Source organism: Pedobacter psychrodurus (assembly GCF_032678585.1).
GTDB classification, from domain to species: domain Bacteria; phylum Bacteroidota; class Bacteroidia; order Sphingobacteriales; family Sphingobacteriaceae; genus Pedobacter; species Pedobacter psychrodurus_A.
On record NZ_JAVTSN010000012.1, the window covers coordinates 57,672 to 115,342 of the forward strand.

General features: G+C 38.2%; 53 protein-coding genes (2 of these 53 cut by a window edge). 25 read left to right on the top strand and 28 right to left on the bottom strand.

Annotation, left to right across the window (positions count from 1 at the left end; genetic code table 11):
* Positions 1-391 carry the beginning of an HD family phosphohydrolase gene (locus R2S57_RS09980; RefSeq protein WP_410479071.1) on the bottom strand. Its footprint begins 1,688 nt before the window's first position, so 391 of the gene's 2,079 nt are visible here — the first part of the coding sequence; the start codon lies at positions 389-391; its stop codon lies off the left edge, out of view.
* Between the two features lie 118 nt (positions 392-509).
* Here R2S57_RS09980 and R2S57_RS09985 point away from each other — a divergent pair, with 118 nt between their 5' ends.
* The 8 genes from R2S57_RS09985 (at position 510) to R2S57_RS10020 (ending at position 9,130) form a co-directional block, all read left to right on the top strand.
* Positions 510-1,367, top strand: a complete 858-nt coding sequence (locus R2S57_RS09985) for an SPFH domain-containing protein (protein WP_116251752.1) — start codon at positions 510-512, stop codon at positions 1,365-1,367.
* A 5-nt stretch (positions 1,368-1,372) separates the two neighbouring features.
* Positions 1,373-1,894 (top strand): hypothetical protein, encoded by a 522-nt coding sequence (locus R2S57_RS09990; protein ID WP_316844903.1) that lies wholly within the window; start codon positions 1,373-1,375, stop codon positions 1,892-1,894.
* Between the two features lie 2 nt (positions 1,895-1,896).
* A complete protein-coding gene (locus R2S57_RS09995; RefSeq protein ID WP_316844904.1) occupies positions 1,897-2,064 on the top strand; it encodes a ribbon-helix-helix domain-containing protein in 168 nt (55 codons plus the stop codon).
* Between the two features lie 444 nt (positions 2,065-2,508).
* The gene (locus R2S57_RS10000) at positions 2,509-3,684 is read left to right on the top strand and encodes an acetyl-CoA C-acyltransferase (RefSeq protein ID WP_316844905.1); all 1,176 of its coding nucleotides are present in this window, start codon (positions 2,509-2,511) and stop codon (positions 3,682-3,684) included.
* A 37-nt stretch (positions 3,685-3,721) separates the two neighbouring features.
* Positions 3,722-4,618 carry a hypothetical protein gene (locus R2S57_RS10005; protein WP_316844906.1) on the top strand — a complete coding sequence of 299 codons (897 nt, stop codon included), beginning with the start codon at positions 3,722-3,724 and terminating at the stop codon, positions 4,616-4,618.
* Positions 4,619-4,764: 146 nt separating this feature from the next.
* Positions 4,765-6,360 (top strand): peptide MFS transporter, encoded by a 1,596-nt coding sequence (locus tag R2S57_RS10010; protein ID WP_316844907.1) that lies wholly within the window; start codon positions 4,765-4,767, stop codon positions 6,358-6,360.
* Between the two features lie 64 nt (positions 6,361-6,424).
* On the top strand, positions 6,425-7,906 hold the full coding sequence (locus tag R2S57_RS10015; RefSeq protein WP_316844908.1) for a peptide MFS transporter: 1,482 nt from the start codon (positions 6,425-6,427) through the stop codon (positions 7,904-7,906).
* 489 nt (positions 7,907-8,395) lie between these two features.
* A complete protein-coding gene (locus R2S57_RS10020) occupies positions 8,396-9,130 on the top strand; it encodes a polyprenol monophosphomannose synthase (protein WP_316844909.1) in 735 nt (244 codons plus the stop codon).
* Positions 9,131-9,266: 136 nt separating this feature from the next.
* Here R2S57_RS10020 and R2S57_RS10025 read toward each other — a convergent pair whose 3' ends face one another.
* The 5 genes from R2S57_RS10025 to dinB all read right to left on the bottom strand — a co-directional run bounded on the left by R2S57_RS10025 (position 9,267) and on the right by dinB (position 15,531).
* Positions 9,267-9,476 carry a YdeI/OmpD-associated family protein gene (locus tag R2S57_RS10025; protein WP_316844910.1) on the bottom strand — a complete coding sequence of 70 codons (210 nt, stop codon included), beginning with the start codon at positions 9,474-9,476 and terminating at the stop codon, positions 9,267-9,269.
* Between the two features lie 267 nt (positions 9,477-9,743).
* A complete protein-coding gene (locus tag R2S57_RS10030; RefSeq protein WP_316844911.1) occupies positions 9,744-10,247 on the bottom strand; it encodes a YdeI/OmpD-associated family protein in 504 nt (167 codons plus the stop codon).
* Between the two features lie 356 nt (positions 10,248-10,603).
* The gene (locus R2S57_RS10035) at positions 10,604-11,179 is read right to left on the bottom strand and encodes a 2'-5' RNA ligase family protein (RefSeq protein ID WP_316844912.1); all 576 of its coding nucleotides are present in this window, start codon (positions 11,177-11,179) and stop codon (positions 10,604-10,606) included.
* Between the two features lie 15 nt (positions 11,180-11,194).
* Positions 11,195-14,206 carry a DNA polymerase III subunit alpha gene (gene dnaE, locus R2S57_RS10040; RefSeq protein WP_316844913.1) on the bottom strand — a complete coding sequence of 1,004 codons (3,012 nt, stop codon included), beginning with the start codon at positions 14,204-14,206 and terminating at the stop codon, positions 11,195-11,197.
* Between the two features lie 2 nt (positions 14,207-14,208).
* A complete protein-coding gene (gene dinB / locus R2S57_RS10045; RefSeq protein ID WP_316844914.1) occupies positions 14,209-15,531 on the bottom strand; it encodes a DNA polymerase IV in 1,323 nt (440 codons plus the stop codon).
* A 503-nt stretch (positions 15,532-16,034) separates the two neighbouring features.
* Between dinB and R2S57_RS10050 the strand changes: the two genes are divergently transcribed.
* Together R2S57_RS10050 and R2S57_RS10055 are read left to right on the top strand one after the other, a co-directional pair.
* The gene (locus R2S57_RS10050) at positions 16,035-16,211 is read left to right on the top strand and encodes a hypothetical protein (RefSeq protein ID WP_316844915.1); all 177 of its coding nucleotides are present in this window, start codon (positions 16,035-16,037) and stop codon (positions 16,209-16,211) included.
* 254 nt (positions 16,212-16,465) lie between these two features.
* Complete coding sequence (locus R2S57_RS10055) at positions 16,466-16,639, top strand: hypothetical protein (RefSeq protein WP_316844916.1); 174 nt, start codon at positions 16,466-16,468, stop codon at positions 16,637-16,639.
* A gap of 32 nt (positions 16,640-16,671) precedes the next feature.
* On the opposite strand, the gene R2S57_RS10060 is transcribed toward R2S57_RS10055, so the two are convergent.
* The 5 genes from R2S57_RS10060 to proS form a co-directional block, all read right to left on the bottom strand.
* Positions 16,672-17,319, bottom strand: coding sequence for a response regulator transcription factor (locus R2S57_RS10060; RefSeq protein ID WP_316844917.1), 648 nt, complete (start codon positions 17,317-17,319; stop codon positions 16,672-16,674).
* 1,010 nt (positions 17,320-18,329) lie between these two features.
* On the bottom strand, positions 18,330-18,944 hold the full coding sequence (locus R2S57_RS10065; RefSeq protein ID WP_316844918.1) for a Crp/Fnr family transcriptional regulator: 615 nt from the start codon (positions 18,942-18,944) through the stop codon (positions 18,330-18,332).
* A gap of 116 nt (positions 18,945-19,060) precedes the next feature.
* Positions 19,061-19,912, bottom strand: a complete 852-nt coding sequence (locus tag R2S57_RS10070) for a TIGR02757 family protein (protein WP_316844919.1) — start codon at positions 19,910-19,912, stop codon at positions 19,061-19,063.
* Between the two features lie 169 nt (positions 19,913-20,081).
* Entirely contained in the window at positions 20,082-21,272 is a 1,191-nt protein-coding gene (locus R2S57_RS10075; RefSeq protein WP_316844920.1) for a cystathionine gamma-synthase, read from the bottom strand.
* A 202-nt stretch (positions 21,273-21,474) separates the two neighbouring features.
* Positions 21,475-22,947 (bottom strand): proline--tRNA ligase, encoded by a 1,473-nt coding sequence (proS, locus tag R2S57_RS10080; protein WP_316844921.1) that lies wholly within the window; start codon positions 22,945-22,947, stop codon positions 21,475-21,477.
* Positions 22,948-23,146: 199 nt separating this feature from the next.
* Here proS and R2S57_RS10085 point away from each other — a divergent pair, with 199 nt between their 5' ends.
* Both R2S57_RS10085 and R2S57_RS10090 read left to right on the top strand, forming a co-directional pair.
* Positions 23,147-24,160, top strand: coding sequence for a hypothetical protein (locus R2S57_RS10085; protein ID WP_316844922.1), 1,014 nt, complete (start codon positions 23,147-23,149; stop codon positions 24,158-24,160).
* A gap of 21 nt (positions 24,161-24,181) precedes the next feature.
* Positions 24,182-25,720 (top strand): hypothetical protein, encoded by a 1,539-nt coding sequence (locus R2S57_RS10090; protein WP_316844923.1) that lies wholly within the window; start codon positions 24,182-24,184, stop codon positions 25,718-25,720.
* A gap of 51 nt (positions 25,721-25,771) precedes the next feature.
* Here R2S57_RS10090 and R2S57_RS10095 read toward each other — a convergent pair whose 3' ends face one another.
* The 3 genes from R2S57_RS10095 to R2S57_RS10105 form a co-directional block, all read right to left on the bottom strand.
* Positions 25,772-28,198, bottom strand: coding sequence for a hypothetical protein (locus tag R2S57_RS10095; RefSeq protein WP_316844924.1), 2,427 nt, complete (start codon positions 28,196-28,198; stop codon positions 25,772-25,774).
* A 48-nt stretch (positions 28,199-28,246) separates the two neighbouring features.
* Positions 28,247-30,082 (bottom strand): UbiD family decarboxylase, encoded by a 1,836-nt coding sequence (locus tag R2S57_RS10100; protein WP_316844925.1) that lies wholly within the window; start codon positions 30,080-30,082, stop codon positions 28,247-28,249.
* Positions 30,083-30,187: 105 nt separating this feature from the next.
* A complete protein-coding gene (locus R2S57_RS10105) occupies positions 30,188-30,667 on the bottom strand; it encodes a DNA starvation/stationary phase protection protein (RefSeq protein ID WP_316844926.1) in 480 nt (159 codons plus the stop codon).
* A 282-nt stretch (positions 30,668-30,949) separates the two neighbouring features.
* Here R2S57_RS10105 and R2S57_RS10110 point away from each other — a divergent pair, with 282 nt between their 5' ends.
* Positions 30,950-32,479, top strand: a complete 1,530-nt coding sequence (locus R2S57_RS10110; protein WP_316844927.1) for a LysM peptidoglycan-binding domain-containing protein — start codon at positions 30,950-30,952, stop codon at positions 32,477-32,479.
* A gap of 2 nt (positions 32,480-32,481) precedes the next feature.
* Positions 32,482-33,126 carry a uridine kinase gene (locus tag R2S57_RS10115; protein WP_316844975.1) on the top strand — a complete coding sequence of 215 codons (645 nt, stop codon included), beginning with the start codon at positions 32,482-32,484 and terminating at the stop codon, positions 33,124-33,126.
* 116 nt (positions 33,127-33,242) lie between these two features.
* Here R2S57_RS10115 and R2S57_RS10120 read toward each other — a convergent pair whose 3' ends face one another.
* The 5 genes from R2S57_RS10120 to R2S57_RS10140 form a co-directional block, all read right to left on the bottom strand.
* Positions 33,243-33,902, bottom strand: coding sequence for a CoA transferase subunit B (locus R2S57_RS10120; protein ID WP_316844928.1), 660 nt, complete (start codon positions 33,900-33,902; stop codon positions 33,243-33,245).
* A gap of 53 nt (positions 33,903-33,955) precedes the next feature.
* The gene (locus tag R2S57_RS10125; protein WP_316844929.1) at positions 33,956-34,684 is read right to left on the bottom strand and encodes a CoA transferase subunit A; all 729 of its coding nucleotides are present in this window, start codon (positions 34,682-34,684) and stop codon (positions 33,956-33,958) included.
* A gap of 296 nt (positions 34,685-34,980) precedes the next feature.
* The gene (locus tag R2S57_RS10130) at positions 34,981-36,069 is read right to left on the bottom strand and encodes a PQQ-dependent sugar dehydrogenase (protein ID WP_316844930.1); all 1,089 of its coding nucleotides are present in this window, start codon (positions 36,067-36,069) and stop codon (positions 34,981-34,983) included.
* Positions 36,070-36,518: 449 nt separating this feature from the next.
* On the bottom strand, positions 36,519-38,897 hold the full coding sequence (locus tag R2S57_RS10135; RefSeq protein WP_316844931.1) for an endonuclease MutS2: 2,379 nt from the start codon (positions 38,895-38,897) through the stop codon (positions 36,519-36,521).
* A 1-nt stretch (position 38,898) separates the two neighbouring features.
* A complete protein-coding gene (locus R2S57_RS10140) occupies positions 38,899-39,432 on the bottom strand; it encodes a DUF4296 domain-containing protein (protein WP_316844932.1) in 534 nt (177 codons plus the stop codon).
* Between the two features lie 93 nt (positions 39,433-39,525).
* Here R2S57_RS10140 and R2S57_RS10145 point away from each other — a divergent pair, with 93 nt between their 5' ends.
* The 4 genes from R2S57_RS10145 (at position 39,526) to R2S57_RS10160 (ending at position 43,265) form a co-directional block, all read left to right on the top strand.
* Positions 39,526-40,227 carry a YggS family pyridoxal phosphate-dependent enzyme gene (locus tag R2S57_RS10145; RefSeq protein ID WP_316844933.1) on the top strand — a complete coding sequence of 234 codons (702 nt, stop codon included), beginning with the start codon at positions 39,526-39,528 and terminating at the stop codon, positions 40,225-40,227.
* A 1-nt stretch (position 40,228) separates the two neighbouring features.
* Positions 40,229-40,696, top strand: coding sequence for a GNAT family N-acetyltransferase (locus R2S57_RS10150; protein ID WP_316844934.1), 468 nt, complete (start codon positions 40,229-40,231; stop codon positions 40,694-40,696).
* A 1-nt stretch (position 40,697) separates the two neighbouring features.
* Positions 40,698-41,960 carry an aspartate kinase gene (locus R2S57_RS10155; RefSeq protein ID WP_316844935.1) on the top strand — a complete coding sequence of 421 codons (1,263 nt, stop codon included), beginning with the start codon at positions 40,698-40,700 and terminating at the stop codon, positions 41,958-41,960.
* A gap of 117 nt (positions 41,961-42,077) precedes the next feature.
* Entirely contained in the window at positions 42,078-43,265 is a 1,188-nt protein-coding gene (locus R2S57_RS10160) for a class I SAM-dependent methyltransferase (RefSeq protein WP_316844936.1), read from the top strand.
* 754 nt (positions 43,266-44,019) lie between these two features.
* Here the strand turns inward: R2S57_RS10160 and R2S57_RS10165 are convergent.
* From R2S57_RS10165 to R2S57_RS10180, 4 genes are all read right to left on the bottom strand, one after another.
* Positions 44,020-44,217 (bottom strand): cold-shock protein, encoded by a 198-nt coding sequence (locus R2S57_RS10165; RefSeq protein WP_029276380.1) that lies wholly within the window; start codon positions 44,215-44,217, stop codon positions 44,020-44,022.
* Positions 44,218-44,427: 210 nt separating this feature from the next.
* Complete coding sequence (locus R2S57_RS10170) at positions 44,428-45,063, bottom strand: peroxiredoxin (protein WP_316844937.1); 636 nt, start codon at positions 45,061-45,063, stop codon at positions 44,428-44,430.
* 159 nt (positions 45,064-45,222) lie between these two features.
* The gene (locus R2S57_RS10175; RefSeq protein ID WP_316844938.1) at positions 45,223-46,320 is read right to left on the bottom strand and encodes a S1C family serine protease; all 1,098 of its coding nucleotides are present in this window, start codon (positions 46,318-46,320) and stop codon (positions 45,223-45,225) included.
* Positions 46,321-46,328: 8 nt separating this feature from the next.
* Positions 46,329-46,895 carry a sigma-70 family RNA polymerase sigma factor gene (locus R2S57_RS10180; RefSeq protein WP_316844939.1) on the bottom strand — a complete coding sequence of 189 codons (567 nt, stop codon included), beginning with the start codon at positions 46,893-46,895 and terminating at the stop codon, positions 46,329-46,331.
* A 204-nt stretch (positions 46,896-47,099) separates the two neighbouring features.
* Between R2S57_RS10180 and R2S57_RS10185 the strand changes: the two genes are divergently transcribed.
* The 6 genes from R2S57_RS10185 (at position 47,100) to R2S57_RS10210 (ending at position 50,482) form a co-directional block, all read left to right on the top strand.
* The gene (locus R2S57_RS10185; protein ID WP_025142863.1) at positions 47,100-47,318 is read left to right on the top strand and encodes a hypothetical protein; all 219 of its coding nucleotides are present in this window, start codon (positions 47,100-47,102) and stop codon (positions 47,316-47,318) included.
* A gap of 148 nt (positions 47,319-47,466) precedes the next feature.
* Complete coding sequence (locus tag R2S57_RS10190; protein ID WP_316844940.1) at positions 47,467-47,685, top strand: hypothetical protein; 219 nt, start codon at positions 47,467-47,469, stop codon at positions 47,683-47,685.
* Positions 47,686-47,815: 130 nt separating this feature from the next.
* A complete protein-coding gene (locus R2S57_RS10195) occupies positions 47,816-48,034 on the top strand; it encodes a hypothetical protein (RefSeq protein WP_316844941.1) in 219 nt (72 codons plus the stop codon).
* Positions 48,035-48,174: 140 nt separating this feature from the next.
* Complete coding sequence (locus R2S57_RS10200) at positions 48,175-48,375, top strand: hypothetical protein (RefSeq protein ID WP_316844942.1); 201 nt, start codon at positions 48,175-48,177, stop codon at positions 48,373-48,375.
* A gap of 121 nt (positions 48,376-48,496) precedes the next feature.
* Positions 48,497-49,843, top strand: a complete 1,347-nt coding sequence (purB, locus tag R2S57_RS10205) for an adenylosuccinate lyase (protein WP_316844943.1) — start codon at positions 48,497-48,499, stop codon at positions 49,841-49,843.
* Between the two features lie 87 nt (positions 49,844-49,930).
* Positions 49,931-50,482 (top strand): NifU family protein, encoded by a 552-nt coding sequence (locus R2S57_RS10210; RefSeq protein ID WP_316844944.1) that lies wholly within the window; start codon positions 49,931-49,933, stop codon positions 50,480-50,482.
* 217 nt (positions 50,483-50,699) lie between these two features.
* Here R2S57_RS10210 and R2S57_RS10215 read toward each other — a convergent pair whose 3' ends face one another.
* The 5 genes from R2S57_RS10215 to R2S57_RS10235 all read right to left on the bottom strand — a co-directional run bounded on the left by R2S57_RS10215 (position 50,700) and on the right by R2S57_RS10235 (position 56,629).
* On the bottom strand, positions 50,700-51,488 hold the full coding sequence (locus tag R2S57_RS10215; RefSeq protein WP_316844945.1) for an inositol monophosphatase family protein: 789 nt from the start codon (positions 51,486-51,488) through the stop codon (positions 50,700-50,702).
* A gap of 59 nt (positions 51,489-51,547) precedes the next feature.
* Positions 51,548-52,672 carry a prolipoprotein diacylglyceryl transferase gene (locus tag R2S57_RS10220; RefSeq protein WP_316844946.1) on the bottom strand — a complete coding sequence of 375 codons (1,125 nt, stop codon included), beginning with the start codon at positions 52,670-52,672 and terminating at the stop codon, positions 51,548-51,550.
* Positions 52,673-53,477: 805 nt separating this feature from the next.
* On the bottom strand, positions 53,478-54,800 hold the full coding sequence (mtaB, locus tag R2S57_RS10225; RefSeq protein WP_316844947.1) for a tRNA (N(6)-L-threonylcarbamoyladenosine(37)-C(2))-methylthiotransferase MtaB: 1,323 nt from the start codon (positions 54,798-54,800) through the stop codon (positions 53,478-53,480).
* 167 nt (positions 54,801-54,967) lie between these two features.
* Positions 54,968-55,537, bottom strand: coding sequence for a UbiX family flavin prenyltransferase (locus tag R2S57_RS10230; RefSeq protein WP_316844948.1), 570 nt, complete (start codon positions 55,535-55,537; stop codon positions 54,968-54,970).
* A 450-nt stretch (positions 55,538-55,987) separates the two neighbouring features.
* The gene (locus R2S57_RS10235; protein ID WP_316844949.1) at positions 55,988-56,629 is read right to left on the bottom strand and encodes a Crp/Fnr family transcriptional regulator; all 642 of its coding nucleotides are present in this window, start codon (positions 56,627-56,629) and stop codon (positions 55,988-55,990) included.
* 275 nt (positions 56,630-56,904) lie between these two features.
* Between R2S57_RS10235 and R2S57_RS10240 the strand changes: the two genes are divergently transcribed.
* Positions 56,905-57,671: the beginning of an ATP-binding protein gene (locus tag R2S57_RS10240; RefSeq protein ID WP_316844950.1), read on the top strand. 1,084 nt of this gene lie beyond the right edge of the window; 767 of the gene's 1,851 nt are visible here — the first part of the coding sequence; the start codon lies at positions 56,905-56,907; its stop codon lies beyond the right edge, outside the window.

A 57,671-nucleotide genomic window follows, 5' to 3' on the forward strand; every position in this document is an offset into this window, starting at 1 on the left:
GAAGTAAGTTGTAAGCAGCAGTTTTATAGGCTTCCTTTTCTTTTTCGTCGAGTTGCTTTGATTTCCATTTAACATCGAATTCGTTCGAAAACTCATCTAAGGCATTTGCCGTAATTGCGCGATCAGACTGATATACCGGTAAAATATCCTTTAAAGCGTTCTTTTTATCGGCGCTCACCTGAGGATTGGTTTTCAAAATCGCAAAGCTAAAAGGCGAAATCAGATCTTTGTTTTTCCACACTGCATTTTTTTCAAACTCGTATCTAAATCTCGGTTGTTTGGGCAGGAACAGGGTAATGATGAAAACGGTAAATATCATCATTACATATTTCAGGTTCGATGAATACTTCCGGTAAAGGATCTTGTGTGAATTTCTCTTGATTTTGGCCAAAACGATGTAATTATTGTACTGTCAAAAATAACATTTTTATCTAATATACATTTTAGAGATTTTGTTTGCAATTACCAGATTTTATATTTTACTTTATGATATCAAATTAATATCAATTATGTATCAAGAAAAAATCATCAGCCCACCATCTGGGTATTTAACATTCGCATTATGTATAGCACTATTGGGTGCCGCGATCTTCTGTTTTGTTTCTGAAATTTTTCTCTGGGGAGGAATTTTGCTTGCCGTGGATGTATTTTTAATATTTCCGGGTTTTCTGATTATCAACCCAAACCAATCGATGGTGCTCACCCTGTTCGGAAAATATATCGGCACGGTAAAAGCCGATGGTTTTTTCTGGGTAAATCCCCTAACTGCTAAAAGACGCCTATCGCTAAAAGCAAACAACCTAAACGGACAACAATTAAAGGTGAATGATAAATTAGGGAATCCGATCGAGATTGCTGCTGTGGTGGTTTGGAAAGTGAACGAAACCGCCAAAGCCGTTTTCTCTGTAGAGAACTACATGCAATATGTAAATATCCAAAGCGAGGCTGCTGTAAGGCATTTGGCCAATATTTTTCCTTACGACCATGCTGAAGGCGAAGAAACCAGCATTACCTTAAAAGATGGTGCCGATAAAGTAAGTGAACTGTTAGAAAACGAACTGAACGAACGTTTATCCCGCGCGGGTATCGAAGTTTTAGAGGCCAGAATTTCTCACTTAGCTTATGCGCCCGAAATTGCCAGTGCCATGTTACAGCGTCAGCAAGCTACCGCAGTTATTGCAGCCCGTAAATTAATTGTTGAAGGTGCTGTAGGCATGGTAGAAATGGCATTGGAAAAATTATCACAAAAAGGGATTGTTGAGCTGGATGAAGAACGTAAGGCAGCGATGGTGAGCAATTTACTGGTTGTTTTATGTGGCGATCGTCATGTACAACCTGTGGTAAATACCGGCACCTTATATAATTAGGTAAAATGGAATTTGAGGAAAAACAAAGCTTAAAACTTTGGTGGCTTTATATTTTATTGGCTATTGATGCTGTTATGGTGCTGAGTATTGTACTATTTGATAAAGGAGGAATGAGCTTTGAAACATTAAAAGCCAATTATTTTGCGCCATTTTGGGCTGTAATCCTTCCTTTTGCAATCATTTATATGCTTCAAAAAAATAAAATGACTTTGCAGATCAGCACCGAAGGCATTTCGTACAAATATTTTCCATTCCAAAGAAAATTGAAGTTATTAAACTGGATCAATATCGAAAAAGTTTACATCAATAAATATAATGCTTTAGGAGATTATGGTGGATTTGGTGTGCGCAGCAGGCTTTGGTTTAATTTTAACGACAAAGCTTATCTATTAAATGATAAGGATAAAGGTTTACAGATTGAATTTAAAAACGGTAAAAAGCTATTGTTCAGCACCAATAAAATTGATGAACTGCAAATGTTCCTTATTAATTTAAAAACGAGATATAATATACAAGCAATACAATAAGAATGGCGGAGAAAGATAAAAAAGCTTTTGTAGTAAGAATTAGTACTGCTTTATTAAAGGAAGTAGAAATCTGGGCTGCCGATGAGTTTAGAAGTACGAACGGGCAGATTGAGTTTTTGCTTAGCCAGGCGATAAAATCAAGAAAAAAGGGTAAGGCTAAGGAAGAGTAGCGCTAAAACGATGATCAGTGGGGACACGAACCATGGCAACAAAAAAAATACAGATTCTTAAATCGGTACTGAACCCTTACAATCCCTAATCATAAGCACACCGCCCTGTGCCCCCCCCTTAAAACAAGGAGGGAGTAATCCGACGCTAGAAAGACAACCTACCCTAAGCAATGCCAGCCCAAGTAATTTAAACCTGACGGCAGCGGGCATCCCGACTTTTCATCGGGATAAAGCGAACAGCAGGACTGAACAAACCCAAGTATTACTGTTTTTGCTTTCCAAAACCTTTACAAATTGAATTTTTCGAACATGCTAAAACCACATATTAAGCGTTAAACAAAAACTAAACAACAGGAATAATAAATTTAAACCTCGTAGGTTTTAAAAACCTACGAGGTTTGACTAACTTAGCGGCCTAACCAAAAATTCATAAATTTAGTCTACATGAAAGAAGTTGTAATTGTATCAGCTGTAAGAACCCCTATTGGTAGTTTTGGAGGCTCATTGTCCCAATTTTCTGCTACTCAGCTTGGTGGCTTTGCCATTAAAGCAGCCATTGAAAAAGCTGGCTTAAAACCAGAACAGATCCAGGAAGTTTACATGGGCAATGTTTTATCGGCTAACTTAGGACAAGCACCTGCCACGCAAGCGGCGAAGTTTGCCGGTTTACCAGATTTACCTGCAACCACTATCAATAAAGTATGTGCGTCGGGCACCAAAGCCATTATGCTTGCCGCACAAAGTATTGCTAATGGCGATAACGACATTATTGTTGCCGGCGGAATGGAAAGCATGAGCAATGTGCCTTATTACCTGGATAAAGCAAGAAACGGTTACAGATTAGGGCATGGACAAATTACTGACGGCCTGGTAAAAGATGGCTTGTGGGATGTTTACAACGACTACCATATGGGATCTGCTGCAGAACTTTGTGCAACGGAATGTAACATCAGTCGCGAAGCGCAGGATAATTTTGCCATAACATCTTACAAAAGAGCACAAGCCGCACAAACTTCGGGCAAATTTGCCGGCGAAATTATAGCTATAGAAGTGAAAGACCGTAAAGGCGACATTACTTTGGTTGATACCGATGACGAACCCACAGCGGTTAAATTTGATAAAATACCTTCGTTAAAACCTGTTTTCAAAAAAGACGGAACGGTAACGGCAGCAAATGCCTCTACCTTAAATGATGGTGCCGCTGCATTGGTTTTAATGAGTGCCGATAAAGCAAAAGAATTGGGCTTAACACCTTTAGCTAAAATTTTAGGCTATGCCGATGCTCAACAGGCACCAGAATGGTTTACCACTGCTCCATCAAAAGCAATCCCTTTGGCTTTACACAAAGCCAATATCGATATAAAGGATGTTGATTTTTTCGAAATCAACGAAGCCTTTTCTGTAGTTTCTTTAGCCAACAATCAGTTATTGAATTTGAACGAAGACCAGGTGAATGTTAACGGTGGCGCGGTATCTTTAGGTCACCCCCTTGGCGCTTCGGGCGCGAGGATTGTGGTTACGCTACTTTCAGTATTAACGCAGAACGAAGGAAAAATCGGCGTTGCAGGAATCTGTAACGGTGGTGGCGGTGCAAGTGCACTGGTTATCGAAAAATTATAATTTTGGACAGGTAGAATCTTTGCGCCGTTGATCATATATGAAATACATTAGATTTTATATTCTCATTGTTATTGGATTGTTAGGCTTTAATATAAAAGCACAGCAAACGCCAAATAAATTAGTGGCTTTTCAGGATACGCTGATTAAAATTTCTGCAAATGTGTTAATGGCACAAAGTGATGCTCAAAAATTAGAATTAAACGGCAGGTTTGTTAAAACTTTGGTTGAGGCTTTAAAAACACCAAATTCATTTGCATTCGCTTTTGATTCGCTTAAAAACATCTCTGTAATTCAATCACCAGATCATACTTTTAGGGTTTTGAGCTGGTACCTCCCTTTAGAAGGTGGATCATACCGCTATTATGGCGCCATCCAGATGAATACCAAAAGCGGTCCGTTGAAACTTTATCCATTAATTGATCAGACTGAAAACCTAAGCGATCCCAATATCATTACTAATAATCAGAAATGGTTCGGTGCCAGGTATTACGAAATCCTGCCTGTAACCAGCGGTAACCGCATGCCCTATTATGTGCTTTTGGGCTGGAAGGGCAATACACAGCTGACAAATAAAAAGGTAATTGAAATACTTTCCTTTAACAAGGATAATCTCAGTTTTGGCGCACCTGTTTTTGATGGAAAAGAACTGAAGGGAAAAAACAGGGTGATATTTGAATATGCAAAATCGAATGCCATGACTTTAAAAACGGACCTAAAAGCAGGTATGATTGTGTTTGATCATCTTGCCTCCTTCGATCCTGAAATAAAAGACAAATTCGAATATTATGGATCAGATGGTACTTTTGACGGTTTCAAAATTATTGGCGGGAGATTAAAACTGCAAGAAGACCTGACACTTAACAACGATCCGAATGCGAGCGACGAACTTTATGCCGACCCAAAGAAAAATGTAAAACCCATCCGAAAGTTCTGATTTTTAACAAAGCTTAACTAAATCATTACCTTACACATGACTTAAAAATTTGTGAGTTTGCCAATCGCTCACTATATTGCGCCCTGCAAACTAGCTTAAACAACACACAAATTCTGAATTCATAAACTAAAACCAACAAATGTTTTATGCAAACATCTAATGAAACCATTAGTATTGACCATGATAAGGAACTAGACCTCCATTTAAACAGTCAAGGCGTTTCCCCCGAAAAATTATTTAGCCATCCGGTTGGCCTTTTTGTACTCTTTTTTACCGAGATGTGGGAAAGATTTAGTTATTATGGAATGCGGGCCATTTTGGTTTTATTCCTGATTAGCGATTTAAGCAAAAACGGTTGGGGCTGGCCACGGCCAGAAGCATTACAGCTTTACGCATTTTACACAGGTTTAGTATACTTTACACCAATACTTGGTGGTTTAATTGCCGATAGATTTACAGGATATAGAAAAGCTGTGATCATCGGCGCTTTTATTATGACCCTCGGCCATGCAGCTATGGCGATGGAAGGCATTAGTACCAACTTTTTTTATGCCGGTTTATTGCTATTAATTATTGGTAACGGATTTTTCAAACCAAATATTTCATCCATTGTAGGTAAACTTTATCCACCTATCAGCGATAAAAAAGATAGTGCTTATGCAATCTTTTACATGGGTATTAACTCTGGTGCTTTTATCGGTATGTTAATGTGTGGTTATATCGGCGAAAAAGTAGGCTGGCATTATGGTTTCGGTTTAGCTGGGGTGTTTATGCTTTTTGGTATGTTGCAGTTCTATTTTGCACAGAACATCTTTGGCGTAATTGGCTCAGCTGTTGATAAAACCAAAGCTGTAGAAAAAGCAGATCCTACGGTTGAAGTAATCCCTAAAAAAGTGAGAAGTCAACGTTTATGGGTAATTGCCATCCTGTCTATCTTTACTATTTTCTTCTGGATGGTATTCGAACAAGCTGGTGGTTCGATGACCATTTTTGCAAAAGATTATACTTTACGAAACTTAACAGGCGGAGCAGCTACAACCTTTAAATGGGTTGATGCCATTCTTACCATATTCCCATTGGTGGCAGTAACTGTTGTACTGATCTCTTTAGCACGTAAAATCTTTAAAAAATACCCGGCAACCATTTTATTTACTTTATTAAGTTTTGTCATTATCTGGGTATTGGCCATCTGGAAAGTGAACAGAGAAATGGGGTCGGTAAGTACCGAAGTTCCAGCTTCATGGTTTAGTGTATTAAACTCTTTCTTTATCGTATCCTTAGCCCCCATTGTTTCTAAAATATGGGAAACCAAATTCAACCCAAGCGGACCTGTAAAATTCGGTTTTGGTTTAATTTTCGTAGGTATCGGTTTCGCTGGTTTAGCTTATGGCGGATCTGCGATTCCCCGAGGTGCTACTTCGGCAGAAGTAAGTTTGTTCTGGTTAGTTTTCGCCTATTTCTTCCACACTGTTGGCGAATTATGCATCTCTCCTGTTGGTTTATCTTATGTGAGTAAGCTTGCACCTTCAAATTTAGTAGGTTTAATGTTCGGTGTGTTTTTCACTTGTACGGCCATTGGAAATTACCTTGCAGGTGCTACAGGATCTTTGATTGATAAAATCAGCTCTGATTACTCGATCTCTACATTCTTTTTAATATTTACCATTATACCAATTGTTGCAGGTTTGATTATGTTTGCCATCAGCCCTATTCTGCGCAAATGGATGCACGGTGTTCACTAATATAAAATATACTTTTACCAAAAAGCCCGACCTCGATCGGGCTTTTAATTTTTAAACCTTTTCAATGGAAAAAACAGTTTCAATAGAAGATATTCAAAACTTTGAGGGTAAATATCCAAAACAGCTCTGGCACCTATCGTTGGTAGAAATGTGGGAGCGTTTCTGCTTTTATGGCATGCGCGGGGTATTGGCTTTCTTCATGGTTGAACAATTGGGTCTGAGCGATCAAAAATCGAACTTGCAATATGGTGCGATACAGGCTTTTGTGTACGCCTTTACCTTTATTGGAGGTATTTTTGCCGATAAAATTTTAGGATTCAGAAAATCGCTGTTTTGGGGCGGATCATTAATGATTATCGGCAACCTGATTCTGGCTTTCTCTCCACACGACCTATTTTATGTAGGCATTACCTTATCTATTATCGGAACAGGCTTTTTTAAACCCAATGTTTCATCAATGGTGGGTGAACTGTACCACGAAAAAGACAATAGAAGAGATGCGGGTTACGGACTTTTTTATGCCGGAATTAACGTAGGAGGATTATTGGGTGGTGCGATGTGTATTTACTTAGGTAAATATTATAACTGGCATTTGTGTTTCTTATCGGCCGCATTGGTGATGATGTTCGGTTTAGGTACATTTATTTTTACCAAAAAACACTTAGGCCCCATTGGTAATTCACCTTTATTGCATCTTAAAAAATCAAAACAACAGTTATCCGAGATAGCCGTTTATGCAGGCTCTATCCTGTGTATCCCGTTGATTTACATCATGGTAAAAAACACTGCTTTTACCGATTATTTTATGTACACCATTGGTGTTGTGGCCCTGGTTTATTTCCTTTACGAAACGTTTAAAATAAAAGATAAAAAAGCACAATATAAACTGTTGGCGGCATTCGTATTTATCTTCTGTTATTTCATTTTCATGGCCATCTCCGAACAAAGCGGCGGTTCGCTATCGCTATTTGCGAAAGATAACCTGGATCATAAAATCTTGTTCTTCAATATCGACCCCAATGTGGTGAACAATAGCGTGAACTCATTCTTTGTGATTGTTTTTAGTCCGATTGTAGGTATTTTATGGCTCGGATTATACAAGCGTAAAATTGAGCCCAATACCGTTGTAAAATTCGGGATCGGTTTCCTTTTACTGGCTATAAGTTTTTATGTTTTTTACGCGACAAGGTTCTTTGCCAATGTACAAGGTATTACTTCGTTAAATGTGTTTACACTTGCTTATTTATTACTGACTTTGGGCGAACTTTGCTTAGGGCCTATCGGGATGTCGATTATTACGAAACTTTCGCCAAAGAAAATGTTTGGTATGATGATGGGACTTTGGTTTTTATCAAGTGCTTTTGGTCAGTTGGCTGCCGGAAAATTAGGTGCAGAAATGTCGAGTATTGATCACGCTTCCTTGCCTACAAAGTTAATGGCTTATACCGAGGGTTATAAATCTTTGGCCTTGTATTCTTTGATTGCAGGTTTGGCGCTGATTATCTTTTCGCAACCGGTGAAAAGGTTGATGCAAGAAGTGAGGTAAATAAAAAAAGTCTTCGACTACGCTCAGACTGACAATCACTTTAGAAGAATTGAGCACATGCAAGAAGATTTGGAAATGGCGGGACAGTCGTTCCTGGAGGCCTGCAGTCCCGCTCTTCGTTAGAAGTCCTCACCCTCATGCTTCGGTCTGCGGGCTTCACACTACGATCGGGTTTAGAAACGATGGTTTATACCTCGAAAAAAATAAACATAAAAGCTAGTCGGGATTCCAATCCCGCCTTGAGAACTTCGGATTTGTAATCCTTCCAATAATAAAATAAAACCAGACTACAAATCTGGAGCACAACGGTCCGGATTACAAATCCGGACCAACATTTACCAACATGGACCAACATGGACCAACATGGTGATCGAATTCATGAAAAAATATGATGTTTCGATATTTAATATTTACTTTCGCAGTTTAAAAGCATTTGTAGTGCATAATATAAACACTGGAAGCTTACCTAATTAAAAAACCACAACAAACGTGTCAGATAGTTTAGTCATCATACCCACCTACAACGAGAAGGAAAACATCGAAAAGATCATTAGAAAGGTTTTTTCTTTAACACAACCTTTTCATGTTTTAATTATAGATGATGGCTCTCCAGACGGAACTGCTGAAATTGTAAAATCGTTACAGGCGGAGTACGAAGGACATTTATTTATTGAAGAACGTGCTGGCAAACAAGGCTTGGGCACCGCTTATATCTATGGTTTTAACTGGGCTTTACAAAGAGATTATGCCTACATTTTCGAAATGGATGCCGATTTCTCGCATAATCCTGAAGATTTGTCGCGCTTGCGGGAAGCCTGTGTAAATGGTGCAGATGTTGCCATAGGATCCAGATATGTTAAGGGTGTAAATGTGGTAAACTGGCCAATGGGCAGGGTTTTAATGTCGTACTTTGCTTCGATGTACGTCCGTCTGATTACCAGAATAAACATTCAGGATGCTACTGCAGGTTTTAAATGTTACCGCAGAATTGTATTGGAAACTATACCACTTAATAAAATTAAGTTCGTGGGTTATGCCTTTCAGATCGAAATGAAATTTACCGCCATTAAATTCGGTTTTAAAGTAGTAGAAGTGCCCATCATCTTTACCGACCGTACCGAAGGAACATCAAAAATGAGTACCCGCATCTTTAGGGAAGCTTTTTTAGGTGTTATCCAGATGAAGGTTTGGAGTTGGTTTAGAAATTATAGTCGGGAGTCTTAAGTTTGGAGCTGGGAGCCTGGAGTTTAGAGTTCCTAAATGCCGAATAATTTAAATTTGGGACTGGAAAACAGGAGTTGGGAGTTCTAAGTACCTAGCTGTTTGCTCTTTGCGAGACTCCGGACTAAAAACTCCAAACTCACAACTTACTTTCCCTGATCATCGTTCCAAAATCCTGCCCCTTATCCATCGCTTTAACCGTCATGACGATTCTTTTGGTTCGGGTGGATTCTGTTTTAGCCTGGTTAATCCAGTTGATATAATAGTTTTGATGTGATTTAGGCTGTTTTAAAAAGTTTTGTATCAAATGCTCTTCTTCCGACAAACAGATTTCGAGATCTTCGGGCATTTCAATTTTAAAGCCCTTATCTTCTTCTAAATAGAGTTCAACATTGGCTCCGGCCTCTTTCCTGACTTCAGCGTCAGGTGACGCAAGCGCAATTTGACGCTCTGAGAATCGTGTAGATGCTTGTTTTTAAAAATCATGATACTTTTATCCAATTCAAAAAGCTTCAAGTTCAAATTGGGTGACGCATTGCTGAAGTCAGGAGGAGTTGGGAGTTCTAAGTACCTAGCTGTTTGCTCTTTGCGAGACTCCGGACTAAAAACTCCAAACTCACAACTTACTTTCCCTGATCATCGTTCCAAAATCCTGCCCCTTATCCATCGCTTTAACCGTCATGACGATTCTTTTGGTTCGGGTGGATTCTGTTTTAGCCTGGTTAATCCAGTTGATATAATAGTTTTGATGTGATTTAGGCTGTTTTAAAAAGTTTTGTATCAAATGCTCTTCTTCCGACAAACAGATTTCGAGATCTTCGGGCATTTCAATTTTAAAGCCCTTATCTTCTTCTAAATAGAGTTCAACATTGGCTCCGGCCTCTTTCCTTAATTTTTTGCGGATTTCGCCTTTTAGCGCAATGATAAAATCGCCCTCTCCCATTGGCATGGTTGCCATCCCGCTAACTTCCAATTGATCGATCCTTCCTTTTACCCTGAAACTTTTTTTACAACCGGGCTTAATTTCATTGGCCAGAGCTTCCGGAATAAACACATAACTCCAGCCAGTTTTTTCGCCCATGGTTTCGAAACGCTCTATTTCTGCTTTAATGTGGATCATGGTTTAAATATAAAAATTATGTTTTATTGATAATAAAAAAGATTGATCAGCAATAGATGCAAACGTTTTTGCAACCATATAAGGCATTTAAGAAACATATAAGTTATAAATTGCTACGAAAAAACATTCGAGTCCGCTCAGGATGAGCGCCCTAATAGAACGGCTATCAGCTGAAGCAATGCGGAATGGAGAAATCGATATCTTAGATTTCACCACTTCGGTCGAAAGGATGAATACTCACGATTAGCTACATTTTCAACTAATCAGGTTATACCAAATATTATTCGGCTCAAAAAAAAGCCGAATCATGAGCCGATTAGCCAAATTAATCGGCTCATAGCTTAAATTACTACTAATTAAAACAATAAAAGCTGCTCTTCTTTTAGAGGATTGCCCACTAGTTTAAACTCGTTAACTACCACAAACTGCTTTTTAACTTCATCAAGTTTACGAATAGCAATCGTATCACAATTAAATGTGATATTGATATTGCCATACAAATTTTCTACTTGATCAATTTGAGCCACACGCAATTCACGCCCAATTGAAATATGTGCATGACTAACGTTTATTGTATTTTTAGACCTAAGCCTCTTCCGAAATGTTTTTAAAAGATCGTTCAGGTATAATTTGCACGAATCATTAGGAAGTAGTACAATTGCCTGGCTAAATTTTGATAAACTTAAAGAATCAAACGTTACTTCCTGTGGGCTTTGTGAACGACAAATTTTCTCGATACATCTTTTGTAAAAAGCCAACTCATATTGATCTGCTAAAAACTCAATGATTGTAACATGTGCAGCTGAATTTCTACTCGCATACCAGCCAATTTTAGACCAGAGTAGATCTTTTAAAACTTTAACCTCGTCAATTGTTTCAGTTTGAGGGTAAACAACTATTGAATACCTCTCTTTTTTTAATTTTAAATCCATATCAATTTATTTTATTTAATCAATCGCCACCGGGTTCATTCGGATATCCAATTTGGCAAACTTTAAAACCTCGATGCTCTGAAAGCCAAAATCTTCGACTACTTTGCCCAAAATGAGGTAACAGCCTTTTCCCTTAAAAGGGTACATGGGTGTGGTATTGGGGAAATGGGTCGTATCAAAAAAGTCGCCGTTGGCATCTAAAAAAGTTCCGAACCACATTTTGGTGTTCTTAATGGTATGTACTGTTTTTTCGCATACGTAATTGCCCACCATTCTTACCGTTTTACCCAAATGTTGGTGCATATCGGCGGCCATGGTATCGCCACGGTAAGGTGTTTTTAGAAAATCGAACATATCGTAATGAAGTGGATAACCCAACAATTCCAATTCGGTATAAGCATTTTCCAGTTCCGAATCGGCCAGTTCGGGGAGCTGGTAAGTTTTATAGCTCAACTTAAAAAGTTCGGCATGGTTTACTTTTTTCTGCTTAAAACCAAGGTAATTGTGCACATCCCAAAGCAGGGTTTTCCGATCTTTCCCGGTAAAACGCAAGGCGCCCAAACGGATTAAAATAATGGCCTGCTCAAGCGAAATGCAGGTGCGTTTTACAAAATCTTCGAGATCGCGGTACAAACCATTTTCCTTTCGTTCCTGTGGAATAAGTTGAATGTATTTTCCTTCCAAACCCTGAATGCCGATAAAACCCAGATAAGCATCCTCGCCCTTTATATTCACCACCTCATCGCTACGGTTAACACAGGGCAACTGCACCTCCGCCCCCGTTTGCTGCAGTTCGTGCACATACACCCACCTGCTGTAAAAGCCGCCATAATTATTCAGCACGGCTACCATAAACTCCATGGGGTAATAGGTTTTGAGATACAAACTCTGATAACTTTCTACCGCAAAAGAAGCCGAATGGGCTTTAGAAAAGCTATAACCCGCGAAAGAGGAGATCTGTCGCCATACTTCTGCAATGAGTTCTTCGGAATGGCCTTCCTTTCGGGCCGAAACAAAAAACTTGTTCACCAGCTCGTCGAAAGCGAGTTTAGAACGGTATTTACCACTCATGGCTTTACGGAGGATATCGGCATCGGCCAGGTCCAAACCCGCAAAATAATGGCATACTTTTATCACATCTTCCTGATACACCATTACGCCATAGGTTTCGCTAAGCCGTTCCTTCATCACATCACAGAGATATACCACCTTATCGGGTGCATGGTAACGTTCGATATATGATTTCATCATGCCCGAACTGGCTACACCCGGGCGGATAATCGAACTGGCGGCCACGAGGGTAAGGTAATTGTCGCATTTTAGTTTTTTGAGCAATTGCCTCATCGCTGGCGATTCGATATAAAAACATCCGATAGGCTGCCCTTCTTTAAGGATGCCGTTTAATTTCTCATCGGTTTTAAAGGTTTTAAAATCATGGATATCGATCTCCACGCCCTTGTTTTTCTTAATGAGCTGTACGGCCTCACGGATATGCCCAATACCGCGCTGACTCAAAATATCGAATTTCTCATAACCAATAGCCTCGGCTTCGTACATATCCCATTGCACTGTTGGGAAGCCTTTAGGCGGCATATCCAATGCCGTATAATAGGTAATCGGTTCTTCAGAAATCAAGATCCCACCGGCATGGATAGAACGCTGGTTGGGCATTCCCTTCATGTATTGGTATACGGCCAATAACTTTTGATAAGTAGTGTTCAGTAAATTTTCGCGCTCTTTAGTCGGGTCGGTAAAACTGTCTATTTCGCCTTTGGGCAAACCTAAAACCTTACCGATTTCCCTGATAATTGCCCGATCTTTAAAGGTGCTCATGGTGCCCAAAAAAGCGACATGCCATTTGGGATAGCGTTCAAAAATATATTGTTGTATGGTTTCTCTTTCATCCCATGCAAAATCGATATCAAAATCCGGCGGACTGGTTCTCTTTTCGTGCAGGAAACGTTCGAAATACAGATCGAGATCGATTGGATCTACATCTGTAATACGCAAACAATAGGCTACAATACTGTTGGCCCCCGAGCCACGGCCCACGTGATAGAAACCACAGGTATTCATGGCAAACCTAATAATATCGAAGGTAATGAGGAAGTAAGCGCAGAAGTTTTTGATTTCGATAATCCGTAACTCCTTTTCCAAACGTTTGAGGGCTTCAGCATTGTGTTCCCCATAGCGATATCTGAGCCCCACTTTTGCTAAGTTACGCAACATCTGTTTATCACCTTCTAATCCGTTTTTAGTATAATGATGTTTGTTTTTTGAAACAGGTTGCTCTTCGAAATAGGCACTTAAATCACAACTGTTTATCATTTTTTGTGTGTTTTGAACGATAAATGGGTACTGTTCAAATTTCTGTGTAAGTGCCTCTTCGGGGATCAAACATTCGTCTGCATCACACTTTTGTTCTTCGGGCACCTTACTTAAAAGCGTATTGAGTTCGATGGCCCTAAAATATTGGTGCAAGCGATGTGTAATCCTATCGCCTACCGTAACGGGATGCCATACCAGCAGCTTTTCTTTGTGTTTTAAAAGCGGATGCTGATATAAAAGGTTGAGTTGTTTGGCCCTGATCCCCACAAATTCATTCGCTTTTAGCGTTTGCTGAAAAGTTTTCTGAAAGGGATAAACGATGTACACATTTTCCATTTCGGGCGGAACCTCAGGCAGTGGGATGTGGTTGATGTTGTGGTGACTCAAAAATTCGTTCAGTTCGCGCATTCCTTCCCTGTTCCTGGCAATGCCCACATATAACAAACGGTTTTCGAGCCTGAATTCGATCCCTGCTATTGGTTTGATCTGATAGGGAATATTGCCCCGGTGTATCTCATCAGCTTCTTTGGCTATGCCCTGTTTATAACACTCGCGGATAAATTCTACGGCGCCAGTCGAATTATTGATATCAGTTAGTACCATCTGATGGATCCCCAGATTCCGCGCGGTAGCAATCAACTGATCGATGCTCAGCGTACCATATTTTAGGCTATATGCAGAATGAACATTTAAAAACATCGCTAATTATAAGATTTGGTTCCCATTGTGCCTTTTTCGCTCATAAAACTTCTGATCTTCGAGCGTTTTCTCACTTCTGGTTGTTCCTTTGGCTCTTCTTCTGAAGTATTTTCGATCAGGACTTTCTTTTTACGGGGATTGTATTTAATTATTTTTCCTTTTTCATCGCGGGGCGGCTGCGTAACAATGCAGGCTTTTACCACTGCTTCAGCGCCATAATTATTGCGCACCTTATCCATGGCCTGGTAAAGACTGTATTCTTCTTCAGCAATATTGTATAAACCGATCTGCTCGTAACCACTTACCAGATGCGACAGCTTTACGCCCACCAGCCGCAACAACATCCGTTTGGCATACACCTTCTCGAACAGGTTATGTGCCTTGCTGATCAAAAAGGAATCGAGCGAGGTATAGGGAATCCGCTCCTGCTGGGTAACGGTTTCGAAATTGGTATAACGCACCGTTACGGTAATGCAGGCGGTTAATTTTTTCTGGTTGCGCAACTGGAAGGTAAGGCCCGTAACCATTCCGGTGATGATGGCTTTTAGTTTGGCCATATCCATCGTATCGCTTTCGAAGGTAGCCTGTGTGCCGATCGATTTTCTTTCGCGGTAAGGCACAACGGGCGAAAGATCGATCCCGTTTGCTTTTTGCCATAAACTTAATCCGTGCTGGCCCAAAATCTTAAACATCAGCTGTTGCGGAATCTGGGTGAGAGTAAGGATTTCGCGAACACCCATTTCGCTCAGTTTTTTATAGGTGGCATGGCCGATACCGGGGATTTTATGAATCGCCAGCGGATCAAGAAAGGGCCGCAGCTCGGGATAGGTAACCTGCAGTTCGCCATCAGGCTTTGATTCGTTTGTAGCAATTTTTGCTACCGTTTTATTGATGGACAAACCAAACGAGATGGGCAGCCTCATTTCTCTGATAATGGTCTGCCTTAGTTCCGACGCAAATTTCATACAGCCAAAAAAACGGTCCATCCCCGTCATGTCGATATAGTGTTCATCAATACTGGCTTTCTCGAAAAGCGGAACTTTATCGGCAATAATCTCGGTGATTTCGTGCGAGGCTTTTGAATATTCTTCCATATCGCCTTTTAAAAATATAGCCTGCGGACAAAGCAGTTTGGCTGTACGCCCCGGCATGGCCGAGTGTACCCCATATTTACGGGCCTCGTAACTGCAGGATGCGACAACCCCCCTGTCGCCACCACCGCCAATAATGACCGGTTTGCCAAGTAAATTGGCATTCTTTCTAATTTCTACCGACACAAAAAATGCATCTTGATCCATATGAATAATCTGCCTTTCTTTTTCCATTTCTATAAAATTGGGATGATTGAAATCAAAAATACTAATATTTTTAGTTTTATAAAAAATTAAACGGTCTTACTTTTGAACAAAATACTAACAATATTAGTTTTTAGGGTTGCTATCAAGAAGGTTTTGCCACACCTACCTGAACGGCTGGGCAGGGAAACACGGAAAGGCAGGGGAATAGATTTTGTACCTTACTTCCCACGTAGATCGCAAAAACATCAGTGTCAGTTGCGAGAGCTTTACAAGACTTTGCGAACCTACCAGTATGGAGTGCGAAGATGCCGGCATCAATTGCGAGACGTTCACTGTGCTTTGCGAGCCTTCCAGTGTCAATTGCGTAAGCTTCAGCATCGATTGCGTAAGTCACAGTATTGATTGTAAAGGTGTCAGTATCTAATTTGGTTAAAATGTTTAATCGTAGCACAGCACCATGCATTGTCGTCCGGAGCGGATTCGAAGGATCGTTTTACCATATAAGACAGATAAGGAACATATAAACTTATATGGCCTTATATTTCTTATATGGTTACGATGAGTGCACACCATTTATCAAAATCGTAATAAATATGTTCGATCCTGATGCCTTTATCAATTACTATACCTTCCAGATACAGGTCATGGTTAGTACACTTGAAGCGGTTAAACCAATGGTCGCCAGATTTTCTACATCAGAGCGGTAACCGGTTTTCGCTGCAGAAACATTGTACTCGGTTTTACATTATTATCACTTTGAGTATTTAAATCAGCTGAATAACAGGTGTTAATTTCCAATAACATTTAACTTTGCCGAATTACTACAGTATATCAATAAACATCAACGAGATGATTAATTTTCAAGAATAATTACGTCTGGTATTAGAGGAGATAACCACTAAATTTTTGAGATAAAACTTTGCCCCATTTATATTGTTATACCAATAAAGAAATTGATTGTATGGGAACTAAAGAGAAAGAAAACGGAGATAAAACAAAAGGTACTTCCAAAGAAAAGGCATCCTTTGATCAGAATGGAAAAGGTGCTTCAGAGAAATATGGCCAAGCAGGCTCAACCCCGAACGAGTCGGGAGAAAGCGGCGCTGGTACCATTAATAAAAACAAGAAAGTTTAATAGAAAAAGATAAAAAGAGTGAAACACTCTTTTTATCTTTCGTAGATACTCATCTTTTCAGCAAGTTCTATAATGCTTTTGATTTTCAATTTTTGAAAAAGCCTCAATTTATAAGTGCTAACAGTACCCATCTGCAGATTCAATTGATTGGAAATTTCCAATACACCGATACCTTTTGTAAGCAATTCCGCAACTTCTAATTCTCTTCCGGAAAGTTTGGTAAAAGGATTATCTGCGTCATTACCCAATATACTGTTAAACATATTCTCTTTAACATTTCTGCTCGAATAACGGCTGCCAGCTAAAATGGTAGTGATGGCGGTTACAATCTCCGACTCTTCTGCATTTTTGGTTAAATATCCAGATGCACCCGATTTCAGATAAGGAACTGCATAAATATTCTCATTCAAAGAAGAAAACACAAGAATTTTTGCATTAGGCTGAACCAATTTAAGCTGATCGATTACCTTAAGGTTATTACCTCCTGGTAAATTCACATCAATGATGATTAAGCTCGGCGACTTTTCAGTTTCCACAAGCGCCTGCTCTAAAGTTGTGGCATGAATGATTTCGACACCAGGCCAAAAATCTGATATTAAACCTTTTAAGCCACGACGGATGATTTCATGATCATCAGCTATGAGCACACTAAAGGTACTTACGGCATTTTTTGTTTTCATTATTTTAAGGATATGGTGCAAGTTAATAAAATTTACTTTTTTTACATGCTATTGTAGTTAATTTTTTGTTCAATCATGTAATAATTATTATACACATCTCTACAATTTTGTTAAAAACTTATGAAATTTGTTCATCTTAGGTCTGGTTTAATCCCTAAATAATCAACTTAAACCTTGTTTTACTTCACGCGTCAACTTTAATTAACCGTCTAATGAAACCATTAGCTTAGCGAATAAAATCTCCATGCTCCGAAAACATGTATGGCTGCAACGGCATTGTTTTTAGGCCTAAAACCCCATTTATATAGTTTTTATCATACAACCACCTGCTCTGATTGATCATAAAATAAATACATATGAATATGATAATACTTGTAAACACATTACATTTAAATCCCTTCACCAAGTCTTAAAAGGTTTTAACATCATGAAGATATTCACCTAAAATTATTCGTTTACGCAACGTTTAATGTTAAGAATTTTTATTGATAAAAATCAACAATTATTTTAAAAAATGTACAGCTTGTAATACATTTTGATTTTGACATTAAAGATTCGGAAAAAAATCAAAGTTGAACAGCCTAAATCTAAGATGAAAGTTTGTAAACTTAAAGTGGTATAAACCAAAAAAACACAAGCTTAAACAACTACACTGTTTACAAATTTAGTATAGGATACAGTATAGATCAGGTTATAACGAGCTCATGGTTGGTACGGAGTTGATTCGGGGTTGGCTCGAACTTGAGACACAGTTGTGACAATCGTGCCCAAACAAAATCCCTACTAGATGCGTCAATTGTACATCTTAATAACCAGTCTTACGACAGACATCGCCATAAGACTAATCATTAACCATTTTTTTATTCATGATCATTACCCAATAATGAAACAGCATGAAATTAAATTCTTAATGACTATAAAGAAAATATTTGGGCACCAGACAATTTGTCTTTTTTGGTGATTACGGGCTTGTTTGTTGGTTAGGAAATCATTAAATGAATAACTAAAATTTAAATCTTAGCCCTGATCCTGCTCAGTGTTTCCAACCGGATGGCTAAAAATGAGGCAATATGTTTTAAAGAAACCCTGTTAATTAGGCCCGGAAAGGAAACTAAAAACCGTTTATATCTTTTTTCGGCCGATGAAATTCTGCATAAATAAGCCCGTTCTTCTGCCGAACGGTAATACAATTCCATCATCTTTCTACCTACAATGTTGGCTTCGGCGAAATTTTCATACAAATATTCAGACAGCACATGTGGGATGGCAATCAGATCAACATCTTCCAATGCCTGCAGATATTCGTCCGAGTCTCCTTCTATCCATAAATTGCGTATCGTACCCACCACCTCATTTTCTTTCGCAATCCAGGTCGTAATCTCATTCGTACCATCTTTAATAAAACCCCGAACCACTCCTTTCACAATTAAAAAAAGGAATTTATTACGGTCTACCGGTGATACTAAATACTTATTTTTCTTATAACTAACGGGAAATGTATGCTGATTAATGCGTTTTTCGATTTCACCATTGAGGGGATGAAATTTCTTAAAAACCGAGACTAGAGGAGAAAAATTATTATATTTTTTCCATCTATCTTCATCAGATAAGTTGACTGCGAGCATAGGGACAACAATTGGGACAGACAAAACCTGCTAATTCGAGCAGGATTACTGTGTAAGTATAAGAAGATAGAATTGAAAAAAGAATTTTTTTTGACTTTTCTCCATTTTATAAATGCTTAGAGTATTTTTTCTACCCCTAATCCGAACAATGCGAAATCATATTTTACAGGATCCATCGCATCAAACTGTTTCAAATTTTCAGTTAATTCAACCGCAGTTAACCAATCAGTTTGCTTCCTATTGATCAAACCCAACAAGCGTCCTACCCGGTCAACATGCACATCGCAGGGACAGATCAGGTCTTTTGATTTAAGCGTATTCCAAATTCCAAAATCGACGCCTTTACCATCTGTTCTCACCATCCACCTTAAAAACATATTTAAACGCTTACAGGTCGATTTTTGCTTTGGCGAAGAAATATGCTTCTTGGTGCGATGCGGAAAATCTTCCAACGAGCAGAAATATTGCCTGAAATGGTTCAATGCCTGTTCGATCGAAAAATTTAATGCACCCGACAAACAAACTTCCGATGCATATACGATCTCCCCCGCCCTTTGCGAAACTTCTAAATATTCTGACCGGAAAATATCATTTGGTGGAATAAAGGCTTGCTCCAGACTATCAAAATCCTGATAATGCTGTTTAAAGAATGAAATAAAATAGAGTAAATCGGTATCGTTAAAGGTACGGTGTTTAAAATTCAGCAAACGTTTTAAATCCTCATCGGTGTGGTTTAAAACAAAATCGTAGGGCGCATTATCCATCCGGTTAAGCAGTTCCTTACATTTATTGATGATTGTTTTCCGTTGGCCCCAGGCTAAAACCGCAGCAAAAAAACCTGCAATTTCGATATCCTGTTTTTTTTCAAAAAGATGGGGAATACAAACCGGATCGTTTGTTATAAAATCTGGTTGGTTGTATTGTTCAACTTTACTATCAAGAAAATTCTTTAACTCCAGAAATTGCATCCTTAGCTTTGTTTTAGACGTAAATAGTCTTTGTATTTCCTGGCTGTCATTCTGAATGCAATGAAGAATCTGTTGCCTATGAAACACTAATTATAAGCATAACTAAAAAAGATTCTTCATTGCATCCGATAGTTATCGGATCAGAATGACAATGGAATTTTATTGCCCCTTATGCTAACGCATTTGCCAGATCTTCCAAAAGATCATCGATATCCTCTACCCCTACGCTTAAACGCAACAGGTTATCGGTTACGCCCACTTTTTCTCTTTCCTCTTTCGGGATTGAGCCATGTGTCATCGTAGCAGGATGATTAATTAAAGATTCTACCCCACCCAAAGATTCGGCCAGTGTAAACACTTTAAAATTAGAAGAAATCCTAAAGGTTTCCTGCAAATCGGCACCTTTTAAAGTAATCGAAATCATGCCTCCAAAACCACGCATCTGCTTTTTGGCAACATCATGGTTAGGGTGATCTTCAAAACCCGGCCAATAGATTTTATCAACTTTTGGATGCGTTTTTAAATAATGTGCAATACGTTCGCCATTTTCGCAATGCGCTTTCATTCTTAAGTGAAGTGTTTTAATCCCCCTTAAAACCAAAAAAGCATCTTGTGGACCTGGTGTTGCGCCACAAGCATTATAAATAAACCAGAGGTCTTTGTACAGTTGCTCATCGTTTGTAACCAAAGCACCCATTACCACATCAGAGTGACCTCCGATATACTTCGTTACCGAATGCATTACAATATCAGCGCCCAAATCGATCGGGTTTTGCAGATATGGCGATGCAAAAGTATTGTCAACAGTAAGGATTAAATTTTTCTCTTTGGTAATTTTTGCCACGCCCTCAATATCGATAATCTGCATCGTTGGATTGGTTGGCGTTTCGATCCAAACCAGTTTCGTTTTATCGTTAATGTAAGGCAACATATTTTCTGGCTTGGAAAGATCCAGAAAATGGAATTTGATTCCGTATTTGGTATAAATTTTAGTAAAAATCCTGTAAGATCCGCCATAAAGATCGTTTCCGGTGATGACTTCATCGCCTGGTTGCAGTAATTTTAATACGGCATCGGTTGCCCCCATACCACTCGAAAAAGCTAAACCATATTTTGCATTTTCCAGGGCAGCCAAACAATCTTCCAAAGCTTTACGCGTTGGGTTTGTTCCCCTCGAGTATTCGTAGCCCTTATTGTCGCCAGGAGATTTTTGCCAATAGGTAGAGGTTTGGTAAATCGGTGTCATTACAGCACCTGTTGTTGGATCAGGTTCTTGACCTGCATGTATAGCTTTAGTTGCGAATTTCATTTTCTTATTGGGATTTGAGACATGATATTTGAGACATGAGACGAGATCCAAATCTCAAATCTAATGTCTCAAATCTCATACCTAATTAATACATTAAAATCGTTAGCCAAAAAAACAGGCCTTCTGGCTAACAATGCTAAACTTATTCTTGAATCGGTTTCAGGGAGACTCTCGCCTCCAAACTCACGACTACAACTTATGTAGGTCGTCTGCAAGGAGACTCAGGACTCCGAATTCATGACTCAGAACTAATTTAATACGCTCTTGCGAACAATACCCTTTGGATAGAAGGTTTTCCTGTATAAACACAAACGCCATCTTCCAGTTTATTATCTAAAGGAATACAACGGATGGTTGCTTTTGTTTCTTCTTTTATCTTTTGCTCTGTTTCTGGTGTTCCATCCCAGTGTGCAGAAATAAAACCAGCTTTGGTATCCAACAATTGTTTAAATTCTTCGTAGCTATTGGCTTCAGTGATGTGTTCGTCGCGGTAAGCCAACGCTTTATTGAACATACTCTGCTGAATATCTTCCAACAATTTTACAATGTAAATATCCAGGCCTTCCTGAGGAACAGTCTGTTTCAATTTAGTATCCCTACGGGCAATTTCAACAGTTTTGTTTTCCAAATCACGGCCACCGATAGCGATACGGATCGGCACACCTTTTAATTCGTAATCGGCAAACTTAAATCCCGGACGTTGTGTATCTCTATCATCAAATTTAACAGAAACTCCCAAACCTTTTAAACGCATGGTTAATTCGTTTACATAGCTTGAAATTTTTGCTAAATCTTCATCACCTTTATAAATCGGTACAATTACCACTTGTATAGGTGCCAATTTCGGTGGAATAATCAAACCGGAATCATCACTATGCGCCATGATTAAAGCACCCATTAAACGGGTAGAAACACCCCATGATGAAGCCCAAACGTGATCTAACTTGCCATCTTTACCTGTAAATTTAACATCAAAGGCTTTGGCAAAGTTTTGGCCTAAAAAGTGCGAGGTGCCTGCTTGTAAAGCTTTACCATCTTGCATCAATGCTTCGATGCAGTAAGTATCTAAAGCACCAGCAAATCTTTCGTTAGCCGTTTTACGTCCTCTGATTACCGGAACTGCTAACCAGTTTTCGGCAAAATCGGCATAAATATGTAACATACGTTCGGTTTCTTCAATCGCTTCTTGAGACGTAGCGTGTGCAGTATGCCCCTCTTGCCATAAAAATTCGGCGGTACGTAAAAACAACCTGGTGCGCATTTCCCATCTCACCACATTAGCCCATTGGTTGATTAGGATTGGCAAATCGCGGTACGATTGAATCCAGCCTCTGTATGTATTCCAGATAATGGTTTCAGAAGTAGGGCGAACGATTAATTCCTCTTCTAATTTCGCTGTTTCATCCACTACAATATTTCCGTTACCGTCATTTTTTAAACGGTAATGTGTCACAACTGCACATTCTGTCGCAAAACCCTCAACGTGAGAAGCTTCCTTAGAGAAAAATGACTTTGGGATGAATAATGGAAAATAGGCATTTTGGTGACCTGTATCCTTAAACATCTTATCTAAAACAGCTTGCATCTTTTCCCAAATGGCATAGCCATTGGGCTTGATAACCATGCAACCACGCACAGCAGAGTGTTCTGCTAAATCTGCTTTTAATACAATATCATTATACCACTGGGAATAATCTGCTTCTCTACTTGTAATTTCTTTGCTCATGTTATGTATTTGGAACGTAATTTGTGTGTTAAAAAGTGTAAAATTCGATGGCAAATTTATAAATTTATGCCTACAAACAATTAACAAATAAAATCAATTATTTTGCGCCGTATTTTTGACTAAATAAATAGTTAATAATTTTTACTTTTGAAACTTGTTTATTAAATTACGTGAACACACACAACTAAATATAAACACAATGAAACCAATTAAATTTTTACCCATTGTTATGATTGCCGCCGCTGGGTTGGTGGCATCATGCGCTACATCAAAATTGGCTCAAACTAAGCCTGCTGATGATGTATATAACTCAGTAGCGAAGGCTAGAGAAGTGGAAGTGGTACTTCCTTCGCAAAACCAACAGGGCCAGCAATATCAGGCTCAGGGCCAACAGCAAGAATACGATGAATATTACGGAACAAGCAATCCATATTATGATATGGATTATTCTTCGAGGATAAACCGTTTTTATAATGGCTATAGTTTCCAGGGTTATTATGATCCTTATTTCGATAATTATTATTATGGCAGCAGCTACGGACCGTCTAACTATTTAGGTTATGGTTTAGGTTGGAACAGTGGTTACGGCTTAGGTGGCTGGGGCGGCGGTTTCGGTTACGGAAGCATCTGGAGTAACCCGTTCTATTATGGTAACTTCGGTTATGGATGGAATAATCCTTACGGATGGAACTCTGGGGGGCCTAATTCTTATTACGACCGTTACGGTTGGGGCGGTGGATATGGCGGAGGCTGGGGTGTTGGCGGCGGATACTACGGCGGTGGTGGCGTATATACCAATAGAGGTAATTACAGACCAAGACCAGGTAGTGATGACAGAGGTACACCAAGATACGGCAACGGTAATGGTGGCAATGTAGGCAGACCAAGCAGATCAGGCGTAGTCAATCAAAACGGTGTATCATATGCACCTAATAATAACGCTGGCCGACCTTCAAGAACACAAGCAGGAGGTTATGCCCAAGGTCAAAATAACCAAAGTGGCAGACCAACAAGAAATGACGGTTATGCTCCTCAAGGTACACAAAGCAGCAGACCTACCAGAAACGAGAACTATACCCCACAACAACCTGCAAGAACTGAAAGCAGACCTACTTATTCACCTCCTCCATCAAATGGCGGTGGCGGCGGTGGTTCTACTGGCGGCGGAGGCGGCGGTGGTGGTTCAAGACCATCTAGAGCTGGAAGAGGTTAATTATAAAATCTAAACACACAAATGAAAAAAATCATCCTGGCTTCTCTAGTAGCTACAGTAGCTGCTATGGGAACAACATATGCCCAAAGTTATGCACCAGATGCATTCCGCTTCTCGCAAACCAATTACGGCAGCTCTTCACGATTTAAAGGAATGGGCGGTGCGCAGATCGGTGTTGGTGGCGATATCGGTTCAATTAATGCAAACCCTGCCGGATTGGGTTTATTTACCAAATCAGAGTTCAGCATTACGCCCGAATTTAATTCAGTTTCCAACGGAAGTTCATATTTAGGCAATAATATCAAAGCTGATAAAAGCCAGATCAACCTGAACAATATCGGTGTGGTATTTTATAGTCCTGCTGCAAAAATGAAAGGTTCTGACGTGGATAAGGGATTGGTAAGTACGGTATTTGGTTTAAGTTATACCCGCAACAACGACTTCCTCAATAACATCAGTTATAATGGTATAAATAACAACAGCTCAATCCGGGATTCGTATGCGGAGCAAGCCAATAGTTTTGGAATAAGCAATAGCATTGCCGGTGATGCCTATTATAGTAATCTTATCAATAAGAACACACCAACGTTTCCTAATCAATATTCTGCTGAGCCTTATAATAATGCTAATTTCAAACAAACTTGGGATGAATCACGTTTAGGTTCTACTTCTGAGTTTAACGTAGCGGGTGCGCTTAACTTCGGAAACAAGGTGTATATTGGTGCAACAGCAAGTTTTGTTAATGTAAAATATACCAGCGATGCTACTTTTACTGAGTCGGGCATTCTTAACTCGTATAATGACGGTGCGGTTTTACCTGAATTACCTAGTTATAATGGAAATGAAAATTATAACCTTACCCACTTCAGAAATCAGGAAACCAAAGGCGGTGGTTTTAATTTAAAATTGGGAGCTATTTTCAGACCAGTGAATGAATTAAGGATTGGTTTAAATTTCCAAACACCAACCTGGATGAATATCGAAGATAATACCAGCGAAACACTACAGGCAGCCACTGCCGGAAATGCAAATACAGCACCAAGCAAATCAAATAATCCAACTCAATATTATTCATTTACATACAACCTGCGTACCCCTTTAAAAGCTTCAGCAGGTATCAGTTATGTAATTGCTGGTACAGCATTAATATCGGCAGATGTTGATTATATTGACTATTCTTCAATGCGTTTTTCAGATTCTAACGGTTCAGATCTTTCAACAATAAACAGCAACAACGCTTTTATTAAGGCATCATATAAAGAAGCTGTTAACTATAGAGTTGGTGCAGAGATAAAAGTAACTAATGAGTTTAGTTTACGTGCAGGTTATGGCGTAAATGGCAACGGCGTTAAAGGTGGCGACAATAAATTTTACCAGGGTCAATACTACACAGGCGGATTAGGTTACCGCGTAGACAACTACTATTTTGATTTGGCTTACCAAAACTACAAAACAAACTTTAGTTCTAGCCCTTATCTGTTAGATGATTACACCGAACCTATTGCTGATGTAAAAAGCAATAGAAACAATGTATTTCTAACTTTTGGGGTAAGATTTTAAAGAATGATATAAAGACTTAGAGCGGTTCTGATTAATAATTAGAACCGCTTTTTATTTATTCTTCACCGTAATCTCCCTCTCCCCATATACCACTCCCCCATCCGTTACACCCTGCACTATAATTTTAAATTGCCCGGTTAAATCACCGGTATTAAATGTAAGCGGTGTTTCTCCATTAACCAGCACCTGGTAGTTCCAATATACCGTTGCAAAATTGATGGGTTCATTTTTATTGGTAATATCAGCTACATAGAATTCTTTCGGCAGATTGATGCCCTTCAGAATGGTGATATTGGGTTTGGGCTCCTGGTCTGTACATCCCTGGTAAACAATTGAACCACCACCTCTTCCGTTCGCATAACTTTTACCCTTAACCGGCATGGTATTTCCATAATCACCTCCATGATTCGGGCAGTTTAAAATATGATACCGGCAAACATAGTCGCCACACTTATTGGCAAAAGCGTTTTTCGCAAAATCGGTCCTGTCATCTTTGGTTTTATTGATCACCACTTCTTTCAACCTGATGCCGGCAGGTGTGATGATGCTTTGCATGCTTTCATTTAGAACAGCCGCTTTTGTGTTTATGGCTTCGAAATCCTGTAACATCAGGTATTTTTTCAATTCGTCCTGTGGATCATTTATTTTAAGATCGTACTGATCGTATTTAGCCGTAGCCATGCTCAACCAAACGTGCTGTTTTGGTTCCTCGATGATCAGATTAACAAAAGGAACATCAAATTGCCCCACACTATCTGTATTGAAAAATTTAAGGTTTTCTCCAGCGATAGTGCTTAGACCCATAGGAGCCGCCAACAATTTCTTTTTCCTGGTAATGTTCCCTTTATACCCGAAACTCGAAAGCATTTCATTTCCACTAGTATCTTCTACCTCGGTTTCCGGCCACTTATACTTGCTCCAGGTTTTAACCAATAACACATCGTTTAAATAATCCTGATCAACATATTTCAAACCCATCGGTTGGTTTGGGAGTTTGTTTAAATATTGCCCTAAATAAAAGTAATCGATGATATTCTGGTTGTTACTTACCGAGATCCGATTAGACTGCACACAGGCAATAGAAACCATCGCAGGCAATGGCGTTTTATCTTTAAATACATTGAGCTTTAAATTCACCTGATCTCTCGTACTGTATTCGTTTTTATCTGTAACAAGTTCAGCGCGATTGAGCTGATCGTAATGTGCGAAGAAAATCCGTTCAGCAATCGGTTTGTAATGATCATCTAAAACCGTAACAGTATGCAAGCCTATGGGTACAGAATCTAATTTAAACCTGATATTTTGAATTTTATCTGCAGCTAAGGTTAAAGAGGTATGAAGTAAGATATTAGAAAAATTATGCACCAGAACATAAACCTTTGCATCCTGATTGGATTCTAGATGGATCCTAAAATCATTATTGGCCAGTACTGAACCCGTGCTTAAAACCGCTCCGGTTTTTAATATTGCCGGCAATTTATATGCTTCGCCAGCCTGCGCATCAGTCAAAAGCCTTATAATGTAGTTCTTCGATGCTTTTGGACAGATTGAAAATGAACCTATCCCTATAGAACCCGTTTGCATGGTATCAATGGCCAGATCATTTTCGTACAAAACGGCTCTTGCTTTAATTGCAGCACCTTGATCATCTTTTATTTCAAAACCAACTTTAGACAATAAATTATCAACCAGATAGCCACCTTCAGGATAAACCTGAATCTGGTAATTGGAATGGTTGCTTACCGGGAGTTCAAACTTCAGATACCTGATTTCTTTTCCTTTCTTCACCGTAACCCTAAGCAGATTATTTTCTGCCGTGATTTTCTGAGCAGGGTAATGAATCATCAATTCGCCGATTACGCTACTTTTAGCAGTACCAGTTTGCAAAAATTGCTTATCCTTTCCAATCTGATACTTGATCTCAGCCCCCTCAACAAAACGGTTATCGCTTGATAAAACTTTTAATAAGACGGTTCCATTTCTAGTTTGTTCATCAAATGTTTTAAAAATAGAAATACTGGCAGTTAAAGGATTTACAGTGGTAGCCTTAATGGTAATAGGCTGGACAAATTCACCATCAGGCTGATTATTTTTCTTAATGTTAGTATTTGCGACGAAGCGATAAGAACCACTTGGTATGGAATCGGGAAGGGTTAAAGCCCCAAAAGCAAAACCTTTTTCGATTAAAAATTTATCCTGGAGCACCACACTGCCGTCCTGATTATTAATCAGGGTGATGAATAGCGTATGGTATTGATCTAAGTTGGTAATGCTCTTTAGTAAATACCCGGTAAACCAAACCTGATCATTATTGGTATACACATTCTTGTCAAAGTGAACAAATAAACTCGACCCGGCATTTCTTAAAGCATAACGGCTAATATTTGAAGCAATACTATCTAATTTTTTATCCTGCGCTTTTACGTTTACCCAAAAAAGCAATGTACACAGCAACATGATGTAAAATTTTGAAAGCATATTTGGAATGATATGCCTAAAAATCAAAATTTTAATTCAGATTTTCAACTAAATTATTCCGTGCAGGCTACCACCCTTTTGAGCTAAAACATCCAGTCTTTTTTCAATTTCAGGATCTTTAACCAATTCTGGTGCATGGTGGGGCTTTTTCCTTGCATCAATAATCAACGAACCTTTACATCCCCAGTGTTTATTGATTGTAAAATCATTAATACCGTAAATATCTGCTGCCGGATTACTCCTTGTAAAAGCTACCCAAACCAGGTTATCAATGGTTTCAGCTGTAAACGCTGCGTCGTCGGCCAGTATAATTAATGGCAAACCTGATAAATCCTGATCGATTAAAGCCATATTTAATATGGCAATTTCTGCAGCTGTTTTCTCCGGATTCAGATACTTGTTACTTTCCAAAACCAACACACCCGGCATGGCAATTTTGGGTTGGCAAAAGCCATCACTTAATTTCAACCCCTCAGGGATTTTATTCCACAACGTACGTTTTTTGTCTCCAGCTGCGGCAATTACTACCTTCGAACCGCTGTTTAGTCCATCGCCGCTATAATCAAGCGTATCAATAGTGGTGTTGGTATAAAAGTGAACATCTTTTGTTAAATCAACCCGTTCTAAGATATGTTTGATAAAATCTTCAATATGGTGGGTGCTTAAATGCTGATCATCTTCCTTGGCCGCAATAAACAGGTATTTGGCCAAACTCAACTGGTTTTTGCCCAGAATGTGATTGGCAATAGTCAAAATTTCCTGCGGTCTTCTTTCTTTTAAGTAAGGGGTATAACGTTCGCTGCCAATGGCAAAAAGCAAAGGGTGAACGCCAGCAGCATCTACCGCATGAACTTCTTTTAAACCATGTATTTCCTGAGGTATTGCCGAACCTGTAATTTCGTGGATTAAAGCCCCAAAACTGGTATCCTCTTGCGGTGGTCGACCCACAACGGTAAACGACCAGATGGCATCTTTTTTATGGTATACATGATGCACTTTCATTAAAGGAAACGGATGGGTTAAGCTATAATAGCCTAAGTGATCGCCAAAAGGTCCTTCAGGTTTATTTTGGTTTGGATAAACCGTACCTGTGATAATGAAATCAGCATCCGCAGAGATGCAAAAACCTTCCTCATCATAAAAATAACGGAATCTTCTATCGCCCAAAGCACCAGCGAAAGTCATTTCCGACAAACCCTCTGGCAATGGCATTACAGCCGCTAAGGGATGTGAAGGTGGACCACCCACAAAAATGCTTACTTTTAATGGTAAGCCTAAAGCATTGGCTTTCGATTGATGCACGCCTATACCCCTATGGATCTGGTAGTGCAATCCAATCTCTTTATCCTGTACATAGTCGTTCCCGCCCAATTGGATGCGGTACATCCCCAGGTTTGCGTTTAAAACACCAGGTTTGTCTACATCTTCGGTATACACCTGTGGCATGGTTACAAAAGGACCACCGTCCATTGGCCAGTTTACAATCTGCGGCAACTGACTAATACTTGTTTTTAAAAATTTGCTTTTTGCAGAAGGTGTTTTTAGTGGCAAGGCAGATAATGCCGACATTGCTGAACCTGCATAGTTAAATGGATTTTTTAAGGCTTTTATCGGGTCATTTCTTAACGATACCAATTGTTGTACTTTTGGTAACGTATCCCTAAAAATAAATTTCGATCTTTCTAAGGTTCCAAACAAATTTGAAACCGCAGGGAAAGGGCTTCCTTTAACTTTCTCGAATAACAGTGCCGGTCCTTTATTTTCATAAACCCTTAAATGGATGGCTGCCATTTCTAAATAGGGATCTACTTCTTCTTTTATTCTGATTAAATGACCGTGTTTTTCAAGATCTGATACACATTCTGCTAAACTTTTGTATGCCATGCCCAAAGATAAATAATTAGACTTTCTATAAAACAAAAAAGCCTCATATAAGCAGATTTTACAATAAAGCTACTTACATGAGGCCCTTTAACCTGCTCAACAATATTATTTCTTTCCGGCGAAAGAACGTAACATCCAGGTATTTTTCTCTTTAAACTGCATAAAGCGGTTTACCATATCGTTCGTTCCATCATCACCGGCGGCGTCTGAAGCTTCTAAAAGTTCTCTTTCCAACTCGATCAATGCGGCCATATCGTCTAAAATCGCATCCACCATATCAAGGTCTTTTAAACCAATGGTATCAATCTCCTTAATTTTAGATTCTTTAATATAATCAGCAAAACGGCTATGTGGTGGTTTTCCCAAGGTTAATACACGCTCGGCAATCTCATCAATGGTTAACTGTGCATTGGTATATAATTCTTCGAACTTCACATGAAGCGTAAAAAAGTTTTGTCCTTTGATATTCCAATGGCAACCTCTCAGTTTTTGATAATGGATGTGGTAATTAGCCAGGTAATCGTTTAACAGATCAACCACTGGTTTAACTTCTTTTTCGTTTAAGCTTATTTCTTTAGCGTCCATTTTTTTATGATTTATAATGTGTTTTACTGTCAACGTAACAACCCAAATTTATAAAAGTTTCTCCAATTTTGTCTTTTGAACAATACGTTATTTATTAAACCGTTTAATATTCAACATTAAACGAAACAACCATATTATAAACATTTGTTAATGAATAGCATATCGGATTTACAAAGTTAAAGTCATCTTATTTTTACTTAAAAACGAACAGCACAACTTAAGATGGTTAACAATATTATTCGTATAATTGCTCCCTTTGACTTAAAAATTTACATAAAATAAATGCATAAAATATATTTATCTGCTGTAGTGTTATTTGCTTTAAACATTGCAAATGCCAAAGCCAACACAGCTAGAGACTCTATCGGTGTAGAAAATAATAAAGGCAAAAAACTGATCGTTCACCAAACCGTAGCAAAAGACACTTATTATTCGATCGGGAGAAGGTATAATGTTGCGCCTAAAGACATTATGGCGTTTAACGACAATAAATTCCTTCAGGTTGGGGTAATTATAAAGGTACCTACCAATGTTCCTTTTACCGCAACAGGATCAGCAAACCCTACACCAACGCAAAATGCTTCAACGGGTAATGTGATCGAGCATACCATCAAAGCAAAAGAAAACCTAAACATGCTGGCCGAAAAATATGGCACAACGATAAATGAGATTAAAGCATTTAACAACCTCACCGGAAATAATTTAAGTATCGGTCAGGTTTTAAAAATCCCTGCTAAAATCGGCGAACCAACCGCAACAGCTGCTCCGGTAACACCACCAGCAAAAAATAATACAGAAACACCTCCTGCCAATACACCATCGGCAGATCAAACCATGATCGAGCATACCGTTGCGCCAAAAGAGTTTTTAGGCAAAATAGCCGAAAAATATGGCACCACCGTTGAAGAAGTGAAAAAGGCAAATAACCTGTCGGGGAATAACCTCCGCATTGGGCAGAAGCTTAAAATTCCGGCAACGAAAAATATCGACGAGAATAAGGTTGTAGCTGCAGCAGCCGCTGAAGAAAAACCAGCTCAGGAGAATAAATCTGCGGATGCAGCAGGTTCACATACCGTTTTAAGAAACGAAACCATTTTCACCATCGCTAAACAATATGGTATTACGGCTTATCAGATCAGGAAATTAAATGACTTACCCGATAACGCCATCACTATTGGTCAGGTTTTAAAAGTACCTGGTGGAATTGTTGCCGATGTTCAGGTGCCAAAAGAAAAACAGGCAGAGGCAAAAGTTAAAGAAACACCAGTAGTAAAAGAAGAAAGTTTTATCCATACGGTAGCTACCGGCGAAAATATCTTTTCGATTGCTAAAAAATATAATTTAACGGCATATCAGATCAGAACGGCGAATAAATTGGATGACAATAACATCAAGGTAGATCAAAAACTGATTATACCTAAACCGCCACAACCGAAATCGGTAAACGATGCTTCTAAAGAGGATCAGGAAAATGAACCAGACAGTACAATGGTTAAAGATCCTAAACTCCGCCGCGATCCGAGTGTTTATGGCTTAAGCCAGATCGAAGAAAAAGGCACTGCAGTTTGGATTGCAGATCAGGATCTCGACGGTACAAAAATGTTGGTTTTACACCGAACAGCGCCTGTGGGCAGGGTAATTAAGATTACCAACCCTATGACCAACCGTACCACTTTCGCCAAAGTTGTTGGTAAATTTACAGAGAACGAATCCACAAAAGATGTTATCATTGTAATGACTAAAGCCGTAGCCGATTCGTTGGGTGCTTTAGACAAGCGTTTTTTCTGCAATTTAACTTATAGTGCTCAATGAGTTTGAACAAAAAGCCTTTCATAATTGGTATTGCCGGTGGTAGCGGATCGGGTAAAACATTTTTCTTAAACTGTTTTTTACATCATTTTAAACAAGATGAAGTAACGCTGGTATCGCAGGATGATTATTACATCCCGGCTGGCGACATGACCCAGGAAGAAAATAAATTATACAATTTCGATTTGCCATCAACCATCGATAGTGAACAGTTTTTGAGAGACATTAAGCAGTTGATGAGCGGTGAAGTGGTTTACAAAAAGGAATACAATTTTAATAACCCATTGGCTGTAGTTAAAATTTTAGAGATCAAATCGGCACCAATCATTATTGTTGAAGGTCTTTTTATCCTTCACTTTAAAGAAATTGCTGCATTATTGGACCATACCATTTTTGTTGATGCAGATGAACAGGTAGCCTTAGACCGCCGCATCAAACGTGATGGCCTGGAACGTGGTTATCCAGAAGAAGACGTATTGTACAAATGGCACAATCATGTTGTACCAGCCTATAAAGAGTACCTGCTGCCATATCGTGGCGAATGCAATAAAGTAGTAATGAACAACACCAACGAACCCGACGAAATTATTGCCATTACGGAAGACATTTCGAACGATTTAAGAAATAGTATTTTAGTAGATATACAGTAAACGAAAGAAGTCAAGTTTTAAAAACTTGACTTCTTTTTAATACTAAATTTTGTCATCCTGAGCGTAGTCGAAGGACGTTCATATTCTAAGAGCGTAGTTTGTATCCCCTTAAATACTTAATCCAGCCTCATCTCTGGGATCTCCCCCTCCACCACCAATCTCCCCGCTGTAGATTGTTGTATAAACTCAATACTCACTCCTGGAGCACGTTCCAAAAGTTTAAAACCCCCTTCTGGTAAAATATCCAAAACAGCCAGTTCAGTTACAATCTTTTTGATGCACCTTACACCTGTTAATGGCAGGGAACATTTCGGCAATAACTTACTTTCACCTGCTTTATTGATGTGCTGCATCGCTACAATAATATTTTTGGCCGATGCCACCAGGTCCATCGCCCCACCCATTCCCTTAACCATTTTACCAGGAATTTTCCAGTTGGCAATATCACCGTTTTCTGATACCTCCATGGCCCCTAAAATGGTTAAGTCTACCTTTTGAGCGCGGATCATCCCAAAACTCATTGCCGAATCAAAAATTGATGATCCAGGTAAGGTTGTAATGGTCTGTTTTCCGGCATTAATTAGGTCAGCATCTTCTTCTCCCTCGAAAGGAAATGGCCCCATGCCCAGTAAACCGTTTTCTGATTGTAAGACTACATTAATTCCCTTTGGAATATAATTGGCCACCAAAGTCGGTATGCCGATCCCCAGGTTAACATAGTAGCCATCTTTTATTTCTTTAGCGATGCGTTGTGCAATCTCTTCTTTTAAAAACATAAATTTTGAATGATTGAATTTTGAATGATAGAATGACTGAATCTTCGAATGTACTACTCGACTCCGGACTCCCGACTCCCGACTGCTGACTTCCTCACCGTTTTCCGTTCAATCCTTTTCTCATAATTCTTACCCTGAAAAATCCGGTGCACATAAATGCCGGGTGTATGGATATAATCAGGATCCAGTTCGCCAGCCTCTACCAGTTCTTCTACTTCAGCAATGGTTATTTTACCCGCCATCGCCATTACAGGATTAAAATTCCGGCTGGTTGACCTGAAGATTAAATTACCGGCCGTATCTCCTTTCCAGGCTTTAACAATCGCAAAATCTGCATCAAATGCATACTCCATCAAATAATCCTTACCATCGAAATTGCGTACTTCTTTACCTTCAGCCACTTCGGTACCAACACCTGCGGGTGTAAAAATTGCTGGCATGCCATATCCGGCGGCCAGACATCGCGTAGCTAAAGTTCCCTGCGGAATAAGATCTACTTCAAGTTCACCACTAAGCAACTGCCGTTCAAATTCTGCATTTTCACCTACATAGGAAGAGATCATTTTTTTCACCTGACGCTGTTTCAGCATTAAACCAATGCCGAAATCATCTACTCCGGCATTATTCGAAATACAAGTGAGATTTTTCACCTGTTTGCTTACCAAAGCATTTATACAATTTTCCGGAATCCCGCAAAGGCCAAAACCGCCAAGCATGATGGTAGCACCGTCTGATATGTCCTTGATAGCCTCTTCAGCCCCAGATACCACTTTATTTATCATTTTATGAATTTTTGGTTAGTTCGCTAAATTACAAATTGCCATCAAAAATCCGGCATTTATAATTTTTAAATCTCTTAGGAATATTAATTGATTGGAATTAATCTAAATAACCATTACCTTTGTGCTGCAATGATTTACGAGAGAGAAGAAAGTCTATTCATATTACCCACCGATCCTGAGTTTCAAAAAGGAATGGGTTTTATTTTCAGCTGCACGGCTGAACACAAGAAATGTTGTGAGAAATTTAAAAAAGGTAAACGCTGTAAAAAGTGTCCCGGCAATAAAAAGAAATAAACTTATTTCGCAATTTCTATAATTTTATCGTCGCTCCCATTACTGGTACAGATATAAATTTTCCCTTCTGGCGATTGGCAAACTGCCCTTATTCTACCATAAGTATTTACATAAAAATCTTTTGTTGCCGTAATTTTTGTTTGTGCATCATCCAATTTGAGTTGCATCAATTTAGTGCCTTTTAACACCGCTAACAATAACGAATTTTTAAACTGGGGAATATAATCAGAATTGTAATAGGCTAAACCGCTTGGGGCAATAGTTGGTGTCCAATTGATTAATGGTTCTACTACATTGTTCAAACTGCAGAACGATTGCTCGCCACTTTCATTACAAAAACCTTTGATGTTCGGCCATCCATAATTCCTTCCTTTTTCGATAATATTAATCTCATCATCCGAATCGGGACCGTGCTCAGAAGAAAATATTTTGCTGCCAACCTGAACCAAGCCCTGAGCATTCCGATGCCCTAAAGACCAAACCGGATTATTGGGATAAGGATTATCAGCCGGAATAGAGCCATCTAAATTAATTCTTAGAATCTTACCCGCAAGGGAGTTTATATTTTGAGGATTCGCCGTATCAGAGGCATCGCCAGTGCTGATAAAAAGTTTACCACCACTAATTAACAAACGCGAACCGTTATGGATAGAAGCTGCGGGTATTTGATCCAATAAAGTCTGCGCACTGCTTAAAATCCCACCAGCATAAGTGTAACGCACTACTTTAGCTTTATATGAACTTCCGTAACCGTAAACCACATAAACGTAAGGATTTGAAGAAAAATCAGGGTGGAGCGCCATGCCCAATAAACCACCTTCGCCGTTCGTGCGCACTTCACTTATGGTAAGCAATGGTATAACCTGCCCGGTTGATGGATTTAAACGACTGATTTTACCTGCTTTTTCGGTAAACCAGATAAAATTATCTGGCCCATATACCATTTCCCAAGGCAAACTTAATCCAGAAACAACAACTTTTGATTTTAGTTCTACATCAGGTAAGCTACCTGGATCTTCATTACCATCATTATTCTTTTTGCAAGTTGTGGAAACTATTACCACAAAAAGGCAGAGTAAGATTTTTTTCATAACCGTAACGTTTTAAAAATAACAGCGTTAGGGTTATAAAAGTTTTATTTTTCTAGCTTGCTGTCAGATGATAACATCCGATACCACAACTATACAGGTAGCATAATTTAACCACAGATGGAAAGGATGCACACAGATATAAAATCCGTGTTAATCTGCTTTTATCTGTGGTTAGAACCTTTAACTTAATGACATTCGTTTTGAGCCTGCGCTCGTTTTAACGCGTGCATAAACAATCTTGCGATTTTATCGCAAATATTGTTTTCAGCGTGTCAAATGGTAACGTCTGACACCATATAAAGAAACATCGTCATTGCGAGGCACGAAGCAATCCTAATGCGATCGCTACTGCCCAAAGTTTTAACATCACTTTGTAATTTGCAATGAAGAAATGTACGAATGGCCAATCGATGAAATCACATCATCCATTTTCCATCTCACATCATCCATCAATTCAAATACACATAGGTAATCCCATCTCCTCCTCTATCCGCATGTTCATCTTCAATCCTATTCACCTGACTATATTTCCTTAAATACTCCCTGATCATTTTTCTCAAAATCCCATCCCCTTTACCATGAATGAGTTTAATAGATGGGAAACCAAGCATAATGGCTTTATCAAGGTACTTTTCCACTTCGAACAGCGCATCTTCTGTACGTTTACCACGGAGATCCAGTTCGGCCCTAAAACCTGAAACCGCATCGTTCATGCGCCCGGCAAAAGAACTTGCACTGCTTTGGATTACCTTTTTCGCTTCCTTATTACTTACTTTCTGAACGCGGTTTTTCTTTACTGTTGATCTTAAATCGCCAATTGCCAAAACCAGTTCATTGCGGTTCATCTCTAAAACCTGACCAATGGTTTCACTATCGGTAAATTTCACTAAATCACCAACTTCTATTTCACCCCCAATAACCACCTGTACTGGCTTCGGACGTTCTTTTGGTTCGGTATTTTTTACCAGTTCCCTTTGCAAATTCTGGCGGAGCTCTTTGGTTACCTCTTTATCAGCCTGCTTTTCTTTAATCTCAGCAATTGTATTTTCGACCAGTTTATTGGCATTTTTAATGATATTCTGCGCCTCTTGCTTCGCCTCCTTAATCAGCACTTTCCGGTTCTCTTCTAAAAAGCTCTTTAACTTTTCATTTTCTGCCACCAGGTTTTTCGCTTTATTCTGTTGATTGGCTAAACTTACCTTAGCATCATAAACATTTTTCTTCTCCCGTTCCAAATCAACCAACATCGTATCTACTCTGTTTTGGTTAGAACCTGTTTTTTCTCTGGCCAATTGGATCACCTCTTTTGGCAATCCAATATTCTGAGCAATTTCAAATGCATAAGAACTACCGGGTTTGCCCATTTCCAGGATGTAAAGCGGTTTCATTTTCGCATTATCAAAAAGCATCGAGGCATTTTCCAATCCTGGTGTATTGCCAGCAAAAAGCTTTAAGTTAGAATAGTGCGTAGTGATTACTCCCCTAACCTTTTTATTATTCAATACTTCTAAAACAGCCTCAGCCATTGGTCCGCCAAATTGCGGATCGGTACCTGTACCAAACTCATCAATCAGCACCATGGTTTTTGGCGAAGCATGTTCTACAAAATAACGCATCTTTTTCAAGTGTGCGCTGTAGGTACTCAAATCGCTTTCAATCGACTGATCATCGCCTATATCGGAAAAAATATTTTCGAAAATCCCCACTTCACTATTGGCATCAACCGGGATCAGCAAACCCGTTTGCAACATAATCTGTAATAAACCAACAGTTTTCATACAAACCGATTTACCACCTGCATTTGGCCCTGATACCAATACCACCCGCGTCTCGGCATCAATGTGGATATTTAATGGTGTAACACTTTTCTTTTCGGCTGCAAACGAGATTGCTAACAAAGGATGTCTTGCATTAATCAGCTTGGTTTTGGGCTCTTTTAACAAACCTGGCATTTCCGCCTCAATATCCAATGCAAACAAAGCCTTGGCACGAACAAAATCGAGTTTCGTCAGAAAACCATGATAGGAGAGCAACAACGGAGAATATGGCCGCAGATCATCTGTTAAAGCAATCAAAATTTTGATAATTTCACGTCGCTTATCAAATTCTAAGTCACGCAGTTTATTATTTAAGGTAAAAACTTCCTCTGGTTCGATATAAACCGTTTGTCCGGTGGCAGATTCATCGTGCACAAAACCCTTTAGCTTACGTTTGTTTTCTGCCAAAACCGGAATACACATCCTGCCATCACGAATGGTTAAACTTCCATCGGCAACCCAATTATTGGCAATGGCCTGTTTGTAAATAGAATCCATTCGTTTGCGCACATCCTGCTCGGCTTTCGATATGGCAGAAGTGATCTCCTGCAATTCTTTCGATGCATTGGGTTTGATTTTTCCTTTGGCATCAATTACGGTTTCTATTTTGCGGAGGATCGTTTTTTCGATCGGTAAATGCTCAAATAAAGCTTCTAGCGTAGGATAAACTTCTGCTCTTTCCTCAAAAAAACGCAATACAGAAAAAACAGTCTGCAAGGAAGTATACACCTGAAACCACTCGTCTTCTAATAGATAAGTGCCTTCTACCCTGATTTTTTCAACCAGCGATTTAATATCAAAAAAGGTATTGATCTGTAAGGGCTCCTGATTTTGCAGGATACTCTTAAATTCGTTTGTTTGGCGTAAAAATTTATCAATTTGATCAAAACGGTTCATCACCTGCATCTTTTCCACCATTGTTTGGCCCATGGGGCTCAAACAATGTTTGCTGATCAGTTGCCTGATTTCGACAAAACCTAAACGTTCTAAACAATTTTCGGGATATAACATATTATTGTACTACGGCTGGAGATGAAACAAGTTCCAGCGCTCCAGTTTTTTTTATATTAATGAGTGAATCGGCCTGTTTTTTCTTTTTGGCGATTGCGGCAACGGCCTTAACCTTTGATAAAGAATCCGGTTTCATTTTTTTTCTGATCGCAAGAGAATCGGCCTTAAATTTCTTGGCGATAACCAATGAATCCGCTTTAAATTTCTTTTTCTTGATCATTTTATCGGCTATACCAACCGCTTTTTTCTGTTGGGCAAAAGATTTTTGTATATTCTTATATATGGCTTCCAGTGCTTTGGGGTTGGTATTATACCAAATCAAACTTTTATTGTATTCGGCAGAATCTGTTCCGAATTTTTTATAAATCCCTTTATAATAAGCCGCTGCTACCTTCTTTGCCGAGTCTACAACGTAAATAGTAGAAATGTAGCCATCAACCAGGTGCATATCGTATAAAATCTTTTCCATTTTATCAGGTTTAATAATGCCATCAGGTATGCCTGGTTTGCAGCCAAACCATAATATAGCTGTCATTAAAACCCATATTAATCTCTTCATGCTGAATTAAAATATTATTTTTTGCCCAAATTGCGGCAAGGTTATTAATTTTACCAAAAATAGTTATAAATGAGCATAGCTGATAATCTTAAACAATATAAAAACGAAGTTGAATCAGACGGGGTTAAACTAATTGCAGTTTCAAAAACACAACCAATAGAATCAATTTTAGAAGCATACCATGCCGGACAACGCATTTTTGGAGAAAACCATGTGCAGGAAATGGTTGATAAAGAAGCACAACTTCCTAAGGATATAGAATGGCACTTAATTGGTCATTTACAAAGCAATAAGGTAAAATATATTGCCCCTTTTGTAAAACTTATTCATGGAGTAGACAGCCTGAAATTACTTCAGGAAATCAATAAACAGGCAGCAAAAAACAAACGTATAATCGACTGCTTATTACAGGTTTATATCGCTGATGAAGATACTAAATTCGGACTTGGTTTTGATGAAGTGATCGAACTGCTTCGCGACGAGGCATTCGCAGAATTAAAGAACATCCGCATTGTGGGTTTAATGGGCATTGCCACCAATACCAAAAACGAAAAACAGATTACCGTTGAGTTTCACGAACTGAAAGTATTCTTTGATGGCATAAAAGTGAGTTTCTTCCGCAAAGACGATGCTTTTAAAGAAATATCAACCGGAATGAGCGCCGATTATAAAATCGCAATCGAGGAAGGAAGTACAATGGTGCGCATTGGCAGCAGTATTTTTGGAAAAAGGGTAATTAAACATTTTAAGAACGACATTTCGGCGAACTAATATGGATTTTAACATCAGATTTGCAGTTGCAAATGACTGCCCAAGAATATTGGAACTGATTAACGAGCTGGCCGTTTATGAGCGCGCTCCCGAAGAAGTAACGGTTTCTTTAGACCACTTTATCGATGCTGGTTTTGGGGAAAAACCGGTATGGAAAGCTTACGTGGCCGAAGTAGACCACATCATTGTTGGTTTTGCATTATACTATACCCGCTACTCCACCTGGAAAGGCTGCAGGTTATACCTCGAAGATTTTATCGTTACAGAAGAATTTAGAGGGAAAGGTGTTGGCAAAGTATTATTTGAAAAGGTAATGGAAGAAGCTAAAAATGGCAATTACAGCGGCATGGTTTGGCAAGTATTAGACTGGAATGAACCTGCAATTAACTTCTACAATAAATATAAAGCACATTTAGAAAGCGGATGGTTAAACGCAGCTTTCTCTAAAGAACAAATCAAGGCATTTTAATATGGATATTTTTAAGTTTGGTGGTGCCTCGGTAAAAGATGCAGATGGAGTAAAAAATCTGGCCAATATAGTCCGCGATTACAAAAAAGGGAACTTGTTGATTGTAATTTCTGCCATGGGCAAAATCACCAATAAATTAGAAGAGCTTACCCATGCTTTCCTATCGCAAAATGATGAAGCACATGCTATTTTTGACGAAATTAAACATTTCCATTTCAATATTATAGATCAACTTTTTCAGGGCAAACACCATCCTGTTTACGATGATGTGGCCAATACCTTTGTAGAAATTGATTGGCTGATTGAGGACGAACCGGATAACAATCCCGATTACATTTACGATCAGATTGTATCCATCGGTGAAGTGGTTTCCACCAAAATTGTTGCCGCCTGGTTAAATGAAACCGGTAATAAGGCGCTTTGGGCAGATGCAAGAAATTATATCCAAACCGATAATACCTATCGCGAAGGAAAGGTAGACTGGACCAAAACCAATCAGATCATCCAAAAAGATTTATTGCCACTTTTAACCGATAACATTATTGTAACGCAAGGTTTTATAGGTGGAACAAGTGAAAATTATACTACAACTTTGGGCCGCGAGGGATCTGATTATTCGGCCGCTATATTTGCATCTTGCTTAGACGCCGCTGCATTAACCATCTGGAAAGACGTTCCAGGGGTATTAAATGCAGATCCGAAATGGTTTGATGAAACGGAAAAAATTGCCCAGCTTTCTTACCATGATGCCATAGAACTTACCTATTATGGTGCAACTGTAATTCACCCAAAAACCATAAAGCCACTCCAAAATAAAGGTATTCCGCTATTTGTACGTTCGTTTATCCAGCCAGAAGGAACAGGAACAGCCATTACCAAAGACAATAATCCATTGCCTATCCCCTCTTTTATATTTAAGGTTAACCAGGCATTAATTTCAATTTTTCCGAAAGACTATTCCTTTATCATTGAAGAAAACCTGAGCAATATCTTCGAACTTTTCCATAAACACAAGATCAAAATAAATACCATGCTCAACTCAGCGATCAGCTTTTCGGTAAGTATTGATGACCACCCTACCCAGATTGAAAAGTTAATTAATGACCTTGCGGAAGAGTTTACGGTGAAGTATAATAAAGGATTGGAACTGGTAACCATCCGTTATTACAATCAACAAACCATCGATCGCGTAACGGTTGAAAAAGAAATTTTACTGGAAGTAAAAAGCCGCCATACCTGCCAGATGGTAATGAAGAACAAATAGTTAAAAATCCGGAGTCTAATGTCCGAGTTTGAAAGTAATGAGTCCATCTTGATACTTGCTACTCACTACTCGATACGCATAACTCGATACTCACTACTTAATACTCGATACCAAAAAATGAACAACAACCTTTTAGCCAAATCAATCCAGGATTACATCAACGCAAATTTAAATGCAGATGTCAATCAGATTGCTTTAGCTAAAAGTCCGTTTGAAGGTATTGCTGCTGCCGAATTGGCTACGCAGATTACCGCTAAAAAGAAATCTGAAAAGAAATTACCAACCTGGTTTAATACCAAAGCGATATATTATCCCCCGGTACTTTCCATTGAGCAAACTTCTTCTGAAATTACGGCCGCTTATAAATCGAAACTGGCCAAAGGCGAAACGTTAATTGATGTTACCGGTGGATTTGGAGTTGATGCCTATTATTTCTCAAAAAAAGTAAAAGCCGTCACGCATTGTGAAATCAATCCCGAATTATCTGAAATCGCAAAGCACAATGCACAATCGCTAAATGCCACTAATATTACATTTAGGGCCGAAGATGGCATTGCCTACCTTCAAACTATTAAAGAACACTTCGATACTATTTATGTAGATCCTGCCCGCAGGGCCGAAAAGGGCAAGGTTTTTATGCTGAATGACTGCACACCTGATATTGTGAGTAATTTAGAGACATTGCTAGAGAAAGCAAATAGGATAATCATCAAAACAGCACCCTTACTCGATATTTCAGCAGGATTACAAGAACTTAAGCAAGTAAGCGAAATCCATATTGTAAGCGTCAAGAATGAGTGTAAAGAACTTTTATGGGTGATCGATAAGGAATTTGATCAGGAGACCAAAATCATTGCCGTAACTTTAAATAGCGAGGTCGAGAAAAATTTCACATTCTTCAGATCATCGGCTGATTCGTCGGTACAGTTTGCAGATGGCTTAGCTACTGGCGATTATTTATACGAACCAGACGCAGCTTTATTAAAGTCAGGAGCCTTTAATTTAATTGGCTCAACATATGATATTTTAAAGCTTCACCCCCAAACGCAGTTATTTACTTCAGCTACAGTAAATAAAGATTTCCCTGGAAGAATATTTAAAATTGAAACGGTATTAACTACCAATGACTTCAAAAAGCTTGAAAATTTAAAAGGAAATGTAATTGTTCGCAATTATCCCGCTAAACCTGAAGACCTCGTCAAAAAATACAAAATCAAAGCAGATCAAAATCAGTTTTTGATTTTCACCAAAATCGCTAATGGCGAGAATATCATTATTAAAGCCTCAATCATTCAATATTATTAGGTCGTCATTCTGAGGGCTAATTTATTGTATATAAACCAATATAAATGACGTTTAGCAACTAGTTTTATGCGCTATGCGATTCCCCTCTTCAGAGGGGTGTCCGCAGGACGGGGTGTTTTTCTCCTTGCCGTACGGAAGTTAATGTGATAGATAAATTGCTTATTAATAGCAGATTACGAAATAACTTCAATGGAAGCGCAGTGAAGAATCCTTCATTTACAAAAAATGTTAAATCTACAACCGACTATATGTTTTTTGAAAAGCAGGTTCAGAAGCTTTTGGGTCATTACAGCCCCGCTCCCGCTTCTGCCGATGAAAATATCGGCATCTCGCTAAGATCGGGTTTAACTGGCTTAAATAGTGCTGCTATTGTCTGTAAAATAAACCCGACCGACAGCGTTATCCCGATTTAAGTATCTATTTTTTTTATTTGCAGAGAATTTCAATCGGGATTAAGCAAAGGGCGGGACTGCCCTAACCGATTGCCACAGCAATTGCTTTTCAAAAAAAATAAATTAATCATAACCAAGCATTTAATATTCTCGTGTTGTCATTCTGAACGCAGTGAAGAATCTGCTTTGCATTAGCACTAGCTAAATGAACCTAAAACTTTGAACGTAGCAAGGTTTGATCGTTCTGTTTTTCATCGGTTAGAGATCCTTCGCCGGGCTCCGGATGACAATACGGTATAACCTAAAAAGCCTTTCAAAAGAAAGGCTTTTTCAAGGGATTGGAGAAATAAGTATTTTATTGCTTAAACTTTTTTGACGTTTACGGCCTGTAAACCTTTTCTGCCTTCAGCTACTTCAAATTCTACTGTGTCGTTTTCTTTCAAGCTTTCGATTCCACCTAAAACATCTTTAAAATGTACAAATAAATCTTTATTGTCTTCTTGCACAATAAATCCAAAGCCTTTTTGAGTGTTAAACCACTTAACTTTTCCGGTTGCCATAAAAAAATAAAAAATTGTATAAAATAAATAAACCTTTTACGCTTTGATCAGCATTTTATTCAACCGATTGACTATTAAAGCAAATAAAACAATCAGTTTGAGCGTTAATATTGACACAAAACTACCAAATATAATAATTTACGCATGCAATACAACGGTAATTTGGCCATTCAACAATAATGTTGCGTTCGAAAAGAAATTATGGCTCAATTATTTATTGGGTTGTGGTGTAGTACGTAAATAAGGTTTAATTACTTTATGTCCTTTAGGAAATTTGGCAGGGATATCTTCTGTCTTGATACTATTTACCACAATTACATCTTCACCATCTTTCCAATCTGCCGGAGTAGCTACGCTATAATTCGCAGTAAGTTGCAAAGAATCAATTACACGCAATACTTCGTTAAAGTTTCTTCCTGTAGATGCAGGATAAGTAATGGTCAATTTCACTTTTTTATCAGGGCTGATTACGAAAAGCGATCTAACCGTTAATGTTTCCGAAGCATTTGGGTGGATCATATCATACAGATTGGCAACCGTTTTATCCGGATCGGCAATAATCGGAAACTCAACAGAAGTATTTTGTGTTTCGTTAATATCATTGATCCAACCTTTATGCGACTCTGCCGTATCTACGCTTAACGCCAATACCTTAACGTTTCTTTTTTCGAACTCTCCTTTTAACGCTGCAGTCCTTCCCAATTCAGTGGTACAAACAGGTGTATAATCTGCCGGATGAGAGAACAGTACGCCCCAGCTATCGCCCAGATAATCGTAAAAATCTATTTCGCCAATGGATGTATTAGCCTGGAAATTTGGCGCGGTATCGCCTAGTCTTATGCTCATAATATTCTTTATTTTAAGTTGATTGAAAACAAATTTAAACAATAGTATAGTAAATACATAGACATAATATTATTTTAAGACGCCTAAATTACAATTGCAACAAAAAACCCTGAAGAATTTAATCAACAGGGCTTAAGAATATTAATTTGTTTGGGGTGTTTAATTATAAGCTTTGATCATGAAAACATAATCTTGTAGTTTTTCAATTTGTTTTGTGCGCTTCAGACCAGACAAAGTACTTTTCTTATTCGCAGAAAGTTTGTTTTTCCCTAACGAATCCTGTGGAATAGCCCGCATGGCTTCTAAGATATATTTGGATTTAACAGCAAATGCTGCACCCTCTGTTTGATCTGGCTTGCTACTGATAATTCCAACTAAATTACCGTTATTATCTAAAACCGGACCGCCACTATTCCCTGGATTTACAGCGATAGCAACTTGATATTGAGTAGTATCACCAATAAATCCATTTTTAGAACTTACATAACCTTCACCTAAAACCGCATCATCTTTTGGATACCCTAAGGTATATACCATTTCGCCAATACTACTGGTACTTCTTTTAATGGTATAAGGCAATGATGAAAGATTAGCAAAATTTTTATCGCTTATTTTTAAAATAGCGATATCATTTTGAGGATCGGTATAAACAGACTTAACTTTAAATGACTCGCCTTTACTATTTTGAACATAAAGTGAATCTGCACCATTAATCACATGAAGATTGGTTAAAATATATCCATTAGAAGAAATAGCAAAACCGGTCCCGCCAACACTGTTTTGAACCGCAGGTTTTCCAACAGCAGCCGATGTACTGTTTATTTTTCTGATTAGGCTATTTTGAGTTTTTATCGCTTTATTTACCTGACTACTTAGTAACACCAGTTGTTCTTTTTGTCTGGTATTGTGCTGAATAGAATATACAGAAACCAACGACAATACTAAAAAAGAAGCAGCAACCGCTATAGCAGATCTATGTTGACGCCATAACTGTACCACACGCGATGGATGTGGCCTTAAAGTTGAAGCTAAAGCCTCCACATCAATTTCTAAATGAATCTGGTTCAATTGCTCTTTTAAACGCAACTGCCCGGCAAACGCTCCCATAGATTCTAAAAAGAACTTATGCGAAACTACCTTATGATCTACCGTGGCATCATTACGACGTAACTGTTCAAAAGCTTCAGTTTCCTGTGCATTAAGTTTACCTAAAAGATAATCTTCAATAATTGCATCTAACTCCAAATCGTTTCTCATTTCAATTATTAGGGTTGAAAAAATATTTTCTTTAACCTCTGCAGGCATTTGTATTTCTGTGTTTTTGCGTTATCAGTATTGGTATAACCAAACTTCTCACAGATATCCTGCATGGATAAATTGTGGATATAAAAATCCTGAATAATGGTTTTGCAAGGTTCGCCCAGATGATCAAGTGCCGATTGCATTTTTACAAATTGCATATCTTTTTCTTCGTGTTCCTCTACATCCTCTTCAACAGCAAATACATCTTCATAATCGGTAATATTGCCAGCCTTTTTGCTATTTTGGCTAAGTTTCTTTAACCAGATCCGCCGGCAAACCGAATAAATATAGGTTTTCAGTTTGCTGCTGAGCTCGAAGTTACCTTCCTTAATTTTGTTATATAAAACAATTATCGCTTCCTGATAAACATCTTTTGCATCATCTTCGTCCCCATTATTATTGAGAATAAATTGCAAAATCATCGCATAATAAGCTTTGTATAACTTGTTAAGTGCATCTTCAGAGTTATTTAGAATACCTAAAATAACCTCTCTATCTGTTGGAACTGAACTCTTTAAACTGTTATTCACTAGTTAATACATTTTTCGATAAATAGTAACCCAATATTAGACAAAAAAATATTTATAGCTACTATAATTGCTTAATACAAACTTATACCAAACGGTAACCCAAAGGAGGGCTAAAAAATATTTTAACTTTTTTTCAAATTATCGGGTTACCTTTTTACCTTTGCGGCATTAACAAGAAATTAATTACTTAAAAAAAATTCAAAAATGAAAAATGCATTCAAATTAGGCTTTTTAGCTTTAGCTTTATCTTTATCAGTTGTTGCTTGTAACTCAGAAAAAAAAGCTGAAGGTGCTGATACTACTTTAACTGATTCTTCTACTATCGTTACTGATACTACTGCAAAAGATACTACAGTGAAAGATTCTACAGTGAAAGATACTACTGTAAAAGCTACTACTACTACAACTGAAGTTAAACACTAGTTTAATTTTACCCATATAAGAAAGGCCTTGAAGATATCTTCAAGGCCTTTTTTATAATATTTTATTTTTTTTATTTTTTTTTTGGGTTACCTTTTTAGACAATCAGTATTAACAGGTGAATTAATTAATTACTTAAAAATACTCAAAAATGAAAAATGCATTCAAATTAGGCTTTTTAGCTTTAGCTTTATCTTTATCAGTTGTTGCTTGTAACTCAGAAAAAAAAGCAGAAGGTGCTGATACTACTTTAACTGATTCTTCAGCTATCGTAACTGACACTACTGCAAAAGATACTATGGTTAAAGATTCTACAGTAAAAGATACTACTGTAAAAACTACTACAGAAAAAACTGAAGTTAAACACTAGTCTAACTCACTTATAAAAAGAGCCTCCAGATGTAAAATCAGGAGGCTTTTTTATTTTATGCCCAAAAACGGGTTACCTTTTTAAATTTTGGGTATTAAAGGTATATTTTAACCCTAAAACATATATCAAAATGAAAAATGCATTCAAATTAGGCTTTTTAGCCCTGGCTTTATCTTTAACTGTTGTTGCTTGTGATTCAACTAAAAAAGCTGATGGCGCTGATACAACAGTTACAGATTCGTCTACAATTGTTACCGATACAACTAAAGTAGATACTGTAGTTAAAGATTCTACCGTAAAAGACACTACTGTTAAAGCTACTACTGAAAAAACTGAAGTTAAACACTAGTTTTTATAACATTTAACATAAAAAAGGTCACGATTTAACATCGTGACCTTTTTTATTTCACAACAACGGGTTACTTTTTTAAGTTTTTTGTATAAATTAGTAAGTAATTAATCTTTAAAACCACAACAAAACAAAAAAACATGAAAAATTTATTCAAATTAGGCTTTCTAGCGTTTGCTTTATCATTATCAGTTGCTGCTTGTAAATCAGAAAAAAAAGATGGTGCAACAGATTCATCTAAAGTTGACTCTACAGTTGTAGATACTACTGTAAAAGACACCATGATGAAAGATAGTATGGCAAAAGACACCGCTAAAATGGACACTACTAAAAAAATGTAATTTAGCAACACCTAATTTTAAAGGCTTTAGATCTATCTGAAGCCTTTTTTGTTTTACCTGCAATTCTTTAAGAGATAAATCCATCAATTGTAGTAAATTTGCGGAAAATATAATCCGCATAATGAATTTAACATCACTACAAGCTATTTCACCTGTTGATGGCCGTTATAGAAAAACAACCGAAGGTTTAGCCGCTTACTTTTCAGAAGAAGCTTTAATCAAATACCGTGTTTTTGTAGAAATCGAATATTTTATCGCACTTTGCGAAATCAACTTACCTGGCCTGGAAAATTTTGATAAAAATCTTTATGCCCAATTACGCAAAATCCACGAAAATTTCGCTGAAGTAGATGCTCTAGAAATTAAGGAAACTGAAAAAGTAACCAACCACGACGTGAAAGCTGTTGAATATTTTATCAAAAGTAAGTTCGACGCCCTGTCGCTTCAAAACTATAAAGAGTTTATCCATTTTGGCTTAACCTCGCAAGACATTAACAATACCGCCATCCCTTATTCGATTAAGTTGGCGCTGAATGAAAGTTATTATCCGGCAATCAGTACCCTGATCGAGAAGATAAATGCCCTGGCTACAGAGTGGAAAGACATCCCGATGTTGGCGCATACGCACGGACAACCAGCCTCTCCAACTAAATTAGGTAAAGAGTTTCTGGTATTCGCCGAACGGTTAAGCATTCAGCTAGAAGGCTTAAAAACGATACCGAACAGTGCAAAATTTGGTGGCGCAACCGGAAACTTCAACGCACACCATATTGCTTACCCTGAGGTAAACTGGGTTGATTTTTCCAATCAGTTTGTTAATGAAACTTTAGGATTAACCCGTGCACAACATACTACCCAGATTGAGCATTACGATCAGTTTGCAGCCCAGTGTGATGCTTTAAAACGCATTAACAATATTATTATCGATTTGGATAGAGATATCTGGACCTATATCTCTAAAAATTATTTCAAACAGAAAATCAAGGCTGGAGAGATCGGTTCATCGGCCATGCCACATAAGGTTAACCCGATCGATTTTGAAAACGCGGAAGGAAACGCAGGAATTGCCAATGCCCTGTTCGAATTTTTTGCTGCCAAACTACCGATTTCACGCTTACAAAGAGATTTAACAGATTCTACCGTATTAAGAAATGTAGGTGTTCCTTTTGGCCATACTTTAATTGCCATTAATTCTACTTTACGGGGATTGAACAAAATTTTACTCAATGAAGCTGCCCTACATGCCGATCTAGACGATAACTGGGCCGTTGTTGCCGAAGCTATTCAAACCGTATTGAGGAGAGAAAACTATCCAAATCCTTACGAAGCATTGAAAGAACTGACCAGAACCAATTCAAAAATTAATGCGGCAAGCATTGCCGGTTTTATTGAAGGTTTAGCTGTTTCAGAAGCCGTAAAAGTACAATTGAGAACCATTACCCCTTTCAATTACACTGGTGTTTTTTAGTTAAATTAAATTGACGTTAAGCAGACAGCACTACAGGCTTTTATTAATGAGTAATTGTTAATTTTGTTTATTCAAATTGATTAAGACATGACGATTAACGTATATACAGAACAGACTCCGAATCCAGCAACCATGAAATTCATGGTCAACAAGCTGTTAATTAATGGTAGCGAAGACTTTGCGACTAAGGAAAGCGCAGAACATTCTCCATTTGCCAAAGAGTTATTCAAGTTTAACTTTGTTTCTGGTGTTTTTTTCGCCAGTAACTTTGTAACCGTTACCAAAACTGAAGATGCGGAATGGGCTGATATTGAAGCCATTTTGAAGGAATTTGTTAAGGGTGCGGTAGAATCTGAATTAAAAATTAAAGAAGCAACTGCTGAAGAAGCGCCTGCTTTTGAAGGTTCGGAAACTGAAATTAAAATTCAGCAGATACTGCACGATTACGTTCGTCCGGCTGTAGAGCAGGATGGTGGCGCAATTACTTACAAATCATTCGATGAGGGGGTTGTTACAGTAGAACTACGTGGTTCTTGCAGTGGCTGTCCATCGTCTACCATTACGCTTAAATCTGGCATTCAAAACTTATTACAGAGAATGGTACCAGAAGTTACAGAAGTGGTTTCTGAAGCGCTTTAAAATTGTGCATTTTTCATAGTACATATAGTGAAAAGGTCCCGATGCGAATCGGGACCTTTTTTTATTGCGTCATCCCGATCCGAGAGCTATCGGATGAAGTGCAACGGAATGCCTGCCCTTACAGGCGGGGAGAGATCTATACATTAGGATTGAATACAAAAGCTTACAGATTTCTCCACTTCGGTCGAAATGACGATCCTAGAGGGTGACGCCTCTTTTAAAAATATCGTTTAATCGCTGCTAGCATTTCTGCAGTAAGTTTTCCGTTGGTAGCCAATATTTCTCTTTTTTCAAAGTAATCATTACCACCTGCGAAATCGTAAACCTCTCCCCCTGCCTGCTGCACAATAAAGCATCCGGCCGCAAAATCCCATTGTTGTAAATTATACTCAAAAAAGGCGTCGAAACGTCCGCAGGCGGTATAAACCAGATCTATTGCCGCGGCACCAATTCTGCGTACGCCATGGCTCTTCTGCATCATCTCGGTCAGTAATTGGATATACTGAGGCTGCTTATCAAATTGATAATACGGAAAACCCGTAGCCAGTAAACTTGAAGCCAGATCTGGATTGACAGAAACCCTGATTTCTTTTTTATTCATTAAAGCAGGTCCGCCTTTATACGAATAAAACATCTCTCCCCTATTTAATTCGTACACTACACCAATAACAGGTAATCCATCTTCGTAAAGGGCTACGCTAATGCCATAGGTGGGAATGCCATGGATAAAATTAGTGGTGCCATCTAAAGGATCAATGATCCAGGTATACGTTTTGCCTGTTCGATTTATGGTTTTCTCTTCCGTAATAAAACCGGCGTCAGGAATCAGTTTTTCAAGGTTTTGAACCAGTTTCTGTTCTGCTGTTTTATCAACATACGAAACCATATCATTCAAACCTTTGTATTCGATTTTTTGGGCATCAAATTGCATAGCTTCTTTACGGATAAAGTTTCCGGTAAGCTTTACAATAGAGATCACCTTATTGCATAATAATTCGTAATTCATAGCTATTTAACAACAAAACAGTATTGTTGTTGGATTTTAAAATGAACTTATAGGGATTTTTAAGCCAGTTTATTCTTGTTCCTTAAAGCATAGGCACTTAGTGCAATGCCACCAACTACAAGGAAAGTAGAAATCATTTCGGCCTGTGTAAAGTGCATACCAAAAACATGGTATTTAGAATTCACACGGATCAATTCGATACAGAAACGTTCCATACCGTTCAAAATCATGTAAATACCAAACATTAAACCTGGTGCCTTTATTTTATCTCTGATGCTCCACAAGAAAGCAAAGAGGATTAAACAGATCATGACTTCGTAAATTGGCGTTGGATACACACCCTGGGCCAGTTCATTACAAAACTTACCACTGCAGCCGGGAATAGGAATTCCATCCCCCACCACGTTATTCGGATATTTGTACGACCATAACCAATCTGGTAACCAAGAAAAAGGTTTCGGATTAAGGTTCTTGATTCCCCAATCACCATCGCCAGCTAAATGGCAGCCAATACGGCCTACTGCATAAGCAAGCATCATTCCTGGCCCACCAACATCGAGCATATGGAGCGGTTTAATGCCGTTTCTTTTGGCAATGATCAATACTGCTGCACCACCGCATATTAGCCCTCCGTAAAAGGTTAAACCACTAAAAGACAACAACCTTTCTATAGGGTGTTGAACAAAATCGTCCCAATACTCTAAATTATCGAAAAATTTAGCCCCTAAAAAACCCCAGATAGCCGCCCAAACAATCAGGTTACTCATTGTTTGGTATGGATGAACCGTCACTAACGTTTCTTTTGGTTTATCCAGTTTGTGTTTATTCTTTTCAGTATAGTCCCAATATGCAAACAAACCGGCAAAAAACAAACCACCGATGATATATCCTTTTGTAGACATTAATACGCCCTGTGCATCGTTTACAAAAAGTTTATAATTTAACAACGCGTAAACCAGTTTATAACCGATAATGAAACCGAAAAGGCCGTTCAAAATCAGCTCCGAAGTAGTAGCAGGTTTTCCAACTACAATTGTTTTTTTAATTGGATGAAGTATGCCCAGCGCTTCTTTACGCTTTAGTTCTTTGGTAAAGGCCCAATAACCGGCAACAAAAGCCAGTGCCACAAAAACACCAAATGTATTAAATGGAAGCGGTAAATTAATGCCGAATAAGTATTGCAAAAAATGTGAAACGGTAGGAAACATACAAATTATTTGTTGCGAAGATAGGAAAGAAAGACCAAAGCGGAAAGACTAAAGCTGAAAGACCAAAGACTAAAGCAAAAAACGTAAAGTCGAAGCAGAAAGATCAAAGCTGCATAATCAGTGCGTTCCTAAAATCTGTGTAATCAAACCCGAAGGGAAAAAAGCTGAAAGGCATAAGACCAGCGGTTAAACACGGAGAAACTGGTCAAACTCTATTTTTATTAGGAGAATAGTGGTTCAGTATTTTATTGGTTGCTACAGTCCCGCGCTACGCTTTACTCACCCGATAGAAAAAATCGGATTCGTGCCCGCTCCGATCGGGTCTAATTAACTCTCTATAGTAGTTCTTCGAAAGCGTAAATTAAAATCATTGACAACGAAATATCAATTTCATGTTCTGTGTTTTAAAGATCCTTCGACTACGCTACCATTGACGTTATTTTGTAATTATTTACTAATGAATAACTTAAATGCATTTGCATTTCCTCCGAGCTAGGCCAAAGCACCTCATCCACGTTCAACTAAGACCCGGCCTAACAAATTTTTCGGGCCCCACAGACCAAGCCACTCTACTGGCTTCCAAAGAAAAATTTTCAGCCGGCATTTTTTGTTTCTTTTTGATGCCAAAAAGAAAGAGCCCTTCGGCGGCGGCGAGCCGAGGCAAGACGGAGCAGCAGGGCAAAAAAGATAATTTATACGTCAATCCTATTGATTTTTATGCAATAAATTATCCCTCAGGATGACAAATCGAAGGAATGAAAATTAGATTGAAGACTTCTGACTAATGATGTGCGTAAGCAGTTTCCAATTCGGCAACCTCTACCTCACCATCAGCCGTAATTTCTAAAAGCTTTACTGCTTTTAACTCATTAACCATCACCGGATCGTATTTAGCACGGACTTTTACATAATTTTTGGTAAAACCATGCATGTAACCCGATTTCTGATCAGCTTCGAAAAGAACTTCGCCTTGAGTACCAATCTGCGATTCGTAAAAAGCCCTGCGTTTTTTATCCGATAAAATATGGAGCATTTTACTACGTTCGTTGCGTACACTTCCGGCTACAACACCTTTCATTTCGGCAGCAGCAGTTAATTCGCGTTCAGAATAAGTAAATACGTGTAAATAAGAAATATCAAGTTGGTTTAAAAACTGATAGGTATCTAAGAAATCTTCTTTTGTTTCACCCGGAAAACCGACAATTACATCCACGCCGATACAACAGTGCGGCATTACTTCCTTAATTTTGGCCACACGTTCTACATATAAATCGGTACGGTAACGACGGCGCATTAAGCCTAAAATTTTATCAGAACCCGATTGTAAAGGAATATGAAAATGTGGAACAAATCTTTTTGAGGTAGATACAAACTGAATGATCTCATTGCTCAAAAGATTTGGTTCAATCGACGAAATGCGGATTCTTTCGATTCCTTCTACTTCATCAAGGGCTTTAACCAGGTCAAAAAATTTATCTTCGCGCTGACCGTTACGGATCCCAAAATCGCCAAGGTTTACCCCCGTTAATACAATCTCTTTTACTCCGCTTTCGGCAATCATTTTCGCCCGGTTAACTACATTTTCGATGGTATCGCTACGGCTTGCGCCACGCGCTAAAGGAATAGTGCAATAGGTACAAGGATAATCGCAACCATCCTGTACTTTCAAAAAAGTACGCGTTCTATCCCCAATAGAATAAGAGGCAATAAAATTATGATTTACTTTTTCGATATTCTGCTGATGAACAACCGCTTTAGGCTGTTTGGTTAAATCGGTAATGTATTCTACAATCCTGAATTTTTCGGCAGCACCCAAAACCATATCCACACCTTCTATTTCAGCAATTTCCTGTGGTTTTAACTGTGCATAACAACCAACAATGGTTACAAAGGCATTTGGCGAATACTTTAAAGCTTCCTTAACAACTTTACGGCATTTTTTATCAGCATGCTCCGTAACAGAGCAGGTATTGATCACATAAACATCAGCCTGATCCTGAAATTCTACCACAGCATAACCGGCATCGGTAAATAAACGACCGATAGTTGAGGTTTCAGAGAAGTTGAGTTTACAACCTAATGTATAAAATGCGACTTTTTTCATTGAGCCTGCAAAGATAAGAAATTTGTTCGGAGTTGGGTGTTTGAAACCGTCTCAACCTACAATTTACAGTGTATTAACAAAAGATAGTTTAGAGTTGGGTGTTTGGAGTTTGGAGAATTTTACCAAATGGGTTAATTTACGCCAATCGCACAACTCAACACTCCCAATTAGTCTTCCTGCCAACGGTAGCTTTGCTGTTCAAAACCTGCCAAATCCAATACTCTGCTAATTACCGTTCCGGCAACTTCTTCTATGCTTTTAGGCAAACTATAAAATGAAGGGTTTGCCGGACAAATGATCCCACCAGCCTCGGTAACGGTTTTCATGTTATTGATATGGATTAAACTAAAAGGAGTATCCCTTACCACGGCAATCAACTTTCTCCGCTCCTTTAATACCACATCTGCCGCTCTTGAAATTAAATCGTTGGATATTCCATGCGCAATACGTCCTAAAGTTCCCATTGAGCAGGGAACAATGATCATGGTGTCGTATTTTGCAGATCCTGAGGCAAAAGGAGCATTAAAGTCATTTTTATTATAAAAAGTGAAATCTACAAATTGATCATAATTCTGGTTACCCAGTTCAAATTGCCAAACCTCTTTTGCATTATCGCTCATTACTACGCCAACAGCCTCAATCTGGGCTTTTAATTTCGATAACTGATCAAATAAAACCTTTGCATATATAGAACCGCTGGCACCAGTAACCGCAACAATCACTTTCTTTTTTATCATTATACAAAGATAGGTTTTCTGAAAGATACTAAATAAAAAAGGGCCAGAACAAAGTTCTGACCCTACATCTACCTATGAAAAACATACCCTCGAAAGGGTAAGAACAAATATATATAAATTTTTAAAAAAATATACCAGAGAAATGTTAAATCGTCTAAATGACGCCTTTAAATCAAAATATAAAAATAACATACTGATTATCAATCTAATAATTTTTTACAAAATTAATATAAAATCAATTTTAAGGGCAAAAATGATACATTTTACGCAACACTATTAAATAATATGTATTACAAATCAGTCACTTTTACTCATTATGACAATACATTTATAATTCTAAAACCTAATTTCGAACATTTAGCTTTACAATTTTTTGATATTAAAATAACAGATGTCTAAGAAATAGTACGTCAAAAATTATTAGGGATAGGATCTAACAGTATCTCATCATCAAGATGTACTCATCGCATGCAAAGCTAGTTTAGATCTAATACGGCTCAACGTTTCCAATCGCATACATAGAAAAGAAGCAATATATTTTAGGGGAACCCTATTTACCAGTTCTGGGTAAAACTTCATAAAACGCACATATCTCTTTTCCGCAGATTGTAACCTTGTGATCAGTGCCCGCTCGCAAGCTTGTAGGTAGTGTAATTGGGTCATTTTCCGATCAACATAATTTGCAATATAATAATTTAGATAAAGTTGTTTAGTCATGCTGTGGGGAACCGCAATTGCAACTACCTCTTCCAGAGCCTGTACGTATTCTTCACCAGGCTCACCTTCATCCCAAAAATTATTCAAATTGCTAACAAACTCATTTTCTTTTGCAATCCAGGTGGTAATTTCTTTATCATCATCTTTCATATAACCTCTGGCTACACCTTTAAAGATAAGATAGGTGCATTTATCACGGTGTAAGGGTGAAGAAATAAATTTATTCTTTTTAAAAGTAACCGGAAAAGTATGTTGATTGATGATGAATTCTATATCAGATGTTAACTGATGGAAGGTTCTGTAGACTTTAATTAAAGGGGAAAACCCATTAAATGCCCTCCACTTATCTGTTGAATAAATGTTTTCGTGACTCATGTTCGATATCTATTGTGTAACTGCTAATAATCCTCCAAAAAGGATAAAACGAAAATATTATCTACCTTTTTATTTAACAGTTGTGCAATAAAAATGTTTAGTCAATAAATAATGTTATGCTAAAATGATGTATAAAATATGGCCTTATAACAACCTAAACAGCATTTAGACTTATAATTAATACATTTTTGTAGTATAAATATTATACCTTCGTAACAAATCTGTTGGCAATTAAAGTCCTAACGGTTATATTTGAGAAAGCGTTAACCAAATTTATGATAGATTTAGCATCATCATTTTTAAAAGCACTATTAAAACATTCTAATACTCCTTTAATCATTTTCAAAATAAAACCAGTTTTGGTTGTTGTAGAACACAATGATGCGTATAGGGCGTTAATAGAACGGATAGGAGGAAACTTTAAGTTTTATGATATTGATATTATTCCGAATCTACTTTCTGACGGGGAAAAAGAGCAATTGATTAAAACAGTTCGTAAAGTAAGTGAGCGCAAAGAAAAAAATATTTTAATTATTCATCCTATTTATTCCAATTCGCCACATGTAAAATGGGAATTGGAATTTTCTCCTGTAATACAGAACGATCACCCAGTTGAATACATTATTTGCTCGCTGAAAGAAATCGTAGCCAATGAAAATAACCTGGAAAACATTTTATTCGAACTCTCCGAAAGTGAAACAAGGTTTAGAGGTTTTTTCGAGCAGGCACCCTTGGGAATGTGTGTATTACGAGGTACTGAATTGATTACAGAATATGCAAATGATAATATTTTGAAACTTTGGGATAAAACCAGAAAAGAAGTTATCGGCATACCACAGGAAGAAGCAAGGCCTGAGCTTGGCTTAGAAAAACCTATATTGAATCGCGTTAAAGACATTTTTAAAATAGGTGAGCCTTTAGTTTTGAATGAATTAAGAATTTCGACACCAAAAACTGATGGTTTTTTTATTGCGATGTACCAGCCTTTAAAAAATGATAAAAACGAAGTCACCAGAATTTTAGTCATCATTAAGGATATTAC

Coding starts and splice junctions, on each gene's coding strand:
- R2S57_RS10190 (WP_316844940.1), top strand. CDS start 47,467: ATGAAAAATGCATTCAAATTAGGCTTTTTAGCTTTAGCTTTATCTTTA.
- R2S57_RS10135 (WP_316844931.1), bottom strand. CDS start 38,897: ATGTTATATCCCGAAAATTGTTTAGAACGTTTAGGTTTTGTCGAAATC.
- R2S57_RS10050 (WP_316844915.1), top strand. CDS start 16,035: ATGGCCTTATATTTCTTATATGGTTACGATGAGTGCACACCATTTATC.
- R2S57_RS10060 (WP_316844917.1), bottom strand. CDS start 17,319: ATGAAAACAAAAAATGCCGTAAGTACCTTTAGTGTGCTCATAGCTGAT.
- R2S57_RS10130 (WP_316844930.1), bottom strand. CDS start 36,069: ATGAAAAAAATCTTACTCTGCCTTTTTGTGGTAATAGTTTCCACAACT.
- R2S57_RS10230 (WP_316844948.1), bottom strand. CDS start 55,537: ATGATAAAAAAGAAAGTGATTGTTGCGGTTACTGGTGCCAGCGGTTCT.
- R2S57_RS09985 (WP_116251752.1), top strand. CDS start 510: ATGTATCAAGAAAAAATCATCAGCCCACCATCTGGGTATTTAACATTC.
- R2S57_RS10030 (WP_316844911.1), bottom strand. CDS start 10,247: ATGATCCACATTAAAGCAGAAATAGAGCGTTTCGAAACCATGGGCGAA.
- R2S57_RS10105 (WP_316844926.1), bottom strand. CDS start 30,667: ATGGACGCTAAAGAAATAAGCTTAAACGAAAAAGAAGTTAAACCAGTG.
- R2S57_RS10185 (WP_025142863.1), top strand. CDS start 47,100: ATGAAAAATGCATTCAAATTAGGCTTTTTAGCTTTAGCTTTATCTTTA.
- mtaB (WP_316844947.1), bottom strand. CDS start 54,800: ATGAAAAAAGTCGCATTTTATACATTAGGTTGTAAACTCAACTTCTCT.
- R2S57_RS09990 (WP_316844903.1), top strand. CDS start 1,373: ATGGAATTTGAGGAAAAACAAAGCTTAAAACTTTGGTGGCTTTATATT.
- R2S57_RS10110 (WP_316844927.1), top strand. CDS start 30,950: ATGCATAAAATATATTTATCTGCTGTAGTGTTATTTGCTTTAAACATT.
- proS (WP_316844921.1), bottom strand. CDS start 22,947: ATGAGCAAAGAAATTACAAGTAGAGAAGCAGATTATTCCCAGTGGTAT.
- R2S57_RS10235 (WP_316844949.1), bottom strand. CDS start 56,629: ATGAGTCACGAAAACATTTATTCAACAGATAAGTGGAGGGCATTTAAT.
- R2S57_RS09995 (WP_316844904.1), top strand. CDS start 1,897: ATGGCGGAGAAAGATAAAAAAGCTTTTGTAGTAAGAATTAGTACTGCT.
- R2S57_RS10120 (WP_316844928.1), bottom strand. CDS start 33,902: ATGTTTTTAAAAGAAGAGATTGCACAACGCATCGCTAAAGAAATAAAA.
- R2S57_RS10005 (WP_316844906.1), top strand. CDS start 3,722: ATGAAATACATTAGATTTTATATTCTCATTGTTATTGGATTGTTAGGC.
- R2S57_RS10095 (WP_316844924.1), bottom strand. CDS start 28,198: ATGCTTTCAAAATTTTACATCATGTTGCTGTGTACATTGCTTTTTTGG.
- R2S57_RS10145 (WP_316844933.1), top strand. CDS start 39,526: ATGAGCATAGCTGATAATCTTAAACAATATAAAAACGAAGTTGAATCA.
- R2S57_RS10125 (WP_316844929.1), bottom strand. CDS start 34,684: ATGATAAATAAAGTGGTATCTGGGGCTGAAGAGGCTATCAAGGACATA.
- R2S57_RS10140 (WP_316844932.1), bottom strand. CDS start 39,432: ATGACAGCTATATTATGGTTTGGCTGCAAACCAGGCATACCTGATGGC.
- R2S57_RS10170 (WP_316844937.1), bottom strand. CDS start 45,063: ATGAGCATAAGACTAGGCGATACCGCGCCAAATTTCCAGGCTAATACA.
- R2S57_RS10035 (WP_316844912.1), bottom strand. CDS start 11,179: ATGGATTTAAAATTAAAAAAAGAGAGGTATTCAATAGTTGTTTACCCT.
- R2S57_RS10015 (WP_316844908.1), top strand. CDS start 6,425: ATGGAAAAAACAGTTTCAATAGAAGATATTCAAAACTTTGAGGGTAAA.
- R2S57_RS10155 (WP_316844935.1), top strand. CDS start 40,698: ATGGATATTTTTAAGTTTGGTGGTGCCTCGGTAAAAGATGCAGATGGA.
- dnaE (WP_316844913.1), bottom strand. CDS start 14,206: ATGTTTTTAAATGTTCATTCTGCATATAGCCTAAAATATGGTACGCTG.
- R2S57_RS10025 (WP_316844910.1), bottom strand. CDS start 9,476: ATGCCCGAAGATCTCGAAATCTGTTTGTCGGAAGAAGAGCATTTGATA.
- R2S57_RS10055 (WP_316844916.1), top strand. CDS start 16,466: ATGGGAACTAAAGAGAAAGAAAACGGAGATAAAACAAAAGGTACTTCC.
- R2S57_RS10210 (WP_316844944.1), top strand. CDS start 49,931: ATGACGATTAACGTATATACAGAACAGACTCCGAATCCAGCAACCATG.
- R2S57_RS10010 (WP_316844907.1), top strand. CDS start 4,765: ATGCAAACATCTAATGAAACCATTAGTATTGACCATGATAAGGAACTA.
- R2S57_RS10090 (WP_316844923.1), top strand. CDS start 24,182: ATGAAAAAAATCATCCTGGCTTCTCTAGTAGCTACAGTAGCTGCTATG.
- R2S57_RS10200 (WP_316844942.1), top strand. CDS start 48,175: ATGAAAAATTTATTCAAATTAGGCTTTCTAGCGTTTGCTTTATCATTA.
- R2S57_RS10160 (WP_316844936.1), top strand. CDS start 42,078: ATGAACAACAACCTTTTAGCCAAATCAATCCAGGATTACATCAACGCA.
- R2S57_RS10195 (WP_316844941.1), top strand. CDS start 47,816: ATGAAAAATGCATTCAAATTAGGCTTTTTAGCCCTGGCTTTATCTTTA.
- R2S57_RS10000 (WP_316844905.1), top strand. CDS start 2,509: ATGAAAGAAGTTGTAATTGTATCAGCTGTAAGAACCCCTATTGGTAGT.
- purB (WP_316844943.1), top strand. CDS start 48,497: ATGAATTTAACATCACTACAAGCTATTTCACCTGTTGATGGCCGTTAT.
- R2S57_RS10100 (WP_316844925.1), bottom strand. CDS start 30,082: ATGGCATACAAAAGTTTAGCAGAATGTGTATCAGATCTTGAAAAACAC.
- R2S57_RS10175 (WP_316844938.1), bottom strand. CDS start 46,320: ATGAGAAACGATTTGGAGTTAGATGCAATTATTGAAGATTATCTTTTA.
- R2S57_RS10165 (WP_029276380.1), bottom strand. CDS start 44,217: ATGGCAACCGGAAAAGTTAAGTGGTTTAACACTCAAAAAGGCTTTGGA.
- R2S57_RS10150 (WP_316844934.1), top strand. CDS start 40,229: ATGGATTTTAACATCAGATTTGCAGTTGCAAATGACTGCCCAAGAATA.
- R2S57_RS10070 (WP_316844919.1), bottom strand. CDS start 19,912: ATGCAATTTCTGGAGTTAAAGAATTTTCTTGATAGTAAAGTTGAACAA.
- R2S57_RS10085 (WP_316844922.1), top strand. CDS start 23,147: ATGAAACCAATTAAATTTTTACCCATTGTTATGATTGCCGCCGCTGGG.
- dinB (WP_316844914.1), bottom strand. CDS start 15,531: ATGGAAAAAGAAAGGCAGATTATTCATATGGATCAAGATGCATTTTTT.
- R2S57_RS10065 (WP_316844918.1), bottom strand. CDS start 18,944: ATGCTCGCAGTCAACTTATCTGATGAAGATAGATGGAAAAAATATAAT.
- R2S57_RS10215 (WP_316844945.1), bottom strand. CDS start 51,488: ATGAATTACGAATTATTATGCAATAAGGTGATCTCTATTGTAAAGCTT.